At 58.5% G+C, this 55,327-nt stretch carries 58 protein-coding genes and 1 tRNA gene (2 of these 59 only partly in view); 14 read left to right on the forward strand and 45 right to left on the reverse strand.

Annotated elements, in window-relative coordinates:
• Both ERD84_RS04585 and ERD84_RS04590 read left to right on the forward strand, forming a co-directional pair.
• Positions 1–781, forward strand: partial view of a substrate-binding domain-containing protein gene (locus ERD84_RS04585; protein WP_130038422.1) — the 3' portion only. The gene continues 182 nt to the left of window position 1, outside the view; only the last 781 of its 963 coding nucleotides appear in the window; its start codon lies beyond the left edge, outside the window; the stop codon is at positions 779–781.
• Positions 782–836: 55 nt separating this feature from the next.
• Positions 837–1,424, forward strand: coding sequence for a DJ-1/PfpI family protein (locus tag ERD84_RS04590; RefSeq protein ID WP_130038423.1), 588 nt, complete (start codon positions 837–839; stop codon positions 1,422–1,424).
• A gap of 339 nt (positions 1,425–1,763) precedes the next feature.
• Here the strand turns inward: ERD84_RS04590 and ERD84_RS04595 are convergent.
• Positions 1,764–1,839, reverse strand: a tRNA-Thr gene (locus tag ERD84_RS04595).
• Between the two features lie 113 nt (positions 1,840–1,952).
• On the opposite strand from ERD84_RS04595, the gene ERD84_RS04600 reads away from it, so the two are divergent.
• Positions 1,953–2,720, forward strand: coding sequence for an aldolase/citrate lyase family protein (locus ERD84_RS04600; RefSeq protein ID WP_130038424.1), 768 nt, complete (start codon positions 1,953–1,955; stop codon positions 2,718–2,720).
• Here ERD84_RS04600 and ERD84_RS04605 read toward each other — a convergent pair.
• The 5 genes from ERD84_RS04605 to petA all read right to left on the reverse strand — a co-directional run bounded on the left by ERD84_RS04605 (position 2,713) and on the right by petA (position 6,920).
• Complete coding sequence (locus ERD84_RS04605; RefSeq protein ID WP_130038425.1) at positions 2,713–3,174, reverse strand: ClpXP protease specificity-enhancing factor; 462 nt, start codon at positions 3,172–3,174, stop codon at positions 2,713–2,715. The genes ERD84_RS04600 and ERD84_RS04605 overlap by 8 nt on opposite strands.
• A 6-nt stretch (positions 3,175–3,180) precedes the next feature.
• Positions 3,181–3,789, reverse strand: coding sequence for a glutathione S-transferase N-terminal domain-containing protein (locus tag ERD84_RS04610; RefSeq protein WP_130038426.1), 609 nt, complete (start codon positions 3,787–3,789; stop codon positions 3,181–3,183).
• Positions 3,790–3,939: 150 nt separating this feature from the next.
• Positions 3,940–4,794 carry a cytochrome c1 gene (locus tag ERD84_RS04615; RefSeq protein WP_180001913.1) on the reverse strand — a complete coding sequence of 285 codons (855 nt, stop codon included), beginning with the start codon at positions 4,792–4,794 and terminating at the stop codon, positions 3,940–3,942.
• A 20-nt stretch (positions 4,795–4,814) separates the two neighbouring features.
• Entirely contained in the window at positions 4,815–6,203 is a 1,389-nt protein-coding gene (locus tag ERD84_RS04620) for a cytochrome b (RefSeq protein WP_130038428.1), read from the reverse strand.
• A 72-nt stretch (positions 6,204–6,275) separates the two neighbouring features.
• Entirely contained in the window at positions 6,276–6,920 is a 645-nt protein-coding gene (gene petA / locus ERD84_RS04625; RefSeq protein ID WP_130038429.1) for a ubiquinol-cytochrome c reductase iron-sulfur subunit, read from the reverse strand.
• Positions 6,921–7,043: 123 nt separating this feature from the next.
• Here petA and mscL point away from each other — a divergent pair, with 123 nt between their 5' ends.
• Positions 7,044–7,505, forward strand: a complete 462-nt coding sequence (gene mscL, locus ERD84_RS04630; RefSeq protein WP_130038430.1) for a large conductance mechanosensitive channel protein MscL — start codon at positions 7,044–7,046, stop codon at positions 7,503–7,505.
• 91 nt (positions 7,506–7,596) lie between these two features.
• Here the strand turns inward: mscL and ERD84_RS04635 are convergent, their stop codons facing one another.
• Entirely contained in the window at positions 7,597–8,373 is a 777-nt protein-coding gene (locus tag ERD84_RS04635) for a Nif3-like dinuclear metal center hexameric protein (RefSeq protein ID WP_130038431.1), read from the reverse strand.
• 25 nt (positions 8,374–8,398) lie between these two features.
• On the opposite strand from ERD84_RS04635, the gene ERD84_RS04640 reads away from it, so the two are divergent.
• Positions 8,399–9,547: a S1C family serine protease gene (locus ERD84_RS04640; protein ID WP_130038432.1), complete on the forward strand. Its 1,149-nt coding sequence runs from the start codon at positions 8,399–8,401 to the stop codon at positions 9,545–9,547.
• Positions 9,548–9,575: 28 nt separating this feature from the next.
• On the opposite strand, the gene tatC is transcribed toward ERD84_RS04640, so the two are convergent.
• From tatC to ERD84_RS04780, 28 genes are all read right to left on the reverse strand, one after another.
• Complete coding sequence (tatC, locus tag ERD84_RS04645) at positions 9,576–10,394, reverse strand: twin-arginine translocase subunit TatC (protein ID WP_130038433.1); 819 nt, start codon at positions 10,392–10,394, stop codon at positions 9,576–9,578.
• Complete coding sequence (gene tatB, locus ERD84_RS04650; protein ID WP_130038434.1) at positions 10,391–10,897, reverse strand: Sec-independent protein translocase protein TatB; 507 nt, start codon at positions 10,895–10,897, stop codon at positions 10,391–10,393. The genes tatC and tatB overlap by 4 nt, the downstream gene beginning before the upstream one ends.
• Positions 10,898–10,947: 50 nt before the next feature.
• Positions 10,948–11,181: a Sec-independent protein translocase subunit TatA gene (gene tatA / locus ERD84_RS04655; protein ID WP_130038435.1), complete on the reverse strand. Its 234-nt coding sequence runs from the start codon at positions 11,179–11,181 to the stop codon at positions 10,948–10,950.
• Between the two features lie 8 nt (positions 11,182–11,189).
• Entirely contained in the window at positions 11,190–11,558 is a 369-nt protein-coding gene (locus ERD84_RS04660) for a histidine triad nucleotide-binding protein (RefSeq protein ID WP_130038436.1), read from the reverse strand.
• A gap of 22 nt (positions 11,559–11,580) precedes the next feature.
• A complete protein-coding gene (locus ERD84_RS04665; RefSeq protein WP_130038437.1) occupies positions 11,581–11,928 on the reverse strand; it encodes a phosphoribosyl-ATP diphosphatase in 348 nt (115 codons plus the stop codon).
• On the reverse strand, positions 11,925–12,329 hold the full coding sequence (gene hisI, locus ERD84_RS04670; protein WP_130038438.1) for a phosphoribosyl-AMP cyclohydrolase: 405 nt from the start codon (positions 12,327–12,329) through the stop codon (positions 11,925–11,927). Before hisI ends, ERD84_RS04665 begins: the two co-directional genes overlap by 4 nt.
• A complete protein-coding gene (gene hisF, locus ERD84_RS04675; RefSeq protein ID WP_130038439.1) occupies positions 12,326–13,138 on the reverse strand; it encodes an imidazole glycerol phosphate synthase subunit HisF in 813 nt (270 codons plus the stop codon). Before hisF ends, hisI begins: the two co-directional genes overlap by 4 nt.
• Positions 13,135–13,878: a 1-(5-phosphoribosyl)-5-[(5-phosphoribosylamino)methylideneamino]imidazole-4-carboxamide isomerase gene (gene hisA / locus ERD84_RS04680; RefSeq protein WP_130038440.1), complete on the reverse strand. Its 744-nt coding sequence runs from the start codon at positions 13,876–13,878 to the stop codon at positions 13,135–13,137. The genes hisF and hisA overlap by 4 nt, the downstream gene beginning before the upstream one ends.
• Before the next feature lie 3 nt (positions 13,879–13,881).
• Positions 13,882–14,535, reverse strand: coding sequence for an imidazole glycerol phosphate synthase subunit HisH (hisH, locus tag ERD84_RS04685; RefSeq protein WP_130038441.1), 654 nt, complete (start codon positions 14,533–14,535; stop codon positions 13,882–13,884).
• Between the two features lie 32 nt (positions 14,536–14,567).
• On the reverse strand, positions 14,568–15,155 hold the full coding sequence (gene hisB / locus ERD84_RS04690) for an imidazoleglycerol-phosphate dehydratase HisB (RefSeq protein WP_130038442.1): 588 nt from the start codon (positions 15,153–15,155) through the stop codon (positions 14,568–14,570).
• Positions 15,156–15,157: 2 nt separating this feature from the next.
• The gene (gene hisD, locus ERD84_RS04695; protein WP_130038443.1) at positions 15,158–16,474 is read right to left on the reverse strand and encodes a histidinol dehydrogenase; all 1,317 of its coding nucleotides are present in this window, start codon (positions 16,472–16,474) and stop codon (positions 15,158–15,160) included.
• A gap of 96 nt (positions 16,475–16,570) precedes the next feature.
• Positions 16,571–17,248 (reverse strand): ATP phosphoribosyltransferase, encoded by a 678-nt coding sequence (gene hisG / locus ERD84_RS04700; protein WP_130038444.1) that lies wholly within the window; start codon positions 17,246–17,248, stop codon positions 16,571–16,573.
• Complete coding sequence (murA, locus tag ERD84_RS04705; RefSeq protein WP_130038445.1) at positions 17,245–18,507, reverse strand: UDP-N-acetylglucosamine 1-carboxyvinyltransferase; 1,263 nt, start codon at positions 18,505–18,507, stop codon at positions 17,245–17,247. The genes hisG and murA overlap by 4 nt, the downstream gene beginning before the upstream one ends.
• Positions 18,500–18,748, reverse strand: a complete 249-nt coding sequence (locus ERD84_RS04710; protein ID WP_167667249.1) for a BolA family protein — start codon at positions 18,746–18,748, stop codon at positions 18,500–18,502. The genes murA and ERD84_RS04710 overlap by 8 nt, the downstream gene beginning before the upstream one ends.
• A gap of 5 nt (positions 18,749–18,753) precedes the next feature.
• Entirely contained in the window at positions 18,754–19,548 is a 795-nt protein-coding gene (locus ERD84_RS04715) for an ABC transporter permease (protein ID WP_130038447.1), read from the reverse strand.
• A complete protein-coding gene (locus ERD84_RS04720) occupies positions 19,545–20,339 on the reverse strand; it encodes an ABC transporter ATP-binding protein (RefSeq protein WP_130038448.1) in 795 nt (264 codons plus the stop codon). Before ERD84_RS04720 ends, ERD84_RS04715 begins: the two co-directional genes overlap by 4 nt.
• Before the next feature lie 102 nt (positions 20,340–20,441).
• The gene (locus ERD84_RS04725) at positions 20,442–21,050 is read right to left on the reverse strand and encodes an MlaC/ttg2D family ABC transporter substrate-binding protein (protein WP_167667325.1); all 609 of its coding nucleotides are present in this window, start codon (positions 21,048–21,050) and stop codon (positions 20,442–20,444) included.
• 107 nt (positions 21,051–21,157) lie between these two features.
• Positions 21,158–22,012, reverse strand: a complete 855-nt coding sequence (locus ERD84_RS04730) for an MlaA family lipoprotein (protein ID WP_130038450.1) — start codon at positions 22,010–22,012, stop codon at positions 21,158–21,160.
• A gap of 66 nt (positions 22,013–22,078) precedes the next feature.
• Entirely contained in the window at positions 22,079–22,582 is a 504-nt protein-coding gene (mlaD, locus tag ERD84_RS04735) for an outer membrane lipid asymmetry maintenance protein MlaD (RefSeq protein WP_130038451.1), read from the reverse strand.
• 28 nt (positions 22,583–22,610) lie between these two features.
• A complete protein-coding gene (gene mlaE / locus ERD84_RS04740) occupies positions 22,611–23,399 on the reverse strand; it encodes a lipid asymmetry maintenance ABC transporter permease subunit MlaE (RefSeq protein ID WP_130038452.1) in 789 nt (262 codons plus the stop codon).
• Positions 23,396–24,223 carry an ABC transporter ATP-binding protein gene (locus tag ERD84_RS04745; protein WP_130038453.1) on the reverse strand — a complete coding sequence of 276 codons (828 nt, stop codon included), beginning with the start codon at positions 24,221–24,223 and terminating at the stop codon, positions 23,396–23,398. Before ERD84_RS04745 ends, mlaE begins: the two co-directional genes overlap by 4 nt.
• A 114-nt stretch (positions 24,224–24,337) precedes the next feature.
• The gene (locus ERD84_RS04750; protein WP_130038454.1) at positions 24,338–25,036 is read right to left on the reverse strand and encodes an ABC transporter ATP-binding protein; all 699 of its coding nucleotides are present in this window, start codon (positions 25,034–25,036) and stop codon (positions 24,338–24,340) included.
• The gene (locus ERD84_RS04755; protein WP_130038455.1) at positions 25,020–25,748 is read right to left on the reverse strand and encodes an ABC transporter ATP-binding protein; all 729 of its coding nucleotides are present in this window, start codon (positions 25,746–25,748) and stop codon (positions 25,020–25,022) included. Before ERD84_RS04755 ends, ERD84_RS04750 begins: the two co-directional genes overlap by 17 nt.
• Before the next feature lie 3 nt (positions 25,749–25,751).
• Entirely contained in the window at positions 25,752–26,714 is a 963-nt protein-coding gene (locus ERD84_RS04760) for a branched-chain amino acid ABC transporter permease (RefSeq protein WP_130038456.1), read from the reverse strand.
• A gap of 4 nt (positions 26,715–26,718) precedes the next feature.
• A complete protein-coding gene (locus tag ERD84_RS04765; protein WP_130038457.1) occupies positions 26,719–27,594 on the reverse strand; it encodes a branched-chain amino acid ABC transporter permease in 876 nt (291 codons plus the stop codon).
• Between the two features lie 194 nt (positions 27,595–27,788).
• Positions 27,789–28,964: an ABC transporter substrate-binding protein gene (locus ERD84_RS04770; RefSeq protein ID WP_130038458.1), complete on the reverse strand. Its 1,176-nt coding sequence runs from the start codon at positions 28,962–28,964 to the stop codon at positions 27,789–27,791.
• A gap of 228 nt (positions 28,965–29,192) precedes the next feature.
• On the reverse strand, positions 29,193–30,656 hold the full coding sequence (locus ERD84_RS04775) for a glutamate synthase subunit beta (protein WP_130038459.1): 1,464 nt from the start codon (positions 30,654–30,656) through the stop codon (positions 29,193–29,195).
• 11 nt (positions 30,657–30,667) lie between these two features.
• A complete protein-coding gene (locus tag ERD84_RS04780) occupies positions 30,668–35,374 on the reverse strand; it encodes a glutamate synthase-related protein (protein WP_130038460.1) in 4,707 nt (1,568 codons plus the stop codon).
• 281 nt (positions 35,375–35,655) lie between these two features.
• Between ERD84_RS04780 and ERD84_RS04785 the strand changes: the two genes are divergently transcribed.
• Positions 35,656–35,841, forward strand: a complete 186-nt coding sequence (locus ERD84_RS04785) for a hypothetical protein (protein WP_130038461.1) — start codon at positions 35,656–35,658, stop codon at positions 35,839–35,841.
• 111 nt (positions 35,842–35,952) lie between these two features.
• Here the strand turns inward: ERD84_RS04785 and ERD84_RS04790 are convergent, their stop codons facing one another.
• The 3 genes from ERD84_RS04790 to ERD84_RS04800 form a co-directional block, all read right to left on the reverse strand.
• Positions 35,953–36,351 (reverse strand): cupin domain-containing protein, encoded by a 399-nt coding sequence (locus ERD84_RS04790; RefSeq protein ID WP_130038462.1) that lies wholly within the window; start codon positions 36,349–36,351, stop codon positions 35,953–35,955.
• Positions 36,352–36,441: 90 nt separating this feature from the next.
• The gene (locus ERD84_RS04795; RefSeq protein ID WP_130038463.1) at positions 36,442–36,975 is read right to left on the reverse strand and encodes a YdeI/OmpD-associated family protein; all 534 of its coding nucleotides are present in this window, start codon (positions 36,973–36,975) and stop codon (positions 36,442–36,444) included.
• Positions 36,976–37,135: 160 nt separating this feature from the next.
• Positions 37,136–37,759, reverse strand: a complete 624-nt coding sequence (locus ERD84_RS04800; protein WP_130038464.1) for a TetR/AcrR family transcriptional regulator — start codon at positions 37,757–37,759, stop codon at positions 37,136–37,138.
• 70 nt (positions 37,760–37,829) lie between these two features.
• On the opposite strand from ERD84_RS04800, the gene ERD84_RS04805 reads away from it, so the two are divergent.
• A complete protein-coding gene (locus tag ERD84_RS04805; protein ID WP_130038465.1) occupies positions 37,830–38,243 on the forward strand; it encodes a VOC family protein in 414 nt (137 codons plus the stop codon).
• Here ERD84_RS04805 and ERD84_RS04810 read toward each other — a convergent pair.
• The gene (locus ERD84_RS04810; RefSeq protein WP_130038466.1) at positions 38,225–39,154 is read right to left on the reverse strand and encodes a LysR family transcriptional regulator; all 930 of its coding nucleotides are present in this window, start codon (positions 39,152–39,154) and stop codon (positions 38,225–38,227) included. The genes ERD84_RS04805 and ERD84_RS04810 overlap by 19 nt on opposite strands.
• Positions 39,155–39,304: 150 nt before the next feature.
• Between ERD84_RS04810 and ERD84_RS04815 the strand changes: the two genes are divergently transcribed.
• On the forward strand, positions 39,305–39,694 hold the full coding sequence (locus tag ERD84_RS04815) for a RidA family protein (protein ID WP_130038467.1): 390 nt from the start codon (positions 39,305–39,307) through the stop codon (positions 39,692–39,694).
• 2 nt (positions 39,695–39,696) lie between these two features.
• Here ERD84_RS04815 and ERD84_RS04820 read toward each other — a convergent pair whose 3' ends face one another.
• From ERD84_RS04820 to ERD84_RS04830, 3 genes are read right to left on the reverse strand one after another with little or no spacing between them, the layout of a single operon-like run.
• Positions 39,697–40,953: a cytochrome c gene (locus tag ERD84_RS04820; RefSeq protein ID WP_130038468.1), complete on the reverse strand. Its 1,257-nt coding sequence runs from the start codon at positions 40,951–40,953 to the stop codon at positions 39,697–39,699.
• A complete protein-coding gene (locus ERD84_RS04825) occupies positions 40,950–41,504 on the reverse strand; it encodes a (2Fe-2S)-binding protein (protein ID WP_130038469.1) in 555 nt (184 codons plus the stop codon). The genes ERD84_RS04820 and ERD84_RS04825 overlap by 4 nt, the downstream gene beginning before the upstream one ends.
• The gene (locus ERD84_RS04830; RefSeq protein WP_130038470.1) at positions 41,501–44,407 is read right to left on the reverse strand and encodes a xanthine dehydrogenase family protein molybdopterin-binding subunit; all 2,907 of its coding nucleotides are present in this window, start codon (positions 44,405–44,407) and stop codon (positions 41,501–41,503) included. The genes ERD84_RS04825 and ERD84_RS04830 overlap by 4 nt, the downstream gene beginning before the upstream one ends.
• 323 nt (positions 44,408–44,730) lie before the next feature.
• Here ERD84_RS04830 and ERD84_RS04835 point away from each other — a divergent pair, with 323 nt between their 5' ends.
• A complete protein-coding gene (locus ERD84_RS04835) occupies positions 44,731–46,068 on the forward strand; it encodes a serine hydrolase domain-containing protein (RefSeq protein ID WP_130038471.1) in 1,338 nt (445 codons plus the stop codon).
• 27 nt (positions 46,069–46,095) lie between these two features.
• Here ERD84_RS04835 and ERD84_RS04840 read toward each other — a convergent pair whose 3' ends face one another.
• Entirely contained in the window at positions 46,096–46,851 is a 756-nt protein-coding gene (locus tag ERD84_RS04840) for a hypothetical protein (protein WP_130038472.1), read from the reverse strand.
• A gap of 151 nt (positions 46,852–47,002) precedes the next feature.
• Between ERD84_RS04840 and ERD84_RS04845 the strand changes: the two genes are divergently transcribed.
• Both ERD84_RS04845 and ERD84_RS04850 read left to right on the forward strand, forming a co-directional pair.
• Positions 47,003–49,420 (forward strand): 3-hydroxyacyl-CoA dehydrogenase/enoyl-CoA hydratase family protein, encoded by a 2,418-nt coding sequence (locus tag ERD84_RS04845; RefSeq protein WP_130038473.1) that lies wholly within the window; start codon positions 47,003–47,005, stop codon positions 49,418–49,420.
• Between the two features lie 9 nt (positions 49,421–49,429).
• Positions 49,430–50,626, forward strand: coding sequence for an acetyl-CoA C-acyltransferase (locus ERD84_RS04850; protein WP_130038474.1), 1,197 nt, complete (start codon positions 49,430–49,432; stop codon positions 50,624–50,626).
• Positions 50,627–50,657: 31 nt separating this feature from the next.
• Here ERD84_RS04850 and pgi read toward each other — a convergent pair whose 3' ends face one another.
• On the reverse strand, positions 50,658–52,220 hold the full coding sequence (gene pgi / locus ERD84_RS04855) for a glucose-6-phosphate isomerase (protein WP_130038475.1): 1,563 nt from the start codon (positions 52,218–52,220) through the stop codon (positions 50,658–50,660).
• Between the two features lie 72 nt (positions 52,221–52,292).
• Positions 52,293–52,550 (reverse strand): translation initiation factor IF-1, encoded by a 258-nt coding sequence (gene infA / locus ERD84_RS04860; protein WP_013744218.1) that lies wholly within the window; start codon positions 52,548–52,550, stop codon positions 52,293–52,295.
• Positions 52,551–52,873: 323 nt separating this feature from the next.
• Here infA and ERD84_RS04865 point away from each other — a divergent pair, with 323 nt between their 5' ends.
• The 3 genes from ERD84_RS04865 to istB all read left to right on the forward strand — a co-directional run.
• The gene (locus ERD84_RS04865; RefSeq protein ID WP_130038476.1) at positions 52,874–53,764 is read left to right on the forward strand and encodes a DMT family transporter; all 891 of its coding nucleotides are present in this window, start codon (positions 52,874–52,876) and stop codon (positions 53,762–53,764) included.
• Between the two features lie 232 nt (positions 53,765–53,996).
• Positions 53,997–55,010 (forward strand): IS21 family transposase, encoded by a 1,014-nt coding sequence (istA, locus tag ERD84_RS04870; protein ID WP_130038477.1) that lies wholly within the window; start codon positions 53,997–53,999, stop codon positions 55,008–55,010.
• On the forward strand, positions 55,007–55,327 hold the start of the coding sequence (istB, locus tag ERD84_RS04875) for an IS21-like element helper ATPase IstB (RefSeq protein ID WP_130038478.1). 450 nt of this gene lie beyond the right edge of the window; the window shows 321 of its 771 coding nt (coding positions 1–321); the start codon lies at positions 55,007–55,009; its stop codon lies off the right edge, out of view. Before istA ends, istB begins: the two co-directional genes overlap by 4 nt.

Consider the following 55,327-nt stretch of genomic DNA (forward strand, 5'->3'; position numbering starts at 1 on the left):
GGCATTTCCGAATATCGACGTCGTGGTGAAAACCTCACCCTCGGCTACGGCTCAAGTGTCGGCGCTGGAAGACCTGTCGGCCAGCCGAAATCTTGACGCGCTGGTTATCTTGCCTTTTACCTCGGAAGAGCTGACTGGGCCAGTCGAACAGGTGAAGGCGGGCGGCACCTTTATTGCAGTGGTTGATCGTGGCCTGACCGATCCGTCCATTCATGATCTGTATGTGGCCGGTGACAATATCGCCGTGGGCGCGAACACTGCAAAATGGCTGGCCGAGAAGCTGGGCAACGAAGGGAAAATCGTCGTCCTGCGCGGTATTCCGACCGTCATCGATGATGAGCGGATCAAAGGTTTTACCGATGTCATCAAGGGCACCAACATCGAGATCCTCGACATCCAGTACGCCAACTGGAACCAGGATCAGGCTTTTACCCTGATGCAGGATTATCTGGCCAAATATCCGAAGATCGATGCGGTCTGGGCCAACGATGATGACATGCTGTTGGGCGTGCTCGCGGCCATCAAGGACTCGGGTCGCACCGAAATCAAGTATGCGCTGGGCGGAAACGGCATGAAGGATGTGATCGAGCTCGTCAAGGCGAAAGATCCCATGACACCCATCTCGACCCCTTATCCCCCTTCAATGATCAAGTCGGCCATCTATATGACGGCGGCGCAGTTTGCCGGACAGGCACCGATGCGTGGCAGCTTCAAACTGGATGCACCGCTGATCACCCCCGAGAACGCAGATCAGTTCTATTTCCCAGACAGCCCATTCTAATGGCAATCGGCCGGGCGATGAGCCCGGCTACTTTAACAGCCGACAGGAGGATTATATGAACGGCAAGAAGATTCTTATGCTTTGCGGTGAGTTCACCGAAGAGTACGAAATTTATGTTTTTCAACAAGGAATGGAGGCCGTGGGCCACACCGTTCATGTTGTCTGCCCCGACAAAAAGGCTGGCGAGATGATCCAGACGTCCTTGCACGACTTCGAGGGACACCAGACCTATATTGAGCGATTTGGGCACCTGGCCGAAATCAACAAGACATTCTCTGAGGTCAATCTGGAAGAATACGACGCCGTGTACTGCGCAGGTGGACGTGGACCGGAATACATCCGTACCGACAAGCGGATCCAGGCCATGGTGCGCCACTTCCACGAAACGGACAAGCCTATCTTCACCATCTGCCATGGCGTGCAAATCCTTGTTGCGGTCGACGGTGTCGTGCGCGGCAAGAAGGTAGCTGCGCTGGGCGCCTGCGAACCCGAGGTCATCCTGGCGGGCGGTACCTATATCGACGTGAAGCCGCATGAAGCCTATGTGGATGGCACCATGGTGTCAGCCAAGGGCTGGACGGGTCTGGCTGCCTTCATGCGTGAATGCATGAAAGTACTCGGGACGACGATTACACACTCCTGAGCTTGAAAAGGCCAGTCGCAAAAAAAGGCCACCCGGTATTGAACTGGCCCCCAAAAGATTGGATTAACGTCCAAATTTTTGGGGGCCAGTTCAGCAAAAATTATTCGGGATGTTTAGTCGACGCCTGATCAAGCGTATGCAAAGGCGAGGCTGGAACACCCGCCGTACGCAGCCTGGCTATCCAGGATTCGGTCGTGTCTTCCATAGGTCTCGATTGCACGATATCGCATGTAGCGTCGAAGTGGCTCACGCGATTACGATCGTAGGCTATGTCGGGATACACGTTGCAGAAAAGCAAAACGCCAACCCCGAAGGATTGGCGTTAGTGCTTGAATATACTGGTGCCGGTTAGAAGAGTCGAACTCCTGACCTTCGCATTACAAGTGCGCTGCTCTACCAACTGAGCTAAACCGGCGAACTCGTAATTCTACTAAAAAAATGAAAGGTTCGCTTGGACCCTGGTGGTTTGCTATGCTCAAGCTTCAGCGCCACCGGCCGGTGGTGCAAAACACATAATAAGGGCGAGTCATGCAGCTTCCGGTCAATCACTTCAAACGGGCCATTACGTCGGGCCAGCATCAACTAGGTTTGTGGGTGTCGTCCTGCAGCCCTTACCTTGCCGAGGTCGTGGCCGGTTCCGGCTTTGACTGGCTGCTGTTCGATACCGAGCACGCCCCTAACGATCTTCCCACTGTGCTGGGTCAGCTTCAGGCGGCAGCATCGTACCCCGGGTCTTCGGTGGTACGTCCGAGCTGGAAGGATTCCGTGCAGCAGAAGCGCTATCTGGACATCGGGGCGCAGACCTTGCTGATTCCTTATGTGGAATCAGCCGAGGAGGCCGCCCAGGCGGTGGCCGGCATGCGCTACCCACCTAATGGCGTGCGCGGTGCCGGAGGCACCATGCGGGCCAGCAGCTTTGGGCGGATGTCGAATTATGCCCAGGCTTGCGAAGATGAGCTTTGCCTGTTGGTGCAAGTCGAAAGCAAGGCTGGGCTGGACAACCTTGAAGCCATTGCGTCGGTCGATGGGGTGGATGGGGTGTTTATTGGGCCGGCGGATCTCTCGGCCAGTCTTGGCCATTTGGGCAATGCCGGGCACCCAGAGGTGCAGTCGGCCATCGAAGACGCTATACGGCGTGTTCTTGCCTGCGGCAAGGCGCCTGGCATCCTGACGTTTGATGAGACGCAGGCTAAACGCTATATTGAGTTGGGAACCTTGTTTACGGCGGTAGGCATGGACATCGCCGTGTTGGCGCGCGCCACCGAGCAGTTGGCGGCGCGCTTCCGTACTACTTGATCACTGTGAGTTTGGGCGGCTTCTTGGGTGAGCCGCCCTCAGGGGTAGCGGCAGTGCCGCGGTCAGAGACCGTTTCGAGGCTGATTTCGGTGGAGCCTGCCTCGTCGGTGCCTGCGGATTCGCCGCCAGGGTAGGGCTGCGAATCGACCACGTCAAAACCCATGCCTGCGCCGGTTTCGCGAGCGTAGATAGCGGACACCGCCCCGACGGGAACGAAGATCTGTTCGGTGACGCCGCCGAAACGGGTCTGGAATTCGATGTATTCGTTGCCCAGGGTAAGGCCGTTGGTTGCCAAGGTGCCGATATTGAGCGTGATCTGGCCATCGTGGATATGTGCTGGTGGCACGACGGTGTTGGCATCAACGGTTACGACGATATGAGGCGTGTAACCGTTGTCGGTGCACCATTCGTGCAGGGCGCGTATCAGGTAAGGCTTGGTCGATGACTCTTGCATGGTAGCTTAACGGCGCATGACTTTTTCGGAAGGGGTCAATGCTTCGATATAGGCGGGGCGCGAAAAAATGCGCTCTGCGTATTTCTGGATGGGTGCTGCGTTCTTGGGCAGCTCGATGCCGTAGTGGTCGAGGCGCCACAGCAATGGCGCAACAGCTACGTCCAGCATGGAGAACTCTTCACCCAGCATGTATTTGTTTTTTAACAGCAATGGAGCCAGCTGCGCAAGACGGTCGCGGATACTCTGGCGCGCCAAGTCTTGGGCCTTGGTGTCGGTCGCACTGCGGTCTTCGAGAGCCGATACGTGTACGAACAGCTCTTTTTCGAAGTTGTACAAAAACAGGCGGGTGCGGGCACGCATGACGGGGTCGGCCGGCATGAGTTGCGGGTGCGGGAAGCGCTCGTCGATGTACTCGTTGATGATATTGGACTCGTACAAGACCAGGTCGCGCTCGACCAGGATAGGCACCTGGCCATAGGGATTCATGACCGCGATGTCTTCGGGCTTGTTGTACAGGTCGATATCGCGGATTTCAAAATCCATGCCTTTTTCAAACAACACAAACCGACAGCGTTGGGAGAACGGGCAGGTTGTTCCAGAATAGAGCACCATCATGTTGCGAATTCCAATCGTAGAAATAAGAACAAGAGCGTGCATTAAAAAATGCCGCTCCGCAAAAAGCAGAGGCGTATGAGTTTACGCCTCTGGGCCGGTAGCCTGAACGAAGTGCCAGCAGCTACCGGGTGAGTAGTAGTTTATGCCAGTTTACTTGACATGCTTCCAGTATGCCGAATTCAGGCGCCATGCGACGATCAGGAAGATGAACAGGAACATCAGGACCCAGACGCCCATTTGCTTGCGCTCCTGCTGCATGGGTTCGGCCATCCAGCCCAGGAAGTTGCTGAGATCGGCAACCTGGTTGTCGAAGTCGGCAGCCATTTTGGGGTCGGGCGAAGTAAACACTGACGTGGTGCTAGCGCTGCCGCTGAAGTTTTGAAGGGCCTCGGTGGTGATTTCGGAGAAGCCCTGGCCGTCGTATTTGGCGGAGATGCGTTCCCATTGCAAGGAACCGTCTTCTTTTTCGGTTTCGTGCACGGTTACGTGCTCGAGTGAACGAGGACCTTGCAGCTGCCACAACACATTGGGCATGCCGACACTGGGAAACACCAGGTTGTTCCAGCCTGTGGTTTTGGAGGTGTCGCGGTAGAAAGAGCGCAAGAAGGTATAGACGTAATCAACGCCTGTTGGCCCCAGGTTGGTGGACTTGGCACGTGCAATGACGGACAGGTCGGGCGGTGCGGCACCGAACCACTTCTTGGCGTCAGCCGGCGTCATGGCGATGTGCATGAGGTCGCCCACCTTGTCGGAGGTGAAAAGCAAATTCTTTTTAATTTGCTCTTCGGTCAGGCCGATCTCGGTGAGCTTGTTATAGCGCATGGAGTTGGCGCTATGACAGCCCAGGCAGTAATTGACGAACAGTTTCGCACCGTTTTGCAATGCAGCCATGTCGTTGATGCGATCGGGCGCGGTGTCGAGCTTGTGACCACCGCTGGCGGCGAACGCAACCGCGCAGGTCAGTGATAAAGCAAGGGTGCCTAGCAGCTTTTTAATCATGATCATTCCGTAACGTATTGGTGGCCTTAATGAGCGTGAAACGTGACGCGGTCGGGAACTTGTTTGAAAGTACCCAGACGACTCCACACGGGCATCAGCAAGAAGAAGCCCAGGTAGATCAGCGTGCCGATTTGGCTCATGAGGTTGAAGGTGGGATTAGGTGCTTGCGTACCCAGATAACCCAACACCAGGAAGTTGACGATGAAGATGGCGTACAGATACTTGTGCCAGGTAGGACGGTAGCGTATGGACTTGACCGGCGAGTGGTCGAGCCACGGCAGGAAGAACAGGATGACGACCGCGCCACCCATGGCAACCACGCCCCAGAACTTGGCGTCGATGGTGCGCAGCGTGACGGCCACCAGAATCAGTACGACCGGTACGGCGATGCGCCAGATGCCTTTCAGATTGCCTTTGATGAACAAGGCAATGGCGGCCAGGAGGCTGGCGCCTGCCAGAACCCAGGTGAAGTCGGCGGTAATGGCACGCAGCATGGAATAGAACGGCGTGAAATACCAGACCGGCGCAATGTGCGGAGGTGTCTTCAGCGGATCGGCGGGGATGAAGTTGTTGAACTCGAGAAAGTACCCACCCATTTCAGGCGCGAAGAAAATAATCGCGGCAAAGACGATGAGGAAGCCGGCCACGCCTACCAGGTCGTGCACCGAGTAGTAGGGGTGGAACGGAATACCGTCGATGGGGCGACCGTAGCGGTCTTTGGGACCTTGCTTGATTTCGACGCCATCGGGGTTGTTGGAGCCCACTTCATGCAGGGCAATGATGTGTGCAACGACCAGGCCGATAAGAACCAGTGGGATGGCGATGACGTGAAAGGCAAAGAAGCGGTTCAGCGTGGCATCGGAGACGACGTAGTCGCCGCGGATCCAGATGGCGAGCTCAGGGCCGATGAAAGGAATGGCCGAGAACAGGTTCACAATAACCTGCGCACCCCAGTAAGACATTTGACCCCAGGGCAGCAAATAACCCATGAAGGCTTCGCCCATCAGGCACAGGAAGATGGCGACGCCGAAGATCCAGACCAGCTCACGAGGCTTACGATACGAGCCGTAGAACAGGCCGCGCAGCATGTGCAGGTAGACCACCACGAAGAACATGGAGGCACCGGTGGAGTGCATGTAGCGGATGAGCCAGCCCCATGGCACTTCGCGCATGATGTATTCGACGGAGTCGAATGCCAGCTTGCCATCGGGCTTGTAGTTCATGACCAGGAAAATACCGGTCACGATCTGAATGACCAGCACCAGCAGGGCCAGCGAGCCAAAGAAGTACCAAAAATTGAAATTTTTGGGCGCATAGTATTCGGACATATGCTCTTTGAACATGGTAGACAGCGGGAAGCGCCGGTCTATCCATCCCAAAAGTCCTGTCGTATCGACGGTTTTCTCGCCAGCCATGAAACGGCTCCTTTTCTATCTTACGAGCGTATTACGGGTTCAGTTTACGGGCATATGCTGCCCGCCTTGGCATTAAGCCTTGTTGTTTTCGTCTACACCGATGGTGATGTGCGAGCCATCGGCAGAGAAAATATACGGAGGCACTTCGAGGTTGTCGGGCGCGGGTTTGTTGCTGTAGACGCGGCCGGCCAGGTCGAAGTAGGAACCGTGGCAAGGGCAAAAGAAACCGCCGGCCCAGTCGGACGGCAGGCCAGGTTGCGGGCCGGGTTCAAACGCAGGCGAGGGAGAGCAGCCCAGGTGGGTGCAGATGCCAACGCAGACGAAGAGCTCGGGCTCGCGTGAACGATACTCGTTTTTGGCGAATTCGGGCGTGAAGCCGGGGCGATCGGACTGAGGATCGGCCAGTTCATTTTCGTGGGTTTTGAGACCGGCCAGCTGGGCATCGGTACGATGCATGATCCAGACGGGTTTGCCGCGCCACTCAACCGTAATCATGTTGCCGGGAGCGATATTAGAGACATCGACTTCGACAGGGGCGCCAGCCGCACGCGCTTTTTCTGACGGCGCGAAGGAACTGACGAAGGGAACCGCCGTGGCGACGCCCGCGGCGCCGCCGACGGCACAGGCTGAAGCTACCCAGAAACGGCGAGATGGATCTGGCGGCAGGTTGGGATCAACCGCGCCGGAATCATCAGGCGATGTCGTAATCTGACTCATTCTAGTATCCTTATTCATGCCCGCTAAGGGCATACCAATCACTGATTTTTGCTATGTACTATATTTTCAACCGCGTATTATAGCGTTAGCCCGCTGACGGGTGTAACGACAAAGGAACATGACATGAGCAAAGCACGGGGTTTTTTACAAGAATTCCAAGAGTTCGCCGTTAAAGGCAACATGGTTGACCTGGCCGTTGGCGTCATTATTGGCGCGGCTTTCGGCAAGATTATCGACTCCTTGGTCAAAGATATCATCATGCCGATCATCTCGTTTATTTTGGGGGGCGATATCGATTTCACCAGCAAGTTCGTGTTGCTGCGCGCACCCGAAGGATACACGGGGCCTCAAACCTACGAGGCCTTGAACGAGGCTGGTGCCGTACTGTTGTCGTGGGGTAATTTCGTTACCATCCTGATCAACTTCGTCTTGTTGGCCTTCGTAGTCTTTTGCCTGGTCAAGGCAGTGAACAACGCGCGTAATCGCGTGGCGCGTCAAGAAGAAGTCGAAGCAGCCGCTGCGCCGGCGCCTACGCCCGACGATGTAGCGCTGCTGCGCGAAATCCGCGATCTGCTGAAAAAATAAAGCACAGCCCGAGCTGTTGCGCAGGCGCTTGCAGGCCTGCGCGCAGCCGCCCGTTCATATACGGGTAAAGCCATCCAGACTCGGTCTGCATTTAGATCGGGTTATCGATGTCTACAAATTCCACTTTAATGCCGAACTCGGTGGCGATGGCCTGCCCCAATGCCTGGACACCATAGCGTTCGGTGGCATGATGGCCCGCGCCGATGAACGCCGTGCCGGTTTCTTGAGCAAGGTGGTAGGTGGGCTCTGAAGCCTCGCCGGTCAGGTAGGCATCGACACCGGCGTCCACGGCGGCCTGCATCATGCCTTGGGCGCCACCGGTGCACCAGGCGATGCGGCGAATTTTCTGTTGTAGATTCCCCACAAGTAGAGGTGTCCTTTGCAAATGATTGCAAATATGATCGCCCAGCGTTTCCAGCGTTTGACCGTCGCGGCAGCGCCCCAGCCAGATGAGGTTGTCGGGGCCGCAACACACAGGCTTGCCATCAGCATCGAGCTCGGGCTCGAAGCCGAGTACCCGGCCCAACTGAGCGTTGTTGCCTAGCGTGGGGTGGGCGTCCAGCGGCAGGTGGTAGGCAAATACATTGAGCTGGTGGCCCAGAGCCAGTGCCAGGCGCGCGCGCTTGGTTCCGCGCACGACCGGGTTTTCATTTTTCCAGAACCAGCCGTGGTGGACCAGGATGGCGTCCGCATTCTTTTGCACGGCGGTTTCGAGCAGCGCCTGCGTGGCAGTTACGCCGGTGATAATGTGGCTGATGCTGGATTTGCCTTCCACTTGCAGCCCATTAGGGCAATAATCCTTGAAGCGCTGTGCCTGCAAGGTTGTTTCCAGCCAGTCGGCCAGTTGTTGTGTGGAAACCTGATTCATTGAACATCCTTATCTGAAAAGCTCTATGCGTCGATTGTGGTTGTTGTTTGCCCAAACCGTCACGATATGCCTGGGTATTTTATTCATCGTGGCGAGCTTGCGTCCCGACTGGCTGGCCGAATCGCCCAAGGTGCCAGCCCAGGGCCCTGCTGCTGCGGCGCCGGCTGCATCTGTGCCGCAAGTCTCGTCCTACCACGCGGCGGTGGCGCATGCTACCGCATCGGTGGTCAATATCTATACCAGCAAGCATATCAATGTACCGCTGATTCCGGCACCTGCCGATCCCGAGCTTGAACGCTTGTTCCGCGAGATTCCGGGCTTCAGTCGCCGCAAAGAGTCGACTAACCTGGGTTCGGGCGTGATCGTGCGCAATGACGGCTATATTCTGACCAACTTCCATGTGGTCGAGGCCGCCGATGCCATTCGGGTCGCGCTGAGCGACGGACGCGAGGCCAAGGCTGAGCTTGTGGGTGCAGACCCAGAAAGCGATCTGGCAGTCCTGAAGATCGATCTGCCTAATCTCCGGGTCATCGACTTCAACGATGAGCATCCGGTGCATATAGGCGATGTGGTGCTGGCCATAGGCAATCCTTTTGGCGTGGGGCAAACCACCACTATGGGCATCGTATCGGCATTGGGACGCAATCGCCTGGGCATCAACATCTACGAGAATTTTATCCAGACCGATGCTGCCATCAATCCGGGTAATTCGGGTGGTGCGCTGATCGATACGGCTGGGCGCCTGGTCGGCATCAATACTGCCATTTATTCCGAAACCGGCGGGTCGTTGGGCATAGGCTTTGCCATACCGGCCCAGGCTGCGCAAATCATTATGGACCAGATCATCCAGAACGGCGCGGTAACGCGCGGCTGGCTGGGCGTGGAGCCTCAGGACATCACGCCCGATCTGGCCCAGGCGTTCAAGCTCAAGCGGGAAGACGGCGTGATTGTTGCAGGCGTCTTGCGCAACGGGCCTGCGGCTCAGGCCGGCATTAAGGTGGGCGACATCATCGTCAAAATGAACGATGCGGCGGTGCTGGACTCCATAGGCTTTCTGAACCAGATTGCGCCTGTGGCACCTGGCCAGCACATCACGCTGACGCTATTGCGTGATGGGCGGCAGCGTGATGTAGAAGTGGAGATAGGCACCAGGCCGCATGTACGGCGGCCGTGATCTGCCAGCGATGCTCAGCCAATAGTGCTTAATCGTTCCGTGTGGTGATTTCATCGGCGCTGTCGTCGTCCTCGTCAGACTCATCGTCTTCGCTTGGTTCTGGCGCCTCTTTTTGTTTTTTCTTCAGGGCGCTGGCCAGCATCAGCCCGACCTCATACAGCAGGCATAAAGGCACGGCCAGCATGAACTGGCTGACCACATCGGGCGGAGTGACGACGGCGGCAATGATGAAGGCGCCTACGATCACATAGCCACGTGCCGCGCGCAGCTGCTTGACGGTAACCATGCCGCTCATGACCAGCAGGATGACCGCCACAGGCACTTCGAAGGTGACTCCGAAGGCGATGAACATGGTCAGTACAAAGCTGACGTAGGCTTCGATATCGGGAGCCGGGGTGATGGATTCGGGCGCAAAGCCGGCAATAAAGTGAAAGACCGTGCGGAACACGAAAAAATAGCAAAACGCCATGCCCAGCAGAAAGAGGAAAGTGCTGGAGGCGATAAGCGGCAAGGCCAGCCGCTGCTCGTGCTTATACAGGCCGGGTGCCACAAAGGCCCAGGCCTGATACAGCACGACGGGCAAGGCCAATACAAAGGCGGCCAGCATGGTGACCTTGATAGGCACCATGAAGGGGGTGATCACACCGGTGGCGATCATGCGTGTGCCTTCAGGCAGCGAAGCCAGCATGGGCTGGGCCAGCACGTCGTAAATGGCCGATGGCCCCGGGTAGATGAACAGCACCACAAAGACAGCCAGCACGGCGACAACGGCACGCAACAGACGGGTGCGCAGTTCAACCAGGTGGGAAATGAAAGTGTCTTGCGACGGGGAAGCTTCCTGTGTCACGTTGGCGTCCCTGTTTTTATTTTGTTGGTGTCGTCAAAGCCGGGTAAGGGCAGTGTATTGGTGTCGGGCGTTGATGGCTCGGGCGCATCGGCGGCGGCATCAGAGGACGGTTCGGCCAGTTCCTGGTGTACGAACTCTTTGCCAGGGCTGTTCTGGGCGTTTTTGATGTCGGCCTTGGTATCGTCTACCAGGCTTTCAACCGATGCCGAAGCATCCTTGAGCGCCTTCTGGGCCTCGTCCAGGGGTGCCTTAAGCGTATCGGAGGCATCCTGCATGGATGACTTGACCGACTTGGCGGCCTCTTCCATCTGGCCTTTCAGATTGCTGAGTTCGTCCAGGTCCATTTCGCGCTGGATATCTGTTTTGACGTCGGTGACATAGCGCTGCGCGCGGCCGACCAGGTGCCCAATGGTGCGTGCCACTTTGGGCAGGCGCTCGGGCCCGATGACGATCAGCGCAATCACGCCGACCAGCATAAGTTCACTAAAGCTGACGTCAAACATGAGTAACCGGTTCGCTTAAAGAAAGAAAAGACAGGACAAGGCGTTTGGAATCAGACGTCGGTTTTTTCCTTGGCCTGCACGTCGATGGTGTCTTCGCTTTGCGTACGTTGCTGCGTAACGGCTTCGGGTGTTTTTTCGTCGGTGTTGGCGTCTTTCATGCCTTTCTTGAAGCCTTTGACGGCGCCGCCCAGGTCTTCGCCCATATTGCGAATTTTCTTGGTGCCGAACACCAGAGCAACAATGACCAGAACAATCAGCCAGTGCCAGATACTGAAACTACCCATGATTTCTCCTACGCAGCGGGTGCTGCACGTTTGTCCCAGGGGCGTGGGCCCCCAATAATATGCAAATGCAGGTGGTCAATTTCTTGCCCGCCTTCAATGCCTGTGTTTATAACGAGCCTGAAGCCGCCTTCGTGGCCTGGTGTGCAGCCGTTTTCGTGTGCCAGTTGCGGTGCCAGGGCCATCATTCTACCTAACCATTGCGCATCGTCGGGCTGTATGGCCTGCATGGAAACAATGTGACGTTTCGGTACAAGCAGCAAGTGTACGGGAGCTGCAGGATTTATGTCGTGAAAAGCGAAAAAATCATCGTCTTCGTAGACTTTTTTTGAGGGAATGTGGCCCTGTGCAATTTTGCAGAACAGGCAGTTGTCACTCATGACCTTGTCTTTCCGTTGTCGATTAATCGGTTTGTGGACGGCTGGCTTTTTCGGCCAAGCCCGAGACGCCTTCACGGCGCGCCAGTTCGGCCAGCACCTGCTCGGGCCGCAACCCATAATAAGCCAGTGCGACCAGGCTGTGAAACCATAGATCGGCGGTCTCGGCCACGATGCGATCGGGCGTGTTGTCTTTGGCCGCCATGACCAGCTCAGTGGCTTCTTCGCCTATTTTCTTGAGGAAGGCGTCGGGGCCCTTGGCCAGCAGCTTGGCTGTATAGGAACTGGCAGGATCGCCCCCCTTGGCCGGCAGGCGTGATTCGAGCGTGTCGGCCAAGCGGGCCAGAATGGCCGAGGTGTCTGCCGGATTCATTTGTAGATATCCTTAGGGTCTTTCAGGACCGGATCGACAGTGGTCCAGGTGGCGCGGCCCGCCGTGCCGTCCAGGCGCCGGAAAAAGCAGCTGGTACGGCCTGTGTGGCAGGCAATACCGCCTTCTTGCTGTACTTTAAGCAATATGACATCGCCATCGCAGTCGAGGCGGATTTCGTGCACGATTTGCACATGACCCGATTCTTCGCCCTTGCGCCAGAGCCGCTTGCGCGAACGCGACCAATACACGGCGCGGCCGGTGGCCACCGTTTCGTCCAGCGCTTCGGCGTTCATCCAGGCCACCATCAGTATGGTGCCTGTCTTGACGTCTTGCGCGATGGCCGGAATGAGGCCTTGTTCGTCGAAAGTAATGGCGTCCAGCCAGGAGGAATTTTGTGTCATGTGGTTAATCGTACCTTAATACCTTGTGCCGCCATGAACTCCTTGGCCTGCTGCACAGTGTATTCGCCATAGTGGAAGATACTGGCGGCCAGCACGGCGCTGGCCCGCCCGGTGGTGACGCCGTCTGCCAGGTGCTGCAGGTTGCCCACGCCGCCCGAAGCAATGACAGGCACTGGTACTGCGTCGGAGACTGCCCGCGTCAGTTCGAGGTCGAAACCGGACTTGGTGCCATCGCGATCCATGCTGGTCAGCAACAGTTCGCCTGCACCGTATTCTGCCATTTTGCGGGCCCATTCGATAGCATCGATGCCGGTGGCCTTGCGTCCGCCATGGGTGAAGATCTCCCAGCGCGGGGCTTCACCAGTTTGCGAGACGCGTCGCGCATCGATCGCTACCACGATGCATTGCGAGCCGTGATAGTCGGCGGCCGCGCGCACGAGTTCGGGGTTGGCCACTGCAGCGCTGTTGATGGATACCTTGTCGGCTCCGGCATTCAGCAAGCGCTGGATGTCGGCCACCTGGCGCACGCCGCCGCCCACCGTCAGGGGAATGAAGACCTCGCTGGCCACCGATTCGATGATGGGCAGAATCAGGTCGCGCTCGTCGCTGGTGGCGGTAATGTCGAGAAAGGTGAGTTCGTCAGCACCCTGCTCGTTGTACTTGCGCGCGATTTCGACGGGATCACCAGCGTCGACCAGGTCGACGAAATTCACGCCCTTGACGACGCGTCCGGCCGTGACATCGAGGCAAGGAATGATGCGTCGGGTCAGTTCGGTATCGATGCCGGTGCTGGAGGCTGTCTGGGTCATGATGGATTCAGTTCGTCGGCCAGATCTTGTGCCGCGGCAAAGTCTAGTGTGCCTTCGTAGATGCTGCGGCCAAGTATGGCGCCTTCAATGCCTTCATCTTCGACCGCGCATAGCGCTTCGATGTCTTTCAGGTCGGTGACGCCGCCCGAGGCAATGATAGGAATGTTCACGTGCTGAGCCAGCTTGACCGTAGCGTCGATGTTGACGCCCGACAGCATGCCATCGCGGCCAATATCGGTATAAATAATGGCTTCGCAACCGTAGTCTTCGAACTTGGCAGCCAGGTCGAACACGTCGTGGCGGGTGAGTTTGCTCCAGCCGTCGGTGGCTACCTTGCCGTCGCGGGCATCCAGGCCCACGATGATATTGCCGGGGAAGGCGCTGCAGGCATCGCGCAAAAAGCCGGGATCTTTGACGGCCGCTGTGCCGATAATTACATAAGAAATGCCGGCATCAAGATAGCGCTCTATGGTGTCCAGGTCGCGTATGCCGCCGCCGATTTGCACCGGGATGTCGTCGGCCACGGCCTTGATGATGGACTTGATGGCCGATTCGTTTTTGGGCTTGCCGGCTACGGCACCGTTCAGGTCAACCAAATGCAGTCGGCGGGCGCCTTGGTCTAGCCATTGGGTGGCCATGGCACCGGGGTCTTCGGAAAAAATCGTTGCGTCGTCCAGGTCGCCCTGGCGTAGACGTACGCAGCGCCCGTCTTTGAGATCGATGGCGGGTATAAGAAGCATGATTTATGGATTCCAATCAACAAAGTTCCGATACAGACGCAAACCGGAGTCGGCGCTTTTCTCGGGATGGAACTGTACTGCGAAAATGTTAGCCTTTGCCACCGCGCAGGTAAAGCGCGAGCCGTAATGGCTTACCCCAACAGTCAGGTCTGTATTGCTGGGCACGGCGTAATAACTATGCACAAAATAAAAATGGCTGCGGTCGGGTATGCCTTGCCACAAGACGTGGTCCTGCACTTGCTCGACCGGGCTCCAGCCCATGTGCGGCACTTTCAGTAATTCAGGGCCATGAGCTGGCGTCGGCGTTGTGGCAAACTGCGGCCCCGCAAAGCGTACGACCTTGCCCGGGAAAATATCCAGGCAGTCCACATCGCCTTCTTCGCTGGCACTGAACAGCATTTGTTCGCCCACGCACACGCCCAGCAAGGGTTTATTGCGTGCGGCACGCAGCACGGCGTCGCGCAGACCTGAAGTGTTCAGCGTGCGCATGCAGTCGGGCATGGCGCCCTGGCCAGGAAAGACCACACGCGAGGCTTGGTCTATGCCTTGCGCCGTGTTGCATATTTTTATGTCCGCATCGGGCGCGGCCGCCTGCAAGGCGCGGGCAACCGAATGGAAGTTGCCCATGCCGTAATCAACAATTGCAATAGTATTCACGGTATTCAGCCGTTAAAGGGAAGCAGGCAGGTTTACAGGACACCCTTGGTGGACGGAACCACGCCGGCATTACGCGGATCGTGTTCGACGGCCATGCGCAGGGCGCGTCCAAAGGCCTTGAACACGGTCTCGCACTGGTGATGGGAGTTCTCGCCGCGCAGGTTGTCGATGTGCAGGGTGACCAGGGCGTGGTTGACGAAGCCCTGGAAAAACTCACGCGCCAGGTCGACGTCGAAGTGGCCTATGTGCGAACGCGTGAAGGGAATATGATAGTACAGGCCGGGACGGCCCGAAAAATCGACGACCACGCGTGACAGGGCTTCGTCGAGCGGCACATAAGAGTGACCGTAGCGGCGCAGGCCGGCCTTGTTGCCGACTGCTGCGGCGAAGGCTTGTCCCAGGGTGATGCCTACGTCTTCGACCGTGTGGTGGTCGTCGATGTGGGTGTCACCATCGCAATGGATGTCGAGGTCGATCAGGCCGTGGCGCGCGATCTGATCGAGCATGTGGTCCAGAAAGGGCACCCCGGTGTTAATGGTTTGCTGGCCGGTGCCATCGAGGTTGATGGAAACGCGCACGCGCGTCTCGTTGGTGTTACGGGTGATATCGGCAGTACGCATGGTCAGGATTCAGTAGAAGTAGTATTCAGGCGGTATTCGGCGCTGGCGGCATGGGCCTGCAGCCCTTCGCCATATGCCAGCGTGGCCGCCACGCGCCCCAGGACCTGTGCGCCTTCTTGCGAGACCTGGATCAGACTGGAGCGTTTCTGGAAATCATACACGCCCAGCGGTGAAGAAAAGCGGGCGGTACGCGAAGTGGGTAAAACGTGGTTGGGACCGGCGCAGTAGTCGCCCAGCGATTCAGAGCTGTAGCGGCCCAGGAAAATGGCGCCGGCGTGGCGGATCAGATCGGCCCACTGTTGAGGCTGATCAGCTGAAATTTCCAGGTGTTCGGGCGCGATGTCGTTGGCGATGGCGCATGCCTCTTCCATGCTTTGTACATGGATGAGTGCGCCGCGATTGCCAAGGCTGCTGCGTATGATGTCGGCGCGCGGCATGGTGGGCAGCAGGCGTTCGATGGCGGCTTCGACCTTATCCAGATATTCGAGGCTGGGGCAGAGCAAGATGGCCTGGGCCAGTTCGTCGTGCTCGGCCTGCGAGAACAAGTCCATGGCGATCCAGTCGGCCGGGGTGCTGCCGTCGGCAATGATCAGGATTTCGCTGGGGCCGGCAATCATGTCTATGCCCACAGTGCCGTACACGCGGCGCTTGGCGGCGGCCACGTAGGCATTGCCCGGCCCGACGATTTTGTCGACCGGAGCGATGGTGTCAGTGCCATAGGCCAGGGCTGCCACGGCTTGTGCGCCGCCTATGCCCCAGACCCGGTCTACGCCACCCAGGGCGGCCGCTGCCAGCACAATCGGGTTGTGTACGCCGTCGGGCGTAGGCGTCACCATGATGACTTCGGGTACGCCGGCCACCTTGGCGGGTATGGCATTCATGAGCACCGACGAGGGATAGGCAGCCTTGCCCCCCGGCACATACAGGCCCACGCGATCCAGCGGCGTGATTTTCTGGCCCAGCACAGTGCCGTCCTCTTCGGTATAGGTCCAGGTTTCGGCGCGCTGGTGCTCGTGATAGCGGCGTACCCGTTCGGCCGCCGCTTCGAGTGCGCTGCGCTGTTCGGTGGGCAGCGAAACAAGCGCTGCCTGCCAGGCGCTGCGCGGGATTTCGAGCTCGGCCAGCGTGGCTGCCGATACGCGGTCAAAGCGTTGGGTATAGTCGAGCACCGCCTGGTCGCCGTGCGCCTGCACGTTTTTCAGGATGTCGGCCGTGGCATGCTCTATGGATTCGTCTTGCGAGGCGTCGAAGGCCAATAATGAGCGCAAGGTCTGCTTGAACTGCTCCGACCGGGTGCTAAGGCGTTTTATGGAAGACATGATTCAAAAGGCAAAGCAATATTTCAGTTCAGCCAGTGTATACCGTAACGGGGCGCGGGTTTTGGCCGGTAGCACCCCGTGGCCTGCCAGAACCGTTTACTCGTCCTGGGACGATGCCCGCGCAAAGGCGTCTATCAGGGGTTGCAGGGCGCTGGCGCGTGTTTTCAAGGATGCCTGGTTGACGATCAGCCGTGATGAAATCTCGGCAATGTCTTCCACGGCGACCAGCTTGTTGGCCTTGAGCGTGCTTCCTGTTGAAACCAGGTCGACAATGGCATCGGCCAGGCCCACCAGGGGGGCGAGCTCCATGGAGCCATACAGTTTAATGATGTCCACGTACACGCCTTTGCGGGCAAAGTGTTCGCGTGCAGCCCGTACATACTTGGTGGCAATGCGCAGCCGCGAGCCCTGGCGCACGGCGGCTTCGTAGTCGAAGCCAACGGGCACTGCCACGCACAGGCGGCAGCGTGCGATGTTCAGGTCTATGGGCTGATACAGCCCGCCCGGATGCTCGGCAGCATGTTCCACCAGCACGTCCTTGCCGGCAATGCCGAAGTCGGCGGCACCATACTGCACATAGGTCGGTACGTCGGTGGCGCGCACGATGATCAATTGCAGATTCGGGCTGCTGGTAGGCAAAATCAGCTTGCGCGAGGTCTCGGGGTTTTCGGGCACCTGTATGCCGGCCGCGGCCAGCAAAGGCATGGTTTCGTCGAAAATCCGCCCTTTGGACAGGGCAAGCGTCAGGGGACGTTCAAGGCTGGCAGGGCTCATGCGGCTTCCTGTAATCGTGTGATCTGGGCGCCGATAGAGCGCAGTTTTTCTTCCATGCGTTCATAGCCACGATCCAGATGATAAATACGCTCGACGGTGGTTTCGCCAAACGCGGCCAGACCGGCAATGACCAGGCTGGCCGAGGCGCGCAGGTCGGTGGCCATGACGGTGGCGCCCGACAGCTGCGGCACGCCTGTCACCACGGCGGTGTGCCCGTCGATGTCGATTTGCGCGCCCATGCGGCCGAGCTCCTGGACGTGCATGTAGCGGTTTTCGAAGATGTTTTCGACAATGACCGCAGTGCCATCGGCAATGGTATTGAGCGCCATGAGCTGGGCCTGCATGTCGGTGGGAAAGCCCGGGTACTCGCGCGTGCGGAAACCGGTGGCACGCGGCCGTTTGCTCATGCTGCCGCGTATCCAGTCATCGCCGCACTCGATGGTCAGGCCTGCCTCTTCGAGTTTGCTGATGACGGCGCCCATAGTGTGTGGCGCAGCCTGGCGCAGCATGATTTCGCCGCCGGTGGCGCCCACGGCGCATAAAAAGGTGCCAGCCTCGATGCGGTCGGCCACCACCTGATGGCTGGCGCCGTGCAGACGCTCGACGCCGTCGATAATGATCTGGTCGGTGCCGTGGCCCTGGATGCGGGCGCCCATTTTGTTCAGCAGCTCGGCCAAGTCGACGATTTCGGGTTCGCGCGCAGCATTTTCAAGAGTGGTGCGACCCTCGGCGAGTACGGCAGCCATCATCAGGTTCTCGGTGCCGGTAACGGTGACCATGTCGGTGCGTATGGCTGTACCTTTCAGACGCGTGGCCTTGGCCACCACGAAACCGTGCTCGATCTTGATGTCGGCACCCATGGCTTCCAGGCCCTTGATGTGCTGGTCGACGGGCCGCTGGCCTATGGCGCAACCACCCGGCAGGCTGACGCGGGCTTCGCCGAAACGGGTCAACAGCGGGCCCAGCACCAGGATCGAGGCGCGCATGGTCTTGACCAGCTCGTAAGGTGCCTCGAGGCTGGTGACCTGCGATGCGTCGAGGTGCACGATGCCGTCTTTGCTGTGGTCTGACTGCACGCCCAGCTGCTTGAGCAGCCTGAGTGTGGTACCGATATCGTTCAGGGCAGGCACATTGTGCAGGGTGACCGTGTCGGCGGTGAGCAGACTGGCGCACAAGATCGGCAGGGCGGCATTCTTGGCGCCTGAAATAGTGACTTCGCCGTTAAGACGGGTGCCACCGGTGATATGCAGCTTATCCATTAGGGTTTGCCTTGTATTCGGCTGGGGTCAGGGTGCGCATGGACAGGGCGTGAATCTCGGCCTTCATGCGTTCGCCCAGCGCCGAATACACCAGTTGATGGCGGGCAATGAGCCGCTTGCCTTCAAAGGCCGGGCTGACGATCAGGGCTTCGAAATGCGCGCCGTCACCTAGGACTTGAAGCGTTTCGCATTCGAGGTTATCGGCAATATATTGGCGTACTTGTTCAGGAGTGGGCATCATGGCGATCAGTTCCGAAGTTTATAGCCACTGGCCAGCAGGCGCAGGGCAAAAAGACACAGCACGGCAAACACGCCGGCAACAACCGCCAGGCTTTGCCATGGCGAGACGTCTGACACGGCAAAAAAGCCGTAGCGGAAGCCGTCTATGGTGTAGAAGACGGGATTCCAGCGCGATACGGCCTGCCAGAACGGCGGCAGGCTATGTATGGAATAAAACACGCCCGACAGGAAAGTGGCAGGCAGGATCAGAAAGTTTTGAAAAGCCGCCAGCTGGTCGAATTTTTCGGACCACAGCCCTGCGATCATGCCCAGCGTACCCATGATGCCGCAAGACAGCACGGCAAAGGCCAGTATCCACAAAATGTTGTGGACGGGCAGATGCACGAAGAACAGGGCTACCAGCCACACACAGGAACCCACGGCCAGGCCACGGGCAATCGATGCCAGCAAATAGGCGCTGAAGATCTCGCGGTGTGACAGCGGCGGCAGCAGAATAAAGACCAGGTTTCCGGTAATGCGGCTTTGAATCAGCGACGACGATGGATTGGCAAAGGAATTTTGCAGCATGCTCATCATCATCAGGCCGGGGATCAGGAAGGACGTGTAGGGCACCGTGCCATACACCTGCACCCGGCCTTCGAGCACATGCGCGAAAATCAGCAAATACAGCAGCGCGGTCAGGACCGGTGCGGCAATGGTCTGGAAAGCCACCTTCCAGAAGCGCGACAGTTCTTTACGCAGCAGGGTGGGAAAGCCCGAGCCCATGTCGTCGCGTGGTTTGATGATGGGTGAGCCGCTCATGCCGTGACCCCCAGATATTCTTCTTCCTGGTGCATGATGCGCACGAAAGCCTCTTCGAGGTGGGTGCCGCCCACGCGGGCCAGCAGCGCCTGGGTGGTGTCCAGGGCAATCATGCGGCCACTCTTGAGCATGGCGATGCGCCCGCACAGCGCCTCGGCCTCTTCAAGATAGTGGGTGGTGAGCAAAATCGTGTGGCCTTCTTTGTTCAGGCGTGCAATGAACTCCCACAAGGTGCGGCGCAGGTCGACGTCGACCCCGGCAGTGGGTTCGTCGAGAATAATGACAGGCGGGCGGTGAACCAGGGCCTGGGCCACCAGCACACGGCGCTTCATGCCGCCGGATAGCGCACGCATATTGGTTTGCGCCTTGTCAGCCAGCCCCAGATTGCTCAGGATTTCGTCTATCCAGTCATCGTTGTTGCGCAAGCCGAAATAACCCGACTGTATACGCAGGGTTTCGCGCACGGTAAAGAATGGGTCGTAGACGATTTCCTGGGGGACGACGCCCAATGAGCGGCGCGACTGGCGAAAATCATTGACCACATCGTAGCCACAGACGCGAGCCGTACCGGCCGACGCCTGGGCCAGGCCCGCCAGGATGGAAATCAGTGTGGTTTTGCCTGCGCCGTTGGGACCGAGCAGGCCGAAGAACTCGCCATGCTCGACCCTGAAGCTGACGTCATCCAGCGCCTGGAACCCTTTCGGTGCAGGCGCGCCCGTTAGCCTCTCTTTCCAGCTTCGGCTACGGGGGGCATATACTTTTGAAATATGTTCTAGAACAATGGCAGACATGGCAAACAAAAAAAGCTTGGCCCATCATCAGGCCAAGCTTTGTATTATAGTCGGTGCGCCCAAGCTTGAGCTACGAATGGAATTGCAAGGCGCAGACCCGAATTATTTGCCGCTGCGGTTCAGGGCAGCTATCAGCCCGTCAATGCCATTTTGCGAGATTTGCTGCGCAAACTGGTTGCGGTAATTCTGGATCAGCCAGATGTTCTCTACGTTCAAATCATAGATTTTCCAGCCTTGCGGGGTTTTTTCGAGGCGGTAGTCTACGTTGACCGCGGGTCCGTTGCTTTGTGTGAGCGCTGAGCGGACCACGACATCGTCGGCCGAGGCGTCACCCCTGAAGGGCATCATCTTGATGGTGGACTGCTGATCAACATTAGACAGTGCGCCGCTATAGGTACGTATGAGCGTGCCCTTGAAGGCCTGGACCAGGTCTTGCTTTTGCTGGGGCGTGGCCTGACGCCAGTGGCGGCCAGCGGCCAGACGCGTGGTTTTCTCGAAGTTGACGTAAGGCAGCACGAATTCGTCTATGACCTGGTTGATGCTGCTCAGGTCGCCAGATTGCACCGACTTGTTCTTTTTGACCTCTTCAAGAGCATTGTCGGCAACGGCCTGGACGAAGTCATTGGGTGCCGCCTGAGGGTCGACCTTGTTTTGAGCCATGGCCGGCACCGACAAAACCAGTGCGCTGATGGCCAGCAGGGCTGCAGCCATCAGGCGCTGCCAGTTGAGTGTGTCTGGACGAATGAAAGATAAATTCAGCATAGTTGGACTCCTGTTCGGCATCGGCAGCGCACACGGCGCTGGCCTGGATGTCGTCATTACTGTGTCGTGCCTGCGGCCGGCGTGCTGGCCGCATCGTTGGTGTCTTCGGGATCGGTATAGTCTGGCAGACTGTCGTCAGAGTAATCGGGCAGAGCGTCTTCGGAATAGTCGGGCGCGCTCTGTCCGTGGCGGCGGGTCTTGACCATGGCTTCGCGCTGCTGCAAGTAAGCGTCGCGGATAAAGCTGTAGCGGTCGAGCGCGATATCGTTGACCAGTTCATCGGCATCGAGCAGGCCCGCACGGGTATCGACAATATACAAGCCGACGAGTGAGTTGCGCACCGGAACGTTTTCGATGTGGAAGACGGGCGTAATGGGCGATACGCCGGCCGCCAGAGTGCCGACGAAGGCAGTGCCGTCGCGTACGGTGCTGGAACCCAGGAAAGGCAGCACCACATAGGGGCCTGAATCAAAGCCCCACACGCCCAGCGTAGTGCCGAAGTCGTTACGGATGCGTTGCGAACCGTTCATGGAGGCGACGTCGATACAGCCGCCCAGGCCCATGGTGGAGTTGAACAGCACGCGGCCCAGCGTATTGAAGAAATCGTGGCCGCGGCCTTGCAGAAAGCTGTTGATGGCCGACCAGGCATCGCCCAGGTTGTTGAAAATATTGTGCACGCAATTTTGCGCCGGATCGGGCATGAGCGTGTCGTAACCTGTGGCAATAGGCTTCAGGAAGGCACGATCGACCGTATCGTTGAAGGCGTACATGCTGCGGTTATAGCTTTCCCAGGGGTCGTTCGGACTAGGATTGGGTACGCTGGCACAGCCCGCAGCCAGTGCCGTGGCGCCCAGCAGGCCGCCTAGCCGTAGAAACCGGTGTCCGGATGAAGATGCGGAGAAAGTAGTCATAGTCAGTAAAGGGGTAGACAGCAGTCGTAGGATTGTAAGCTTGTCGCGGCTATTTGGCTTCCGGGGCTAGTTGGCCCCAGGTGGTGTCAGGGTAGGCTCTGCTGGCTGACCGCCTTCTTTTTCGGCCGAGCTGTACAAAAACTTGCTGATCAGCTCTTCGAGCACTACGGCGCTTTGCGTATATTGAATCTGCCCATCCTGGGCCAGGTTTTTCTCTTCACCGCCTGGCGTCAGGCCTATGTATTGCTCGCCCAGCAAGCCGGAAGTCAGGATAGAGGCCGACGAATCGGTGGGGAAAGTGTACTTTTCTTCGAGATCAAGCGTCACAACAGCCTGAAAGCGCTGGTTGTCGAAGCCTATGGACGATACCCTGCCCACAACGACGCCGCTGCTCTTGACCGGCGCCCGTACCTTGAGCCCGCCCAAATTATCGAAATGAGCCTGTATTTGGTAGGTAGGCGCAAAGGAAAATGAGCTCATGTTGCCGGCGCGCAGCGCCAGGAACAGCAGGGCCACCGCACCCAGCAGTACAAACAGGCCTACCCAGAAATCGGTTTTTTCACGTGTCATATCAATGATCCGTATGTGTTGACTTATGTTAGTTGCTGAACATCAGCGCGGTCAGGATGAAGTCCAGTCCGAGGACCATCAGCGAACCGCTGACCACAGTGCGGGTGGTGGCGCGCGATACCCCCTCGGGTGTGGCCTTGGCCGTCCAGCCCGCATGCAGCGCGATCAGGGTTACCGCCACGCCAAAGACCACGCTTTTGACAAAGCCGTTCAGTACATCTTTGAAAACATCGACGCCGCCCTGCATTTGCGACCAGAAGGCGCCGGGGTCTATGCCTATCAGCACCACGCCGACTATCCAGCCGCCCAGAATGCCCACCATGGAAAATACGGCCGCCAGCACCGGCATGGCCACTACACCGCCCCAGAAGCGCGGCACCAGCACGCGGCGTATGGGGTCGACCGCCATGACCTCCATGGCGGCGATTTGCTCGCCAGCCTTCATGAGGCCGATTTCTGCCGTCAGCGAGGTGCCGGCGCGGCCGGCGAACAGCAATGCCGTGACCACCGGCCCCAGTTCGCGTACCAGCGACAGCGCCACCAGCAGGCCCAGCGCTTCTTCAGAGCCATAGCGGTTCAGCGTGTAATAGCCTTGCAGACCCAGCACAAAGCCCACGAACAGACCGGATACGGCAATGATCAGCAGGGAATAATTACCGATGAAATGGATTTGCTGGGAAATCAGCCCCGGGCGTTTGAATGCGATGTCGCTGCGCGCCAGAATGGCGCCGGCCAGCCGCATGAAGGCGCCCATTCCGCTGATACTGTTGCGTACCCGGGCACCCAGCGCTGCGATGAGTTGAACAGGCGATGTCATGAGCGTTTGCCATGTTGACCCAGCCATTTCGTGAAGGCGGGTGTGGTGGGATAGTGAAAGGCAATGGGTCCGTCGGGTTGGCCGTCGAGAAATTGACGCACATAGGGGTCTTGCGAATCGGCCAGCGTAGCGGGCGTGCCACTGGCGATCAGTTTGCCTTGTCCCACCATGTAAACCTGGTCGGCAATCGCAAAGGACTCGGCGACATCGTGCGTAATCAGCACTGAGGCACAATCCAGGCGGTCGGTCAGATCGCGAATGAGCTGGGCGGTAATCCCCATGGAAATCGGGTCCAGGCCGGCAAAGGGCTCGTCGTACAAAACCAGTTCGGGTTCGAGCACCACGGCGCGAGCCAAGGCAACACGGCGGGCCATGCCGCCGGATATCTCGGAAATTTTCAGGTGAGCAGCGGCGCGCAGGCCCACGGCGTCGAGCTTGTCGAGTACGCGCTCGACGATCTGGCCTTCGGACACCTGGGTGTGTTCGCGCAGGGGAAAGGCCACGTTCTCGAAGACATTGAGGTCGGTGAACAGCGCACCTTGCTGAAACAGCACGCCCATGCGCTGGCGCAGCTCGCGCAGCTTTTCGCCCCTGGCCTGCGCGATATTGCTGCCAAAGACCTGGATGGTACCTGCTTGTGCTGTGATCTGACCTGTGGTGGCGCGCAGCAAGGTTGTTTTGCCCGAGCCGGAACCACCCATCATGGCAACGACCTGGCCCTTGCGGACTTCGAGATCGATGTCTTGCAGCACGGTAAAGTCGCCGTAGCCCAGGGCTACGTTGCTGAACCTTACGATAGGGTCGTCGACGGTTGTTGAGTTCATAGGCGCGGCAGCTTGGCAATCAGCCTTGCATTGTATCGTGTTCGCCGGTGCGTCAGATTGTCCAGCGGAAAACGTCGCAAAAGCGACGGTTTCCGCTTCTTTCGCGCCGTGGCCTTACATACCCAGATACACCGACTGTATATGCCGGTTGTTGCGCAGCGCTTCGCCGGTGCCATCCAGCGATATACGGCCGTTTTCAATCACATAGCCGCGATCGCAGATGCTCAGTGCATGGTGCAAGTGCTGCTCGACCAGGACGATGGTGATTTCCTTCTTGATCTCGACAATCTTCTTGAAAATCTCGTCAGACAAGATGGGGGCGATGCCCAGTGATGGCTCATCGAGCAGTAGCAGGCGCGGCCTGGCCATCAGGCCGCGGCCTATGGCCAGCATTTGCTGTTCGCCACCCGACAGGTTGCCGGCCAGGTTGGTCAGGCGTTCCTTAAGGCGCGGAAAGGTATCGAGCACATAGCTGATCATGTCCTGGCGTCCCGCGCGGGAGCGTTTGTTGTACCCACCCACAACCAGGTTTTCCATGACGGTCATTTCAGGGAACACCTTGCGGCCTTCCGGCACATACGAGATACCCAGCTCGGCCATCTTATGCGCCGGCATGTCGGAAATGTCGTTGCCCTGGAATTTCACAGCGCCGGTTTTACTGACCAGTCCGACGATGGATTGCATGATGGTGGTCTTGCCGGCACCGTTGGTACCGATAATGGCCAGGATTTCGCCTTCCTTGACCTCGAAGCTCACGTCCCATACCGCCTGGACATTGCCATAGAAACTATTGAGCTTATCGATTTGCAGCATAGCCTTCTCCCAGATAAGCCTTGATGACCTGCTCATCTTTTACAACGTCTTCGGGTTTGCCGCGGGCAATGGGCTCGCCGTTCTGAAGAACGACGATAGAGTGCGCCACGGCCATGACTGCCTTCATGATGTGTTCAATAATGACGATCGAGACCCCATCGCGGTTGATCTCGTGTATGAGTTCGATGGCCTTGTCCACTTCGGCGGGCGTCAGGCCCCCCATGGGCTCATCCATGAGCAACAAGGTGGGCTGGGTGGCCAGTGCGCGAGCCACCTCCAGGCGCTTCAGGTTGCCGATAGACAACGAACCCGCCAGGGTGTCCTGCATGGCCGCCAGGTTGGTGCGATCCAGCATGACCCGTGCCTTCTCGCGTGCTTCCTTGGTGTTGCGGCTTTTCGACAGGCAGGCCACCATGACGTTGTCGAACACGCTGAGCTTGGCCAGTGGCTTGACCACCTGGAAGGTACGAGCCAGGCCTTGCGCGTTCAGCGTGTAGGGTTTTTGTCCCGTCACGTCCTTGCCATTGAAACTGACCCTGCCTTCGGTGGGCGGCATATAGCCTGCGATCATGTTGAAGCACGTTGTCTTGCCAGCCCCGTTGGGGCCTATCAGCGCCAGAATCTCGCCCTTTTTGACTTCGAACGATACCCCATTGACGGCGGCCAGACCGCCGAAGCGCTTGACCAGGTTTTCTACTTTAAGAATATGCATGGTTCAGGCCTCCTTCTTTGCCAGAGCCTTGACCTTGCGCAGGCCTTCGACCAGGCCGCCAGGCAAATAGACGATGACGAGCATGATCAACAAGCCATAGACGATCAGATACAAAGAGGGAAACGCCTGCAGGAACTCCAGGCTCTTCAAGTATTCCTGCAGTGAAATCAGCACGGCAGACCCGATGACAGGGCCGGCAATGGTGCCAATGCCGCCAATCACCGTGACGAAGATCATCTCGACCGACATATGCACGCTGAGCGTCATATCGGGGTCGATGAACTTGTTGTATAGACCGTAGAAGCCGCCAGCCACGCCGGCCAGGAAGGCGCTGGCAAACAAAGCCTTGCTTTTGACCAGAGTGGAGTTCATACCCATGGCTTCGGCCGAGTCTTCATTTTCGCGCACGGCGATGAAGGAATAGCCGGTTTTGCTGCGCATCAGCCAGGCGCAAAACAGCGTGATGAGGGTTGCAAGCAGCAATGCCAGGTAAAAATACTCGGTCTTGTTGAAAATCTGGAAACCCAAGAAGGTGGGCCGTTTCATCAACATGATGCCTTCGCCGCCGTTGGTCACTTCTTTCAGGTTGCGGGCAACAATATGGATGATTTCCGCAAACGCCAGCGTGCCCAGCGCAAAGTAAGGGCCCTTAAGCCGGAAAATCAGGAAGCCCACGACCAGCGACAGCAGCCCGGCAAGCAGGCCCCCAATCAGCAGGGTGAGCGCCATATCCAGGTTCAGGCCATTCACGATCAGCATGGAGCTATAGGCGCCTATACCCAGGAACATGGCGTGGCCGAAGGAGACCTGGCCGGCGTAACCGCCCAGTAAATTCCACGAATGGCCGAGCATGATCCAGATGAGTATCGTAATGACGATAGAGTAGGTATGCAGGTTGGCGACCATGGGTACGGTAAGCGCCAATAGTGCCGCTATGACGAGCGTACTGATGAGTGTTGTTTTCATGGGCTTATATCCTTCGGCCAAACAAACCTTGCGGCCGATACAGCAATACCAGCAGGAAGATCACCAATCCGAATACATCGCGGTAGGCAGTGCCGCCGGGAATATAGGTGGCGCCCAGGCTCTCGGTCACGCCCAGCACCAGGCCGCCCAGGGCCGCGCCGGGAATACTGCCCATGCCGCCCAGCACCACAATTACAAAGGCCTTGACCAAGAAAAGCGCGCCTATGCTGGCGTAAATCGGGTAGGTGGTGGACAACACACTGCCGGCAATGCCGGCAAACACAGCGCCCAGGCCAAAGGTAATACCCGAAATAAAGGGTACGTTGATACCCACGATACGGGCCGCCATGGGCTGCTGGGCGGCCGCGCGCATGGCAAGGCCAGTGTTGGTTTTCTTGAGGAACACGCTAAGCAGAAAGATCAGCAGCGCAGTCAGGAAGAACCCGGTCAGCAGCGAGGCGTTGAAGTTGATACCCCCGATGGTCCAGATGCGGTTCTCCCAATAAAGGCTTTCACCTGTCAGGCGTGAAAAATTGGGACCGAGGAAATAGGGTAAGGCGGCCACGTTGACCAGCAGAATGCTGGCGCCCGCAGTCAGCAGCAGGGTGTTTTCTTCGCCGGCCTTCTGGGCCTTGGATACAAAGGCGCTGTACAGAAAGTAGCCAATACAGAAGCAGACGGGGGCGGTGATCAGGATGCCGATGAAAGGATCCAGTCCCAGCTTCTGGAACATGAAATAACTGGTGAACATGCCAATCATGACAAATTCACCGTGCGTCATATTGATGACGCGCATGACGCCGAATATCAGCGTCAGTCCCAGGGCGATGATGGCGTATACGCCGCCTATCATCAGCCCATCGAATAAGGTTTGAATCATCCAGGTGACTCCAGCTAGTGTTGCTTGCGGCAGGCGCCGTTGCCTGAAGCCAGTTGCAGGTTCAGGTGTGGCCGTGCTTGTGCGGTACGGTGATCGCACCGAAGCCCGAAGTAGTGGGTAAAAAACGAAAGATGGTGCGCCCAACCGCGCGCACCATTCAGGACAGCCGGCAGCTTATGTGCCGGCGTACGGGATTACTTCCAGCCCTTGAACTTGACCAGTTCCTGTTGAGCGGCATCTTTGGGGTAGACCGTAATCATCTTGCCGCCTATCCATTGCGACAGGTCGGTCATGGCACGGTTCTGATTGGTGTAGCCATCGAAGTCTTCGAATTTCACCGGTCCAAAAATCGTCTTCATGTCGGTCGCTGCCAGAGCGTCGCGCACCGAGTCGCGGTCCAGCTTTTCGGCGCGGCCCAGTGCGTCGGCCAGCACATAGATGGCGGTATAGCCTTCAATTTCGTGCTCGCCAGGAGCGTGGCCATAGGTTTTGTTGAAGGTATCGTAGAAGGTGTGGAAGGCATCCTGGCTGCGATCGCCGTGCCATGGGCCGGCGGTCAGCACGGTTTCAGACAAAGCACCAGCCTGGTCGGCAAAACCCTGAATGGAGTGGCCTGCGCCTGTACCCACGAACATCTCGGGCGACAAGCCGGCTTCCTTGGCAGCCTTGATCAACTGAGTGGCGTCGTTATCGTCGCCCGCCGTCATGATGACGACTTGGGGCTCGGCGTCTTTGGCGCGCGTCATGATGGGTTTCAGGTCGAGCTCGCCAGCCTTGTACTTGATGACCGAATAATCGATACCGGCTTTCTTCATGTAGTCTTTCAGGCCGTATTCGTACACCGCTTCACCGTAGGCATTGTCGACGTTGACGTGCACAACGTTCTTGGGCGGGTTCTCGTCAAAATAGGCTTTCAGCGAGTTGGTGTACATGCCCGCAGTGGGGTTCATGCGGAATACGTACTCGTAGTCTGAGCGCGTGGCCAGGTCGCTGGAACCGTGGTCAATGAGGTAGGGAATCTGGTTTTCTTCGGCGACCTGGGCTTCAACCAGCGTAACGCCGGACGAGCGTCCACCAGTCAGGACCAGGATGTTTTCGTCGGACACCAGCTTTTCAGTGGCGGTCTTGCCGATCTGCGGTTTTTCCTGCGAGTCCTCGATCACGAGTTCCAGCTTCTTGCCATTGACACCGCCTGCTTCGTTGATTTCCTTGACGGCCATGGTGTAGGCCTGCTGGAATTTCTCGCCAAACACGGCAGCGTTGCCGGTCATGGGCAAGACGGCACCAATCTTGATGACATCATCGGCTGCTGCGGCAGGCATGCTGAATGCCGCAGCAATCAAGCTGGCAAGTACGAATTTCTTTTGCATTTCCGAGAACTCCTTCTGCGTGCATGGCGTTAACAGCCATGACTAAGCTGGACGAACTTGCGAGCAAGAATCGTCCATAAATGAAATACTTTGTGAAATTTCATTATACGTAAGGGGATACAGCTAAATGTCAGCTTGGCTTTCGAATCGGCAAAGCCAGGCTTCCAGAAATCCAAACAGCCGCGGGCTGCGGCTGTTTGGATGGTCGAAAGGATGAAGTCCTGTCGTTTAGCGCGGCAGTACCGTGCTTCCCATCAGGAACTCGTCGACCGCGCGGGCACACTGGCGGCCTTCACGTATGGCCCAGACCACCAGCGACTGTCCGCGCCGCATGTCGCCTGCCGCAAATACTTTAGCGACATTGGTGGCGTAGTCGTCGGTATTGGCGCGAGCATTGCCGCGTGCGTCCAGGTCGATCCCGAATGCGTCGAGCACGTTTCTGACAGGCGAAACAAAGCCCATGGCCAGCAAGACCAGGTCAGCCGGCAGTTCAAACTGCGAGCCTTCGACTTCACGCATTTTCAGTTGGCCGGTGGCCTTGTCCTTGAACCATTCGACACGCGCGGCCACCAGCTTTTCGACCTTGCCTGCGCTGCCTTCGAAGGTTTTGGTAGCCACCGCCCAGTCGCGTTCGCAGCCTTCCTCGTGTGAAGATGAGCTGCGCAGCTTGATGGGCCAGTAGGGCCAGGTCAGGGGTTTGTCCTCGGTCTCGGGGGCTTTGGACATCAGCTCGAACTGAGTGACCGAAGCCGCGCCCTGGCGATTGCTTGTGCCTACGCAGTCGGACCCGGTATCACCACCGCCGATGACAATGACGTGCTTGCCTGTGGCGGTAATCTGCTTGCTCAGACGATCGCCATTGGTGACCTTGTTTTGCTGGCGCAGAAAGTCCATGGCAAAGTGGACGCCACGCAACTCGCGCCCGGGCACGGGCAGGTCACGGGGAGTTTCCGAGCCGCCCGACAGCACGATGGCATCGAATTCGTCTTGTAGCGATTCGGGTGTGCGAACGGTCAGGCCGTCTTCGGCGTGTTCATGCGCACCCACATAAGTAGAGGGGCAGAACTCCACGCCTTCGGCTTCCATTTGCGCCAGACGGCGGTCTATATGGCTTTTCTCCAGCTTGAAGTCGGGAATGCCATAGCGCAACAGGCCGCCTATGCGATTGCTTTTCTCGAATACGGTGACCGAATGGCCAGCGCGGGCCAGTTGTTGTGCGCAGGCCAGACCAGCAGGGCCCGAGCCGACCACGGCGACCTTCTTGCCCGTCTTGCGGCTGGGTGGCTGGGGCGTTACCCAGCCCTGTGACCAGCCCTTGTCGATAATGGCGTGCTCGATAGATTTGATGCCCACCGCATCGTTGTTGATGTTCAGGGTACAGGCGGCCTCGCAGGGGGCGGGGCACACGCGTCCGGTGAACTCGGGGAAGTTGTTGGTGGAATGCAGTACGTCGAGTGCGCTGCGCCAATCCTGCTTGTAAACCAGATCGTTCCAGTCGGGAATGATGTTGTTGACCGGACAGCCGCTGGTGCAAAACGGAATGCCGCAGTCCATGCAGCGCGCGCCCTGCTGCTTGGCCTCGGCATCGCTCAGGGTGTTGACGAATTCATTCCAGTGCTTCAGACGTGCCTGGGGTGCCTCGTAGGTTTCTTTTACGCGTTGAAACTCAAGAAAGCCGGTAATTTTGCCCATGTTCGTTTTCCTCAGGCAGCAATTTGTTGTGGATTGGCGGTGCGCCACAGTTCACCCAGCGCACGGCGATACTCGGTCGGCATGACCTTTACGAACGATTGGCGGGAATGGTTCCAGTCGTCCAGGATGTCGCGCGAGCGGAAGCTGCCGGTATAGCGGTAATGATCTTCGATCAGGCGGCGCAAAATAGCTTCATCGGTTTCGCGTTCGCCGCCGCGCACGGCACTATGCCAGCTCTCGATGTGGCCTTGATCGGATTGCTCTTGATGCGGAACAACCCGTTCCAGCTCGACCATGGCCAGATTGCAACGCTGGCGGAAGGTGTTCTGCGGATCCCAGATATAAGCGACGCCCCCCGACATCCCGGCGGCAAAGTTGCGGCCGGTGCTGCCCAGCACCACCACGGTGCCGCCCGTCATGTACTCGCAGCCATGGTCGCCGGTGCCTTCCACAACCGTGGCGGCACCTGAGTTGCGCACGGCAAAGCGTTCGCCTGCCACGCCATTGAAGAAAGCCTCTCCGGACAGCGCGCCGTACAGCACGGTATTGCCGGCAATGATGTGGTCGGGGCCGAAGCCGCGGAAGTCATTGGGCGAGCGCACGACGATGCGACCACCCGACAGGCCCTTGCCCACGTAGTCATTGGCTTCGCCGACCAGATCCAGGGTAATGCCGTGGGCCAGGAAAGCGCCAAAGCTTTGCCCCGCCGCGCCATTGCATTGAATATGTATGGTGTCGTCGGGCAGGCCTTCGTGGCCGTAGCGCGCCGCAATCACGCCGGACAGCATGGCGCCTATGGTGCGGTTGCGGTTGCGTACGGGAGTGATGAAGGATACTTTTTCGCCGCGTTCGATGGCTGCCTTGCTGCGCTCGATCAGTTGGTGATCCAGGGCATGATCCAGTGCATGGTCTTGCGTTTTGACCTGATACAGGGGATCGGTGCTGGGCACGGCATGGAAGACGCGGCTGAAATCCAGCCCCTGTGCTTTCCAGTGCTCGATGCCCGAGCGAGTGTTGAGCAAATCGACGCGCCCGATCAGGTCGTCGAACTTACGTATGCCCAGCTGGGCCATAATCTCGCGGACTTCTTCAGCCACAAAGAAGAAGTAGTTGACCACGTGCTCGGGCTTGCCGCTGAACTTCTTGCGCAAGACCGGATCTTGCGTGGCCACGCCCACTGGGCAGGTGTTCAGATGGCATTTGCGCATCATGATGCAGCCTTCCACCACCAGTGGCGCCGTGGCAAAGCCGAATTCATCGGCGCCCAGCAGCGCACCGATGGCGACGTCGCGACCGGTCTTCATCTGGCCGTCGGCCTGCACGCGAATACGGGTGCGCAGATTGTTCAGCAACAGGGTTTGCTGCGTTTCGGCCAGACCCAGCTCCCATGGCGTACCTGCATGCTTGATGGACGACACGGGCGATGCGCCAGTGCCGCCATCGTGGCCGGCAATGACTACGTGATCGGCCTTGGCTTTGGCCACGCCGGTAGCCACAGTGCCGACGCCCACTTCCGATACCAGCTTGACTGAAATCGAGGCCTTGGGATTCACGTTTTTCAAGTCGTGAATCAACTGTGCCAAGTCTTCGATCGAGTAGATATCGTGGTGCGGTGGTGGCGAGATCAGACCCACGCCGGGAACCGAATAACGCAGCTTGGCGATGTATTCCGACACCTTGTGGCCAGGCAGCTGGCCGCCTTCGCCCGGCTTGGCGCCTTGCGCCATCTTGATCTGAATCTGGTCGGCGCTGGACAGGTATTCGGCCGACACGCCAAAGCGTCCGGAGGCCACCTGCTTGATGCGCGAACGTAGCGAATCACCTGCGGCCAGCGGTACATCGGCTTCGATACGGTCCGAGCCCAGGAACGATGCCAGGGTATCGCCCTTACGCACGGTGGGCTTGCCGGCACGCATTTCTGCACGGTAGCGCAGCTCGTCCTCGCCGCCTTCGCCCGTGTTCGATTTGCCGCCTATGCGGTTCATGGCCACGGCCAAGGTGGCATGGGCCTCGGTCGAGATGGAACCCAGCGACATGGCGCCAGTGGCAAAGCGTTTGACGATCTCTTTGGCCGGTTCTACTTCGTTCAGCGGGATGGCGCGAGCCGGGTCCACCTTGAACTCGAACAGGCCGCGCAAAGTCATGTGTCGGCGCGACTGATCGTTGATCAGCTGGGCGTATTCCTTGTAAGTGCTGTAGTTGTTGGAACGAGCCGCGTGTTGCAGCTTGGCGATGGAGTCGGGCGACCACATATGCTGTTCGCCCCGTACACGCCAGGCGTAGTCGCCGCCGGCGTCCAGGGCGTTGGCCAGCACGGGATCATCGCTGAATGCCGCAGCATGCAGGCGCAAGGCTTCTTCGGCCACTTCAAAAATGCCTATGCCCTCGATATTGCTGGGCGTGCCGGTAAAGTATTTGTTGACCAGGCCAGAGCTCAGGCCCACCGCCTCGAAGATTTGCGCGCCGGTGTACGACATATAGGTCGATATGCCCATTTTGGACATGACCTTGTTCAGGCCCTTGCCTATGGCCTTGATGTAATTCTTGATGGCGGTTTCAGGTTCGGGCAGCGTAGCCAGAGCGTCGAGGGCCAGATAGGGGTGCACGGCTTCTGCGCCATAGCCGCCCAGCAGCGCGACGTGGTGCACTTCGCGCACCGAGCCGGTTTCAACCACCAGGCCAGTATTGGTGCGCAAACCGGCGCGAATCAGGTGCAGGTGAATGGCCGATGTAGCCAACAGCGCGGGAATGGCCACATGTTCGCTGTCGACCTTGCGGTCGGTGATGATCAGGATGTTGTAGCCGCTGGCTACTGCGTCGGCGGCATTGGCACACAGACTGGCCAAGCGGGCTTCGATCCCGTCCGGACCCCAGGCGGTGGGGTAGGTGATATCTACTTCCAGGCTACGGAATTTATTCGAGGTAATGCCTGCAATATTGCGGATTTGCGCCATGGCGGCAACATCCAGCACGGGCTGGCTGACCTCGAGACGCAGTGGCGGATTAACGTTGTTGATGTCCAGCAGATTAGGCTTGGGGCCTATGAAAGACACCAGCGACATCACCAACTGTTCGCGGATGGGGTCGATGGGCGGGTTGGTGACCTGCGCAAACAGTTGGCGGAAGTAGGTGTAGAAAGGCTTGGCGCGGTTCGACAACACGGCTAGCGGCGCGTCGTTGCCCATGGAGCCGGTAGCCTCTTCGCCATTGGTGGCCATAGGCTGCAGCACGAACTTGAAGTCTTCTTGCGTCCAGCCAAAGGCTTGCTGGCGCTTTAGCAGGGTTTCGGCCTTGTGTGGGGCCTCGACCTGCTGTGCGGGCAGGGCTTCGAGCTTGAGGCGCAGGCGTTCGATCCATTGACGGTAGGGACGGGTGTTGGCCAGCTGCGACTTGATCTCGGAGTCGTCAATAATGCGGCCTTGCTGCAAGTCGATCAGGAACATCTTGCCCGGCTGCAAGCGCCATTTCTTGACAATGCGGTGCTCGGGAATCGACAAGGTACCGGCTTCAGAGGCCATGATGACCATGTCGTCGTCGGTGATCAGGTAGCGGGCAGGGCGCAGGCCGTTACGGTCGAGCGTGGCGCCGATTTGGCGGCCGTCGGTAAAGGCCACGGCGGCTGGGCCGTCCCAGGGTTCCATCATGGCCGCGTGGTACTCGTAGAAAGCGCGGCGGTTTTCGTCCATGTCGGTGTGCTGCTCCCAGGCTTCGGGAATCATGATCATCATGGCGTGGGCCAGCGAATAGCCCGACATCACCAGCAACTCGAGGCAGTTGTCGAACGTAGCCGTGTCGGACTGGCCTTCGTAGACGATGGGATAGAGCTTGGGCAGATCGGCGCCCAGCACGGCCGATTGCATCATGCCTTCGCGGGCACGCAGCCAGTTGAAGTTGCCTTTGACCGTATTGATTTCGCCGTTGTGGGCGATCATGCGGTAGGGGTGGGCCAGCGGCCAGGCGGGGAAGGTGTTGGTGGAAAAACGCTGGTGGACCATGGCCAGTGCCGAGACGGCACGGGTGTCGGCCAGGTCGCGGTAGTAGCAGCCCACCTGGTTGGCCAACAACAGGCCTTTGTAGACCACGGTGCGCACCGAGATCGATGGCACGAAGTATTCCTGGCCGTGAGCCAGCTGCATGTGCTGGATGGCGTGGCTGGCTGTTTTGCGGATGACGTACAGTTTTCGCTCGAGGGCATCGGGCACCATGATGTCGGGCCCGCGGCCTATGAAAAGCTGGCGAATGACGGGCGCACAGGCGCGCACTGTGGGCGACATGGGCATGTCGTGGTCGACGGGTACGTCGCGCCAGCCGAGTACGACCTGGCCCTCGTCGCGCACGGCGCGTTCCAGCTCTTGTTCACAGGCGAGGCGCGATGCGGTTTCTTTTGGCAGGAAGACCATGGCGACGCCGTATTCGTCAGGCGCAGGCAGTTCTATGCCTTGGCTGGCCATGTCTTGCCGATAGAGGGCGTCGGGGATCTGGATGAGGATGCCTGCACCGTCGCCCATGAGTTCGTCGGCACCGACGGCACCGCGGTGGTCGAGGTTTTCGAGGATTTTGAGGCCTTGCTGGATGATGGCGTGGCTTTGTCGTCCTTTGATGTGGGCGACGAAGCCGACACCACAGGCGTCGTGTTCGTTATGGGGGCTGTATAGGCCTTGGGTGCTGGCTTGGGTGGCAGCGGCGGGCAGCGTGATAGAGGTAGAGGGCTGAGACATGGCAGGCTCGCTAATGGTGCAGTGCAAGAGTGAAACAATACTGCTAACTGGGGAGGCTGCGCAATAAAAATAAATGGGGTGCGTCCCTTATTTATATATGGATATTTTTGTAATTTTTAAATTGGGGACGCATCTATTTCATTATTTAATCGAATATTTTTTGTTGTGTGTTTTTCTATTCCTGGTATATGAAGGAGGTGTGGAGTAGATTTTTGGAGTGATTTTGCTGTGGTATTTATTGTGGTGTTTGTTGTATTGCCAGTCATTTTCTAGCCTTTCCATTGCTGCTAACACGCTGGCTGTCTCCGGGCGGACTGGGCCAGCACGGCGTGCTTGCTTCCGCAGCTTCCTTGTCCAGCCGGGCGGCGGGAGAACTCGCGTCGTCGGGCCAGTGGCCCGAAAGCCGACGCTTGAACAGCTCCCGCCTTGCCTCCCGTCCGGACAAGGAAGCTGCGGCGCACGCCTAACCGCTGGCCCAGCCCGCCCGGAGACAGCCAGCTGTATAGAGTAATTAGCGGGAAAGGCTTTGCTAGTCGTGTATAGCCAAAAGTGCTTTGTGGCGAAAGCGTCTGCCTGGGCTATTCCTCGACGATGGTTTCGTGCTCGGCGGGGAGGATGATTTCGAGCAGTTCGCAGTCGTCCGACCAGCCAATGACGGTGTGCTTGATGTTGGGCGGTTGCACCCAACAGGAGCCTTCTTTCATGGTGTGGATGCCTTCGCCTTCGAAATCCGTCTTGAACCAGCCTTTTAGTACGTACACAAGCTGGAGTTGGATATCGTGACGATGACGTTCGCTGAAGGCCTCTGAAAATGGTGCCGTCATTCTGATGACGTGCGCCGTGGCCGCACCGTTGGTCGCCAGGGCCACGCCCAGGTCGCGGTAGCTGGAATAGCTGCGCAGCCCGCCGGTTTTGAAGTCGTCTTCGTTAAAGTGGCTGACGGAAAAGCGCTGTTCGCTTGAAGTGTCGGCTGCCATATTGAGCTCCTTTTGCTTTGCTGTTGTCTCTGGCTTCCAGCATAGCACCCGACGTGGCGGCGAGCGCACCGTTTGTGCGGATTTGTGCCGTTAAGTATCGGCCTTGGGCGCGCTAAGGCTTTTGCTGTAATAGCCCGATGGATCAAAGCAGCAAACCCGCTTCTTGCCCGATGCGAGCATGTCGCAGGCGTTTTCGACTCGGCGGGCCCGCGTCTTGGCCTGCTTGGCGGATTCTATCCAATGGATCCAGTCGATGCGGGCGATGGTTGTGGTGGCGTCCCAGGTGGATTTGGCGGCTGAAGACGCGGCAAGGCCGTCCCGCAAGTCTTCGGGGACAGGCGGTTCCAGCTCTGCGGGCGAAGGTATCAGCTCGACGGTTACCGTGTCGCCGGGCACCGCGTTGGCCGAGTCTTGCAAGGTCTGGTCAAGCTTGAGCCAGTGGCTGAGCTGGCCGTCTGGTTCTAACATGGCCTGAAAAGCGTAGCCGTTGATAGTCCCTTCTACCGACGTTCTGCCGCGGCGGGGCAGCGCGTCGCTGATCTCTTTGGGCAAGACAAGAAATGCCCATGCGTCGTCGTTGGTGGCGTGGGCGGAACGGAGTAGTTTGGTCTGGAAGGTCGGCATGTTCTTACTACTTGGTCAATGTTGAGAACTGGCAAAGCTGCCTGGCATTGTGCTCAGACGCCGCTCGCGGACTGCAATGTCGATGTCAGTGTAAAACTCCGCATTTTCCTGGTAAAGAGTTTCGGTTGGATTTCATTGTCCAGAGGTGCGAAACTGACCCCTAGCACGCGCTCAATGCTTTCGACGATGTACGGTTTGAAGCGTTTTCTCGAACAAGGGTCGAAAGAAGCGTGGCAATCACACCCTCGTACGTCTTGGTGCCCGCTTTGGTATCGCAAGCCAGCGCGGCGCGATCGAACATCGCAGATATCAGGTCAGCATAAGCATCTACTTCTGCGCTTGGAGTATCTGTCCCAAGCGCATCCCTGATACCGCAACGCAGTTCCCTTCCGCCTGTTTGCAGATCGATTCGCCGCATCTCATCGGGACCAAGAACTGCAGGCCCCTCGATGAGCATTAACCGCACACGGCCGGGGCTCTGCATTGCGTGGAAATAAGCCTTTGCGCCATGCAGCAGCGCGTCCATAGGCGTTTCAGCGTTCAAGGATTTGGCTTCAATCTCTTTGGCTATCTGCGATGCTTCCGACTCTACGACGGCCTGAAACAGCGCCTGCTTGTCTTTGAAGTGATGGTACAGCGCCCCACGTGTTACACCAGCTCGCTCGACTACTTCGGGCGTTCCCGTTGCTGCGTAACCTTTCTCGAAAAATAGCGTACGCGCTGCGGCAAGCAGTGCCCCGCGAGTTTCCTGACTACGGTCTAGGTTTGATCTTCTTTCTTGCATACAAACAGCCTGTATGTTAATTTATCACTGACATACACATTGTATGTTTTTTAATGAGAGAGCGAAATCAATGAAGCTGACACAGTATTATCCCGTGCTCATGGTGGCTGACGTTTCAGAGGTCAGCAGCTTTTATCAAGCACATTTTGGATTCAGGCCGCTTTTCGAAAGCGACTGGTACGTACACCTGCAGTCCGTTGAGGACGAGAACGTTAATCTAGCTATTCTTGATGGCGACCACGATACGATCCCCGAGGCGGCACGCGGCCGCGTCAGCGGAATGCTGTTGAATTTTGAAGTGGCGGACATAGATGCGATATACGATGAGTTGAAGGCTAAAGGCCTGCCGATCTTACTTCAGCTGCGCGACGAGCCTTTTGGTCAGCGGCACTTTATAACGCGGGATCCCAGTGGCGTCCTGATCGACATCATCAAACCTATTCCGCCTAGCGAGGAGTTTCTTGCTCAATTCGCGGTCGCATAAAACGAGTTCCTTTCACGCTGCGCCATCAGCTCAACCATCCAGTCAATGAACACCCGTAGTTTTGCACTGACGTGCCGGTTGGGCGGGAACGCAATGTGCAGCGGTATTGGGTCGAGCTGCCAATCGGTAAAGATCGGGATGAGTTCGCCGCGTGCCACCGACGCGTTGGCCATGTATTCGGGCAGCCAAAGCATACCGATGCCGGCCAGCCCTGCTGCAAGGTAGGCATTGCCGTCATCAACCACCAGGTCTTGTCGGCCTTGCAGGCTAACGCTGACGCCATTGCGGCTAAGGGTATGCGGAAAAAGCCGACGGGTGCGCGACCACGAGAAGCCAACGATACGATGATGGGAGCCGTCGAGTTCGCTGGGATGGGCGGGCAGGCCTGCCCGCGCCAGGTATTTGGGCGCTGCATACGCGCCCAGCGGCACGTCTCCTATATGGCGTGCCACCAGCGACTGATGGGTGATCTCACCGCCGCGCACCACGCAATCCACGTTTTCGTCGATCAAGTCTACGATGCGGTCGCTGACGCCCAGGTGCAGCTGGATGTCGGGATACTTGGCCTGGAACGCCGGCAAAGCGGGAATCAGTATCATGCTGGCGAAGGGGCTAGGCACGTCCACTCGTAGTCGGCCGCGGGGCAGTGCCGATGCGCTGGACAGGCTGGTTTCGGCGTCATCCATGTCGACCAGCAGTCGCGACACGCGTTCATAATAGGCGGCGCCGTCGGCGGTCACGTTGACCTTGCGGGTGGTTCGATTCAGCAACTTGACGCGTAGGCGGGCCTCGAGTTGCTGTACCAGTTGTGTGACGCTGGTCCGGCTCATGTGCAGGGTTTCGGCGGCCTTGGTAAAGCTGCCAGTTTCCACTACACGGGCAAAGGCCTGCATCGCATCGAAACGGTCCATCGGCATACCTCTGTGGTTTTGATTGTTTGGGTTCTGCAAACAATGTTGAGTGGGATTGCCAGTTTATCTGCGTAGTGCCCTTCGTTAAAGTTTGCTTCATGACGCAGCCGGCCAATGTTGGCCACTGCCACTGTTAATGGAGTGTATTTGATGGCAACACGCGATGTGGTTTTTTCACCGAAGCGCCAAGAGTTATATGAGCGCAACCGTTATTCCCCCGCCATTCGGTCCAATGGCTTTCTGTTCGTGTCGGGGCAGGTGGGTAGCCTGGAAGATGGTTCACCCCAACAGGGTCTGAAAGCGCAGGTTCGTCAGGCGTTCGAGAATCTGAATGCCATCCTGGCGGCAGCGGGCTGCAGCTTTGACGATGTGGTCGATGTAACGGTTTTCATGGTCGATCCCGCGTCGACATTCGAGGAGATCTGGGAGGTGGTGCCCGAGTATTGGGGCGAGGCACCACATCCGACGCTGACCGCTGTGGGCGTGACCTGGCTTTATGGCTATGATTTCGAGATCAAGGTGATTGCCAAATTGCCTTGATCTCAACGCCTCTTGGCTACCGCGTCGCCAGTCACATCTCCTTTTTGGCCGCCGAAACTGACCCGTAGGTAATTGGCCAATTCTGCTACCTGGGCATTGTCCAGTGCGTCGGCAAAGCCAGGCATGGCCTGCCGGCCCTGATTGCCAGGAAATTCCTTTTGGTCCAGTCCATGCAACACCACCTGGAGCAGGTTATTCGGATCGGGATTGCGTATGGTCGAGTTGCCCGCCAGCGCCACGGTTACGTTGGGTTTGCCTTGGCCATTTGCTGCATGACAGCCTGCGCACAAGGCGAGGTAATGGCTGCGTCCCACCTTGACGGTTTCGTCTTGCTCTGGTGTGGCGGGCTTGAGTGTAACGGCTTCGTGCGGGGTATCGCCCGTCAGGTAGCGAACCACGGCCTTGTTGTCGGCCTCTGACAAATAACGTGTGCTGTGATGAAAGGCGTCGTACATGCCGCCATAGGCGGAGCCTTGCGGTGCAATGCCTTGTGCCAGAAACTGTTGCAGGTCTTTGGCCGCCCAGCCGCGCGCAGCCATAGCCCCGGGCGTGAGGTCGGGGGCGTGTATGGCTTCGGCAGCGCCGCCTTCAAAGCTCTCGCCCAATTTCAACTGGCCCAGCATGCCGCGTGGCGTGTGGCATTCGGTACAGTGCCCGAGTACGTTGACCAGGTAGCGCCCGCGTACCCATTCTTCGGAAGAGCCTTCCGACGCGGAGGGCAGTGTATCGGTCAGGAAGAGCAGATTCCAGCCGCGCATCAGTGGCCTGAAGTTGAATGGGAAAGGGATCTCGATGGCGCGATTGGGCACGGGGGCGGGTTCTATGCTGCGCAGGTAGGCAAAGATGGCGTCACTGTCTTCGCGCGATAGGCCTCGATACGAGGTATACGGCATGGCCGGGTAGAGCGGGCCGCCTGGTGCAATGCCATCGTGCAGCACCTTATAGAAGTCGGCAGAGGTCCATTGCCCTATGCCGTATTCGGGGTCGGGTGTAATGTTGGTGCCGTATATGGTTCCGAACGGCGTGGGAATTGGCACGCCGCCGGCAAAGGGTGCGCCATCTTTGCTGGTATGGCAGGCGGTGCAATCACCCGCCCGGGCCAGATACTTGCCGCGCGCCAGTAGCTGTTGATCGGGCGCGTTGACCTGCTCGTCGACGGCTGAGGTATCGTAATCGGGCTCAAGCACGCCCGACAACACAACACCGCCCACGACCAGCGCCAGCACGACCACGGTTCCGGCAATGGTGGTGACTTTCATGCGCGGTCCTCCTTGATCAGGCCGGGTGTTTCAAGAATGACTTGCTTGACCGCCTGGTGGTAGCGCACATAACCCGTGCATCGGCAGATATGATCGTTCAGGGAGTCGGTGACGTAGGTTTCGATCTGGTCGCGGGCAATGGGTTGACGCTGCAGCCGTTCGATCAGGACGGTGGCCGCATTGACGAAGCCCGGCGTGCAGTAGCCGCATTGGAAGCTATAGTGATCAAGAAATTTTTGCTGAACGGGTGACAGCGCCGTGATGGCGCCCTGGGCGTCGCGCTGGGCATGGCCTTCGATGGTGCGCAATGTGCGGCCGTTGAAGTAGCCGACCCCGGTAATACAGGTACGCATTTCCTCGCTATGTCCATCGTCACGATCAATGATGACGACGCAGGCCCTGCAAACGCCTTGTCCACAGCCCAGCCGCGTTCCGGTCAAATGGGCATACTCGTGCAGAAAGTCGATCATCATCAGCGTTTCGGGTACTTGAACAGGCCCGATAGCCTTGCCATTGATGGTCATGGAAACAGTGATGGTGGCCGTGCTCATGCCAGCGCCTCCTGGATGTGTTCGGGGGTGACAGGCAGGGAATAAAACCGTTGCCCGGTGGCATGATTGATGCCGTTCACGATGGCCGCCACAATCGGTATCATCACGACCTCGGCCATGCCTTTGGGTGGGTCGGTTTCTGATAGGGGCGGCAAGATGTCGGCGGTTTGTGTCCAGAGCGCCACTTCATTGGCCAGCGGTAAATGGTAGCGGTTGAAATTCCAGGTGCCATTGCCGGGGCCGTCTTCGTACAGCGGTAAATGTTCGTGCAACGCGTGCCCGATGCCCATTGCCAGCCCGCCTTGGATTTGGCCCGATACCAATTGCGGCGATAGCAGCGTGCCGCATTCAACAATCGAATGGTGGTTCAGCAGCTCGACCTTGCCACTGCCCCGGTGTACCGCTACTTCTGCCAGTGCACTGACTGCAGAGTAATAGGTCACCCCGGCATTGTTGCGCTGCACGGGTGGGTAATGGACGGCCTCGCGGTTGATCATTCTGTACTGGCCACGTGTGGTGCTTTTGGTACCCAGGGTATCGTCCGGTCCTGCGTCAATGCTGGTGACGGCCCCGTTGGCTGTGCTGGCCGCTGCATTGCTGTGCTGTCCAGCCTGGGCCGCAGACGTATTGCCAAAACATAGTGCCAGACCATCCAGGGGCAGGCGCTCGACCTGTTCGCCGATGCGGAAATCTGCTTGCGCCCATTGCCAGCGGTTGAAGCCATGCACGACGGCGCCTACCACCAGCCCCATGTCGTAAGCCTTGCGAGCCAGCTGTTGCAGGCTGAGCGGCTGCATGCCGGTGGCGGTCAGCATATTGTTTTCCCAGCGTGCGTCTTCACGGCGCACGGCGTAAGGTGCGGCCTGACCACCGCCGATGCCGCTGGACCATATGGCCTGGGCGGCCGGCCAAAGGCCGTGCATGAAAACCAGTCTTGCTGCTTCTTGAGTGGTATGCGTGTAGTAAAACGCCGAGTTCGACGCACTGGCGGGTGAGGCGAATGCCGGTGTCCAGGCGGGATCAGCCGATAGTTTGTCCTGGTCTGCCTGGCTCATTAAATAAGGGTCGCCTGACGACACCATGGGAAGGTCGGGCCAGTCGGTAAGGGCTACACCGACGTCGACGGCTGGCTGGCCCAGCCAGCGGGCACAGGCCAGCGCCTGCGAGGTACTCATGCCAGTACCGATCTCTGCGCCGGTGTGACGCAGAATAACCTGGCCTTCAGGTGAAATTTCTACTTTTGCAAACGACGATTCCGCGCCGGTGCCAAAGTCTTTTTGTACACATGCAAACCCAACGCCGTACAACTTGCCGGGGTTTTCTGCCTCGTAATCTACCTTGCGTTGCTTGCGTTCTGTCCAGATGGGGTGGGTCTGGGCCTTTTTCAGGATTTCTTCGGCGCGGATCTCGCCTGCGGGAATGGCGCCCTGCGTGTTTTTCATTCCTGTTTTCAGAACATTTCTTAAACGGAATTCGATAGGGTCCAGGTCGAGTTCGTGTGCCAGTTCGTCCATTAGCATTTCGGTGGCCGCCATGGACTGCAGCGAGCCATAGCCTCGAGCAGAGCCTGCATCGACCGCCCGTGTGGCGTCTGCCCGGGCCGTCATGTCGGACTTGGGAAGATAGTAAATGGACTGTGCCGCGGTGGCGGCCACCATCGCGACCGAAGGCGAGAAATTACAGCGTCCACCACCGTTGGCAACCATATCTGCCGTACAGGACTGAATCATGCCGGTTTTGCGGTCGACACTGATTTGGTAGTCCATATCGAAGGCATGCCGCTTGATCGACGTCTGGAATTGTTCGTAGCGGTCATTGGCAATGCGCACAGGCTTGCCGTCTGAATACAAGGCACAGACCAGGCCATAGAACGGCATGTTGTAGTGATCTTTGGAGCCATAGCCCACGGTATAACAGGGGTGCATGACCAGCGTGCGGGCCCCGAAATGGCTTTTGGCCAACATGTCGGCGGCCGTTGCAGCGACCTCGGCGGGCGACTGGGTGGGAATCACCATATGCATGGTCTGGCTGCCCTCGTCGTACCAGCAATTGGCATTATCGGGTTCAAGCGCTGCGGTATCGACCGACTGCGACCGATACTTGCGTGTAAGCACCAGCCAGTCTGCCGGCGGGCTTTGGAGCTCATTGCGAATCTGCTGCGCATGGTACATGCCCTGTGCGCCGACCTCGCCATGATTCTTGCCATCGGGCCACACCGGCAGCCGCTTGCGCATCTGGCTTGGAAATACGGGCGCATCTTTCAGGCTGGAAAACACGTCGTCTGCATAGCCGTCTTTGCCGCCTACGCGTACATAACGGAAAGTACCCCAGGGGTCGCGTTGCAGGGGGCCAGTGTGTTCGCCGTATTGAATGACGTCGTCCTGAAACTTGAGCGCATCTTTGGCCAGGCGAAACCGGGCGAAATCATGAAATATCAGAATGGCTACGGCATGGCCCAGATAGGCGGGTGTCTTGCCCGGCGGCAGCAGCATGTCTTCGCCATAAAAATCAGAAAAGGCCACGCTGTCGCGCGCCAGATCTTCAGCCGTGACGCTGCGGTCTGGCTTCAGGTCTTCGCCCAGGCGCGATAAATCAAAGCCGGTGTAAAGCGCATCGGCGCGTGTGGTGCGCAAGATAAGGGCATGGCTTTGCTGGTCGGGCCAGTTGGGTAAGTCGCGCGCCCGTATGTCGCGCGCAAAAATCTTGCTGCCAGTGACTTTGGCGACGCCATCGACCCGGTACCGTGCGAGTCCGGTGGCGGGGTCCCAGTGCATGGGTGTCAGCAACTTCTGCTCGAAGAGGGCTGCATACGCCTTGGACCCAAACGGTGCAATGTAGGTGGTAACGCCCGCGAGGGTTGCGGCTTTGAGGAACTGACGCCGCGACAACTTGCTGCTGGCCATTCTGCTGGACTCCTGGGAAATCGGTTCGGAATGCAGGCTTTTGCCTGCTTCTGGCAGCAACCTCAGGAAACGGTAACAGAATTGGCTGTGATTCGATACGGTGATAACCGCTAGGCCAGGCCATCATTCCAGGGGTGCACCATAGTGGCGCTCAGCACGTGGCCGTCATCGGACATACGGGTCCTGCATAAGAAACTGGGGGGGGGGGTCGTCAAAGCAAGAAAATGGATACAAATGTTAATTATCGAAAACCTTGTCCACTTGTAGAATCGTCGACAGTCCCACTTCAAGTGGGACGTTCACCCAAGAAAAGGAGAGGGACGATGTCAAGGCAGGTGATTAATTACGGGGTTTCCTTGAGCAAGGTGGCCGTGGCCTCATGGCTGCTGGCATTTTCGGCGGCGGCGTTTTCTGCGCCAGAACTGTCCAAGGCCACACCTGAAGATGCGGGGATGTCTTCAGAGCGGCTGGCAAAACTAAAAAACTATTTTGATCAAGAGGCCGAGGCGGGCCGGCTTCCGGGGGGCGTAATCGCCATTGCCCGAGACGGCAAGCTCGTCATGCACGAATCCTTCGGGGCACAGAACCCCAGCGAAGAAGGCACCATGCCCAATGATGCAATTTTTCGCATCTACTCAATGACCAAGCCACTCGTGTCAGTGGCGGCCATGCAGTTGGTCGAAGATGGAACAGTCCAGCTTACCGATCCTGTTTCCAAATGGTTGCCCGAGTTCAAGGACATGAAAGTAAGCACAGGCACCAAAGGCACCGACGGGAAAATGACATATGAACAGGTCCCGGCGAAGCAAGCGATGACGGTCCAGGACTTGCTGCGTCATACGGCAGGCCTGGCTTATGGCGAGATTACCACCAATGAGGAGATCAAAAAGGCTTATCAGGCGGCGGGCGCCTACAAGCCAGGCGAGGGTGAGTTCGATTCAAGGGGCGTAACGCCTGCAGAGCAAGTCGCAGCACTTGCCAAAGCGCCTCTGGCGCATCAGCCGGGTACGGTTTGGGAATACAGTCTGGCTGCTGATGTCCTGGGCCGGGTCGTTGAGTCTGCTTCAGACAAAACGCTGGGTGAGTTTTTGAATGAGCGGGTTTTTTCACCCTTAAAGATGCAAGACACGGGTTTCCATGTTCCGGCTCCAAAGCAAAGCCGTCTTGCTGAACCCTTTGAAGTCGATCCGTGGTCCGAAAAAAAATACCCCCTGCTGGATGTATCGGCGCCACCCAAGAATGATTCTGGCGGTGCGGGGGCGGTGTCAACGGCGCTAGACTATCTGCGTTTCTCCCAGATGCTGCTCAATGGCGGCAAGCTTGATGACGCCCAGGTCCTAAGCCCGGCCACGGTTAGATTAATGGCTTCCGATCACTTGGGCGACCGTAAATCCAACCCCTTGAATCCCGGTGCCTTGCTGCTTGGAACACCCGAGGGATACACCTTTGGTTTGGGATTTCTTGTGCGGGAAGAGCCAGGTATGGCGGGTGTTCATGGGTCGGTAGGCGAATTCATGTGGGCAGGATACGCCGGCACTTTTTTCTGGGTTGACCCGGAAGAGGAGCTTGTTGCCGTGTTAATGACTCAGCAGTCTGGTCCGTCACGTGCGCACTATCGCCGGGCCATGAAAAACTTGGTCAGCCAGGCGATTATTGATTGATTCTGGCCGGCCCAGGCCCGAACAGGTTCAAGCTGTATCGGCTTCTATCTTGACTTTCCTGGGCCGGCCACGCGGCGCCGGCGCAATCCTTCGCGTTGTTAGCGACGCCATTCTCGCCAAAAAATCGGCTTCACCCAGCACCCACTGCCCGAACAAAGCTTGTTCAATGCGATGGCTCTGCGTGCTGGACAAGCCGTGGCCCAGGCGTTCGCGGTAGTTGGCCTGGCGGGCAAAAGGAGTATTGCCGTCTTGCCAGTAGTCGTGGTGGTCGGTCAACAGGGTCTGGGGGACTGCGGCTTGCCTGGTGGACTGACCCTCGGGCTGCGCGGCATATATACCCGCCCGTAATCCGGTGTGCGTGCCGGCCGATGACCAGGGCCAACGTTCGGCCCGGTCCACATAGTGCAGTTGCACCGGCAGGGACTCGAGCCAGATCATGGCGGGCAGCACCCATTGACCTGGTTCTATCAGTGCGCTGCGATAGCGGCCGGTAAAGACGCGGCCGTGACGCATAGAGGTGGCCATGTGCCGGCCCAGCGACTGCACCAGGCGCGCCATGCTTTGTGCGTCGCCGGGGGTGGCCAGCAGGGTGATGCGGTCGTTCAGCAGCAGCCAGGCATGCAGCGCGATGTGGTGTTCATGCACGTCGCGCCGCAGCCATGTCAGTATTTGGTCGAGTTGCACCTCGGGAGTGGGGTCGTTGACGGCCGCCAAGGGATAGGCAAATTCTGCTTGTACAAGCTGGGGAATTTGCGGGGCGTACAGGCGTGGCAGTCGGGCCATGGCGGCGGTTCAATAGCGTGGTTCAGGCGCGTATTCTAACGCGTGCAAGCACCACCGGAATGATTTAACCTAAGGTCTTGGGTCGATGCTAGGCACGTGCTCTGCTGCCCTGCCTGCTTGTTCGGCGTATTCAGACTTGGGAGTTTTAGCCATGCAGTTGAATCAGTCTGTTCGTTTTCATGTACGCAAGGTGGCGGTATGCGGCGCTGGGGTCATGGGGGCACAAATTGCAGCCCATTGCGTCAATGCCGGTGTGCCCGTGGTGCTCTTCGATTTGCCGGCCAAAGAGGGCGACAAGAACGGTATTGCCAACAAGGCCATTGCGCAGTTGCGCAAGCTCAAGCCCGCGCCGCTGGGCGCACCAGAGCTGGCCAACCTGATCACGCCCGCCAATTACGATGACGACCTGGCACAACTGGCCGAGTGCGATCTTGTCATCGAAGCCATCGCCGAGCGCCTGGACTGGAAGCGCGATCTGTACCACAAGCTTGCGCCCGCCATCAGGCCAGACGCCATCGTGGCCAGCAATACCTCGGGCCTGTCCATTACTCAGCTTTCCCAGGCCCTGCCCGATGCGCTACGGCCGCGCTTTTGCGGAGTGCATTTTTTCAATCCGCCGCGCTATATGACGCTGGTCGAGCTCATCCCTACGGCTGATACGCAGCCCGAGCTCCTGGATATTCTCGAAACCTTCCTGGTATCCACACTGGGTAAAGGCGTGGTGCGCGCCAAAGATACGCCCAATTTCGTGGGCAACCGCATCGGCGTGTTTGGCATTTTGTCGGTTTTTGCTCAAGCAGAAAAATTCGGCCTGACTTACGAGCAGGTCGACGAGCTGACCGGTGTACGCCTGGGCCGGGCCAAGTCTGGCACCTTCCGTACGGCCGATGTGGTCGGGCTCGATACGCTGGCTCATGTCATACGCACCATGCAAGACCAGTTGCCCGATGATCCCTTCCATGCGCATTATGGTGTGCCGCCGGTGCTGGCTGCATTGGTCGAGCAGGGCGCTTTGGGCCAGAAGACGGGCGCCGGCTTCTACCGCAAAGAAGGCAAGACCATCATGCGGCTGGATCCGGCCAGCAAGCAGTATGTGCCGGCCGATGCCAAGGTTGATGATTCCGTGGCCGCCATGCTGGCCGAGCGTGATCCAGCCAAGAAGCTGCAGGCCTTGCACGATTCCGATCACCCGCAAGCACAGTTTGTGTGGGCGGTGCTGCGCGACAGCTTTCATTACAGCGCGGTGCATCTGGCCGATATCGCGGCCACCGCGCGCCAGCTCGACCTGGCCATGAAGTGGGGCTTTGGCCATGCCCAGGGCCCCTTCGAGATCTGGCAGGCGGCGGGCTGGCAGCAAGTCGCTAAATGGATACAGCAAGACATCCAGGACGGCAAGACCTTATCCAGCGCGCCGCTGCCCGAATGGGCCACGCAGGGCCCGGTGTGGGAGGCGCGCGGCGTGCATACACCGACGGGCTCCTGGAACCCACACGACAAGCGTTTTGAGGGGCGCAGCACGCTGCCCGTGTACGAGCGCCAGATCGCTGCGCCACGCCTGGTGGGCGAAGCCGATAGCCTGGAATCCACGACGGTCTACGAAGACGAGGCCGTGCGTTGCTGGACCTTGCCGGCGCCGCATCCCGCCGATGTGCTGATTCTGTCGTTCAAGAGCAAAATGAATACCCTGGGTCCCGACGTCGTGCGCGGCATCGTGCACGCGGTCGACCTGGCCGAGGCCTCGTATAGCGCGTTGGTCATAGGCCAGCTAGGCGAGCCGTTCTCGGCGGGTGCCGACCTGAAAGCCATGCTGCCGGTCTTTGAGCAGGGCGGGCCGGCCGCGGTCGAACCCATAGAGCGTGAAATGCAAGACATGGTGCTGCGACTGCGCTATGCGCAAGTACCGGTCGTGGCGGCGCTGGCCGGCATGGCGCTGGGCGGTGGCTGCGAACTGTCGGTGCATTGCGCCCATCGCGTGGCCCACTTTGAAACCTATATAGGTCTGGTCGAAGCTGGCATAGGCCTGCTTCCTGGGGCGGGTGGCCTAGCCTACTGCGCCAGGCGGGCGGCCCAACAGCAGGCCGAGTCAGCGCCCGATGCACCGCTGCTGGCGTACCTTAAAAAATTCGCCATGACGGTGGCCACCGCCCAGGTGTCGTCCTCGGCGCTCGACGCCCGCAACATTGGCTATTTGCTGCCTTCCGACGCCATCGTGATGCAGCGCTACGAGCTTTTGTATGTGGCCGCGCGCCAGGCGCACACCATGGCCGAGTCGGGTTGGCGCGCGCCCTTGCCGCAGCGCTTTCCAGTGGCGGGGCGCGACGGCATTGCCACCCTGACCGCGCAATTGGTCAATATGAAAGTGGGCGGCTATATCTCCGAGCATGACTTTACCGTGGCCGAAAAGATTGCACACGTACTGTGCGGCGGCGATGTCGACCCTAATTCGCTGGTCGACGAGGCCTGGATGCTGACGCTCGAGCGCGAGGCCTTCCTGCATTTGCTGACCCAGCCCAAAACCCAGGAACGCATCGCCAGCCTGCTTAAAACAGGCAAGCCTGTACGCAATTAAGGAATCGACATGAGCACACTGCAACAAGCCTATATAGTCGCCGCCACACGCAGTCCTATTGGCAAGGCACCGCGCGGCATGTTCTCGCACACCCGGCCCGACGACCTGCTGGCCACCGTCATCAAGGGTCTGCTGGCGCAAGCGCCCAATCTGGACCCGGCCGCCATTGAAGACGCCATCGTGGGTTGCGCCATACCCGAGGGGCCGCAAGGCCTGAACGTTGGGCGTATTGGCGCGCTGCTGGCCGGTCTGCCTAGCTCGGTGGCCGGCGTAACGGTTAACCGCTTTTGCGCCTCGGGCCTGACCGCCATCGCCATGGCGGCCGACCGCATACGCGTAGGCGAGGCCGATGTCATGATCGCTGCTGGCACCGAGTCCATGAGCCTGGTGCCCACCATGGGCGTCAGCACTTCGTTCAGCCCTGAAATCTTTGCGCGCGACGAAAACCTGGGCATTGCCTACGGCATGGGTCTGACCGCGGAACAAGTCGCCACGCGCTGGAAAGTATCGCGCGAAGATCAGGACGCTTTTGCCCTCCGGTCGCACCAGCGCGCGCTGGCCGCCCAGCAGGCGGGTGAGTTCGCCGACGAGATTCTGCCCATCGACGTGGTGCATCGCACGCCCGACCTGCACACCGGCAAGGTCAATGAACAGCACAACATCGTCAAGCTCGACGAAGGTCCGCGTGCCGACACCAGCCTCGAGGCCCTGGCCAAGCTGCGCCCGGTCTTTGCTGCACGCGGCAGCGTCACCGCCGGCAACAGCTCGCAAATCTCCGACGGTGCGGGTGCCTTGCTGGTGGTGTCCGAACGTGCCCTAAAAACGCACAATCTGACGCCGCTGGCGCGCTTTGTGTCATTCGCCGTCAAAGGCGTGCCGCCCGAGATCATGGGCATAGGCCCCAAAGAAGCCATCCCGCACGCGCTGAAACTGGCTGGCCTGAAGCTGGACCAAATGGGCTGGATAGAACTAAACGAAGCCTTTGCGGCCCAGTCGCTGGCCGTGATACGCGACGTGGGCCTGGACCCCGCCATCGTCAATCCCATGGGCGGCGCCATTGCCCTGGGTCACCCGCTGGGCGCCACCGGCGCCATCCGTGCCGCCACGGTTATACATGGCATACGCCGTCGCCAAATGGACTACGGCATGCTGACCATGTGCGTAGGTACAGGTATGGGGGCGGCGGGGATATTCGAGCGTGTCTAGGCGCTGTTGCGATGGGCGCCACCAGCTAACCTTAGCCCTTCAATGACTTCGCAAACGTCTTGACCCAATGTGCGGTCGAGGCGTCTTGCGCGGTGCCATCGGCTGGCACCTGACCCGATAACTGGGCGGCAATACCCTTGGCCAGGACCTTGCCGTATTCCACGCCCCACTGATCAAAGGGGTTGATACCCCAGATCGTGCCCTGCACGAAGACCTTGTGTTCGTATAGCGCCAGCAAGGCGCCCAGAGCATAGGGTGATAGGCGCGGCAGCACGATCAAGCTGGAGGGGCGTCCGCCCGGGTGTACCCGGTGCCGTGCCAGCTGCTCGGCCTTTTCCTGTGCTGCGCCAGCGTCCAGACATTCCTTCAGGGCTTCGTCGTAGGTTTTTCCGTTCAGCAGGGCTTCGCGTTGCGCCAGGCAATTGGCCAGCAGGCTTTGATGGTGTTCGGCCCAGCCATGGTCGGCTGCCTGGCAGACAATAAAGTCCACGGGAGCGCCATCGCTACCCTGGTGCAGCCACTGAAAGAAGGTGTGTTGTGCATCGGTTCCCGGCATGCCCCACACGGCTGGGCCGGTGGCGATATCAATGGTGTCGCCATCAAGGTCGACGGACTTGCCCAGCGATTCCATTTCCAGCTGCTGCAAGTAAGGTACCAGGTTAGCGAGGCGGAAGTCATAGGGGGCGATATTCAGCGAGCCATAGCCCAGTGCATTGCGATTGACGATGCCGGCCAAGGCCATTTGTACCGGTGCGTTCTGTTCTATGGGGGCTTCGGCAAAATGGTTGTCCATGGCGGTAGCGCCCGCTTGCATGCCGGCCACTACGTCACTACTCACGGCCAGTGCTGTGGTCAGGCTGACAGCGGACCACAGCGAGAACCGGCCGCCGACCCAGTCCCACAGCTTGAATACATGCGCGGCGGGTACGCCCCAGGCCTGGGCCACATCGGGCCGGGCGGTAATGGCCACAACCTGCTTGTAGGGGTCTTCCACACCCGCAGCCTGCAGCCATTCCAAGGCACGCTGCCCATTCTGTAAGGTTTCAGCGGTGGTAAATGATTTGGATGCCAGCACAATCAGGGTGTCGTGTGGATCCAGCCCCGCCAGGCCGCCCTGTATGGCGTGACCGTCGATATTGGCTACAAACCGCACCTGGCGCCAGGTGCCGGCGTAGCCGAAGGCGCCAACAGCCAGCCGCACCCCCCAATCGCTGCCGCCTATGCCGATATGCACAATATTGCGCCAGCGGCGCTCGGAATCGGCTAGGCGAACGAAGGCGTTCAGGCGTTGGCGCTCGGTGGCGACTTCGGGGTTGGGCGTGGGGGCGCGCAGGGCAGTGTGCCAAGCGGCGCGCTCTTCAGTGGGGTTGGCTATGCCGCCTGTCAGCAGGCGCTCGCGCATCTGCGTGAAGTTGCGGGCGGCAAGCAGTGCCTGGGCGGCCTCGGATAGTACGGGCGAATGGCGTTGCCCGCTAAGGTCCAGGCTAAGACCTGCTGCCTGAATAATGCGCAGTTTACTGACATCAATCGAAGACTGGCTGGCGGCATCTTTGAATGCGGCCCATTCAGGCAGTTGAGTTAAAGCACAAGACACGGGTGTTTCCTGTATAAGACATGACAATTCGCTCGATTGTAATGCCTGAAACGGCCGTGCCGTGCTGGCCGATTAACGGCGGCGCTGGCTGGGGCCGCCAGGTGCGCGACCGGCAATGTGGCGGAATGTAATGCGCCCTTTGCTCAGATCGTAGGGAGACATTTCCAGCGAGACCTTGTCGCCGGCCAGAATACGGATGTGGTGCTTGCGCATTTTGCCACCGGTGTAAGCGACTACGGGGTGTCCGTTATCGAGCGTTACACGGAAGCGGGAGTCGGGCAATACTTCAGTAACGAGTCCGCCCATTTCAATCAATTCTTCTTTGGCCATATAGGGTTCCTGTAAACGTTAACAAAAGCACCCATGTGCCGGATTCGCGTTGCGTGGCATCCGGCAAACCGCGTGTGGCAGTTGAATAATGGACAGGTGCTTCGTGACGCCAAAAAGGCGTTTTGGTGCTGCGCTCTGTATAGAACGTATGGGTTGCAGGCGTTAGGTGGGGGTCGAGTTACGGCTTTTTGTTGACAACACCTGCATTTAACCCTTAGATAATAACACAAGTGCTTGTGTTATTGGGACTTTTTTCAGGCCGCGCAGAAACAGTCAAGACCTGATAACCTTCAGGGTTAACCCGGCATCCCTTGAAGCCCCTCATGAACTCTGTCAGAACGCAGTTACTGTTGATCGGCACCATGGCCATGTGGGGCTTGAATATTTCAGCCATCAAAGTGCTTACTGGCGCCATGCATCCCATGCTGGTGGCAAGTTTGCGCATGGCGATTGCGGCGGTGGTCATCAACATTACGTTGTTTTGGCTCAAGCCGCCCATTATTCTGGGCAAGGTGCCGCTGGCACAGTGGGCGCGATTTGTACTATGCGCTGTGCTCATGGTGTACGCCAACCAAATCTTCTTCACCTACGGCATGGTGGGTGCTAGCGCCACCAATTCGTCGCTGATCATGGCACTCAGCCCATTGGTGGCATCGGTATTGGCCGCCATTATCTTCCGTGAGGCACTGACCCGTATTCGCCTGCTGGGCATAGCCCTGGGTTTTGGCGGGGTGTTTGCCGTGGTGATCAGCGGCGAAAGCGCCTCTTTGTCTGCCACAAGCTGGGGCGATGCGCTGATATTCTGTGCCATGTTCAGCTTTGTGGTGGGTGGGGTGTTCATACAGAGCCTGGCGCGGCAGTTTCATGCCTTGTTCATCAGCAGCTTTATCTACACCGTGGGTGCCGTTCTGCTGTGCATACACATGCTGCTCGACGATTCCGTAGTCCTGAATGCCGAAACGCTGCTGGCCAGTGGCTTGTGGCCCTGGCTGCTACTGGCCTTTGCCGGTATTGTGCCCACGGCCTTGTGCAATATGCTATGGAATAAAGCCATTGCCGAGCTGGGCGTGGCGCGCACATCGGTCTTTCAGTACTGGATACCCGTGTTTGGGGTGACGTTTGCCCTGCTGTGGTTGGGAGAGCCGTTCACCATGTGGCATGTGGTGGGCATGGTGGGGATATTGTTAGGCACCTATTTGGGTACACGGAGATAATCATTATCGATAAATATTGGCGGAGCCGGAGGTATAGTGCAGCGTACGGAGCGACTGGTTTGCGCTACTACAGCTAATTGCTTGCAGTGAATGGCTGCGTTCAGACGGAAACTATGATTCAGCTGCGAAAGAGTTAACCCCTAAAGTGTTAGCGCCGATGTAATACTGACCCACCCCGTCGGAGTAAATCTGACCCACCTGGGCAATGATGGTGGCTTTTTGGCCACCGACAATGTTGACTCAGGAGCAAGCAGTGGAGATCAAGGTAATGGCGCGTCGAGGCGTCAGCATTAGAGAGATGGCCAAGCAGCTTGGCTGCTCACGCAACACCATCAGGCGATATTTGCGTGAGGCTGAAGCCCAGCAGTACAGGCCCCGCGAGGCGCGGGCAACGAAGCTGGATCCATTCAAGGACTATTTGCGTGGACGGATCGAAGCGGCTCGCCCGCACTGGATTCCGGCAGCAGTGTTGCTGCTAGAGATTCAGGAACTCGGTTATCCGGGCGGTGTGACCCAGCTCAAGGAATTTTTGAACGGCTACAAGCATCGGGAGCCGGAGCCGGTCGTGCGATTTGAGACGCCACCAGGCAAGCAGATGCAGGCCGATTTCACGCATATCCGGCGTGGTCGCGATCCTTTGTTGGCTTTTGTCGCCACACTGGGGTACAGCCGATCCAGCTGGGTACGGTTCACCACCGATGAGCGCGCTGATACGTGGTTCGGATGTCTGCGGCAGGCCTTCATTTACTTCGGCGGTGTGCCTCAGCACGTGCTGTTTGATAACGCTGGTGCCATCATCATCGAGCGCGATGCATACGGCGACGGTCACCACCGTTGGCACAGCGGACTGCTGGCAGTCGCCCAGGAGTTCGGTTTTACCCCGCGTGTTTGCCAGCCCTATCGGGCCAAGACCAAGGGCAAGGTCGAACGCTTCAACGGTTATTTGAAGGGCAGCTTCTGCGTACCGCTGGCCGCTACGCTCAAGCAGGCTGGGCTGCGGTTCGATGCAACGGCAGCGAACGCTCACATTGGTCGATGGTTGACTGAGGTGGCCGACCAACGGTTGCACGGCACGACCCGGGAGCGGCCCGCCGAGAGACTGCAAGAGGAACGATTGACGTTACTGCCGCTGCCCCAGCAGCACCAGGGCATCCTTGTGCCGGCAGCTTCACACCGGCCTCTACCGTTGGAGAGCTTCCAGCACCCGCTGTCTGTCTATAACGAGTTGCTGGAGGTGCGTACGTGAACCTCCAACACAATCGTATCGAGCAGCTATGTGATGTCCTGAAGCTAGACCGGATCAGTAGTGAATGGCCCGCCATTGCTCAGCAGTGCGCCCGCGAGGACGCCAGCCATAGCGACTTCTTGGAGCGTCTCCTGGGTATGGAGAACGACGCCCGTATCGAGCGTCAACGTGCTGCATTAATGAAGATCGCCACGCTGCCTTCGGTCAAGACCATCGAAGACTATGACTTCGCCTTCGCAAGTGGCGCTCCTCGTGGTCAGATTCAAGAACTGGCAGCCTTGACCTTCATCGAACGTGCCGAGAACGTCGTGTTCCTG

The organism is Pollutimonas harenae, assembly GCF_004153685.1.
Taxonomy (GTDB): domain Bacteria; phylum Pseudomonadota; class Gammaproteobacteria; order Burkholderiales; family Burkholderiaceae_B; genus Pusillimonas_C; species Pusillimonas_C harenae.

Excerpts from the sequence above, each read along its gene's own strand:
- ERD84_RS04590 (WP_130038423.1), top strand. The coding sequence starts at position 837 with ATGAACGGCAAGAAGATTCTTATGCTTTGCGGTGAGTTCACCGAAGAG.
- ERD84_RS04600 (WP_130038424.1), top strand. The coding sequence starts at position 1,953 with ATGCAGCTTCCGGTCAATCACTTCAAACGGGCCATTACGTCGGGCCAG.
- ERD84_RS04605 (WP_130038425.1), bottom strand. The coding sequence starts at position 3,174 with ATGCAAGAGTCATCGACCAAGCCTTACCTGATACGCGCCCTGCACGAA.
- ERD84_RS04610 (WP_130038426.1), bottom strand. The coding sequence starts at position 3,789 with ATGATGGTGCTCTATTCTGGAACAACCTGCCCGTTCTCCCAACGCTGT.
- ERD84_RS04615 (WP_180001913.1), bottom strand. The coding sequence starts at position 4,794 with ATGATCATGATTAAAAAGCTGCTAGGCACCCTTGCTTTATCACTGACC.
- ERD84_RS04620 (WP_130038428.1), bottom strand. The coding sequence starts at position 6,203 with ATGGCTGGCGAGAAAACCGTCGATACGACAGGACTTTTGGGATGGATA.
- petA (WP_130038429.1), bottom strand. The coding sequence starts at position 6,920 with ATGAGTCAGATTACGACATCGCCTGATGATTCCGGCGCGGTTGATCCC.
- mscL (WP_130038430.1), top strand. The coding sequence starts at position 7,044 with ATGAGCAAAGCACGGGGTTTTTTACAAGAATTCCAAGAGTTCGCCGTT.
- ERD84_RS04635 (WP_130038431.1), bottom strand. The coding sequence starts at position 8,373 with ATGAATCAGGTTTCCACACAACAACTGGCCGACTGGCTGGAAACAACC.
- ERD84_RS04640 (WP_130038432.1), top strand. The coding sequence starts at position 8,399 with ATGCGTCGATTGTGGTTGTTGTTTGCCCAAACCGTCACGATATGCCTG.
- tatB (WP_130038434.1), bottom strand. The coding sequence starts at position 10,897 with ATGTTTGACGTCAGCTTTAGTGAACTTATGCTGGTCGGCGTGATTGCG.
- tatA (WP_130038435.1), bottom strand. The coding sequence starts at position 11,181 with ATGGGTAGTTTCAGTATCTGGCACTGGCTGATTGTTCTGGTCATTGTT.
- ERD84_RS04660 (WP_130038436.1), bottom strand. The coding sequence starts at position 11,558 with ATGAGTGACAACTGCCTGTTCTGCAAAATTGCACAGGGCCACATTCCC.
- ERD84_RS04665 (WP_130038437.1), bottom strand. The coding sequence starts at position 11,928 with ATGAATCCGGCAGACACCTCGGCCATTCTGGCCCGCTTGGCCGACACG.
- hisI (WP_130038438.1), bottom strand. The coding sequence starts at position 12,329 with ATGACACAAAATTCCTCCTGGCTGGACGCCATTACTTTCGACGAACAA.
- hisF (WP_130038439.1), bottom strand. The coding sequence starts at position 13,138 with ATGACCCAGACAGCCTCCAGCACCGGCATCGATACCGAACTGACCCGA.
- hisA (WP_130038440.1), bottom strand. The coding sequence starts at position 13,878 with ATGCTTCTTATACCCGCCATCGATCTCAAAGACGGGCGCTGCGTACGT.
- hisB (WP_130038442.1), bottom strand. The coding sequence starts at position 15,155 with ATGCGTACTGCCGATATCACCCGTAACACCAACGAGACGCGCGTGCGC.
- hisD (WP_130038443.1), bottom strand. The coding sequence starts at position 16,474 with ATGTCTTCCATAAAACGCCTTAGCACCCGGTCGGAGCAGTTCAAGCAG.
- hisG (WP_130038444.1), bottom strand. The coding sequence starts at position 17,248 with ATGAGCCCTGCCAGCCTTGAACGTCCCCTGACGCTTGCCCTGTCCAAA.
- murA (WP_130038445.1), bottom strand. The coding sequence starts at position 18,507 with ATGGATAAGCTGCATATCACCGGTGGCACCCGTCTTAACGGCGAAGTC.
- ERD84_RS04710 (WP_167667249.1), bottom strand. The coding sequence starts at position 18,748 with ATGATGCCCACTCCTGAACAAGTACGCCAATATATTGCCGATAACCTC.
- ERD84_RS04715 (WP_130038447.1), bottom strand. The coding sequence starts at position 19,548 with ATGAGCGGCTCACCCATCATCAAACCACGCGACGACATGGGCTCGGGC.
- ERD84_RS04720 (WP_130038448.1), bottom strand. The coding sequence starts at position 20,339 with ATGTCTGCCATTGTTCTAGAACATATTTCAAAAGTATATGCCCCCCGT.
- ERD84_RS04725 (WP_167667325.1), bottom strand. The coding sequence starts at position 21,050 with ATGGCTGCAGCCCTGCTGGCCATCAGCGCACTGGTTTTGTCGGTGCCG.
- ERD84_RS04730 (WP_130038450.1), bottom strand. The coding sequence starts at position 22,012 with ATGACTACTTTCTCCGCATCTTCATCCGGACACCGGTTTCTACGGCTA.
- mlaD (WP_130038451.1), bottom strand. The coding sequence starts at position 22,582 with ATGACACGTGAAAAAACCGATTTCTGGGTAGGCCTGTTTGTACTGCTG.
- mlaE (WP_130038452.1), bottom strand. The coding sequence starts at position 23,399 with ATGACATCGCCTGTTCAACTCATCGCAGCGCTGGGTGCCCGGGTACGC.
- ERD84_RS04745 (WP_130038453.1), bottom strand. The coding sequence starts at position 24,223 with ATGAACTCAACAACCGTCGACGACCCTATCGTAAGGTTCAGCAACGTA.
- ERD84_RS04750 (WP_130038454.1), bottom strand. The coding sequence starts at position 25,036 with ATGCTGCAAATCGATAAGCTCAATAGTTTCTATGGCAATGTCCAGGCG.
- ERD84_RS04755 (WP_130038455.1), bottom strand. The coding sequence starts at position 25,748 with ATGCATATTCTTAAAGTAGAAAACCTGGTCAAGCGCTTCGGCGGTCTG.
- ERD84_RS04760 (WP_130038456.1), bottom strand. The coding sequence starts at position 26,714 with ATGAAAACAACACTCATCAGTACGCTCGTCATAGCGGCACTATTGGCG.
- ERD84_RS04765 (WP_130038457.1), bottom strand. The coding sequence starts at position 27,594 with ATGATTCAAACCTTATTCGATGGGCTGATGATAGGCGGCGTATACGCC.
- ERD84_RS04770 (WP_130038458.1), bottom strand. The coding sequence starts at position 28,964 with ATGCAAAAGAAATTCGTACTTGCCAGCTTGATTGCTGCGGCATTCAGC.
- ERD84_RS04775 (WP_130038459.1), bottom strand. The coding sequence starts at position 30,656 with ATGGGCAAAATTACCGGCTTTCTTGAGTTTCAACGCGTAAAAGAAACC.
- ERD84_RS04780 (WP_130038460.1), bottom strand. The coding sequence starts at position 35,374 with ATGTCTCAGCCCTCTACCTCTATCACGCTGCCCGCCGCTGCCACCCAA.
- ERD84_RS04790 (WP_130038462.1), bottom strand. The coding sequence starts at position 36,351 with ATGGCAGCCGACACTTCAAGCGAACAGCGCTTTTCCGTCAGCCACTTT.
- ERD84_RS04795 (WP_130038463.1), bottom strand. The coding sequence starts at position 36,975 with ATGCCGACCTTCCAGACCAAACTACTCCGTTCCGCCCACGCCACCAAC.
- ERD84_RS04800 (WP_130038464.1), bottom strand. The coding sequence starts at position 37,759 with ATGCAAGAAAGAAGATCAAACCTAGACCGTAGTCAGGAAACTCGCGGG.
- ERD84_RS04805 (WP_130038465.1), top strand. The coding sequence starts at position 37,830 with ATGAAGCTGACACAGTATTATCCCGTGCTCATGGTGGCTGACGTTTCA.
- ERD84_RS04810 (WP_130038466.1), bottom strand. The coding sequence starts at position 39,154 with ATGGACCGTTTCGATGCGATGCAGGCCTTTGCCCGTGTAGTGGAAACT.
- ERD84_RS04815 (WP_130038467.1), top strand. The coding sequence starts at position 39,305 with ATGGCAACACGCGATGTGGTTTTTTCACCGAAGCGCCAAGAGTTATAT.
- ERD84_RS04820 (WP_130038468.1), bottom strand. The coding sequence starts at position 40,953 with ATGAAAGTCACCACCATTGCCGGAACCGTGGTCGTGCTGGCGCTGGTC.
- ERD84_RS04825 (WP_130038469.1), bottom strand. The coding sequence starts at position 41,504 with ATGAGCACGGCCACCATCACTGTTTCCATGACCATCAATGGCAAGGCT.
- ERD84_RS04830 (WP_130038470.1), bottom strand. The coding sequence starts at position 44,407 with ATGGCCAGCAGCAAGTTGTCGCGGCGTCAGTTCCTCAAAGCCGCAACC.
- ERD84_RS04835 (WP_130038471.1), top strand. The coding sequence starts at position 44,731 with ATGTCAAGGCAGGTGATTAATTACGGGGTTTCCTTGAGCAAGGTGGCC.
- ERD84_RS04840 (WP_130038472.1), bottom strand. The coding sequence starts at position 46,851 with ATGGCCCGACTGCCACGCCTGTACGCCCCGCAAATTCCCCAGCTTGTA.
- ERD84_RS04845 (WP_130038473.1), top strand. The coding sequence starts at position 47,003 with ATGCAGTTGAATCAGTCTGTTCGTTTTCATGTACGCAAGGTGGCGGTA.
- ERD84_RS04850 (WP_130038474.1), top strand. The coding sequence starts at position 49,430 with ATGAGCACACTGCAACAAGCCTATATAGTCGCCGCCACACGCAGTCCT.
- infA (WP_013744218.1), bottom strand. The coding sequence starts at position 52,550 with ATGGCCAAAGAAGAATTGATTGAAATGGGCGGACTCGTTACTGAAGTA.
- ERD84_RS04865 (WP_130038476.1), top strand. The coding sequence starts at position 52,874 with ATGAACTCTGTCAGAACGCAGTTACTGTTGATCGGCACCATGGCCATG.
- istA (WP_130038477.1), top strand. The coding sequence starts at position 53,997 with ATGTTGACTCAGGAGCAAGCAGTGGAGATCAAGGTAATGGCGCGTCGA.